Source organism: Hallella seregens ATCC 51272 (assembly GCF_000518545.1).
Lineage (GTDB): Bacteria > Bacteroidota > Bacteroidia > Bacteroidales > Bacteroidaceae > Prevotella > Prevotella seregens.
In genome coordinates this window covers 1-46898 of record NZ_JADU01000028.1, presented here as the reverse complement: position 1 = coordinate 46898, position 46898 = coordinate 1, and the positions used below count along the sequence as shown (strand labels likewise).

31 protein-coding genes are annotated in these 46898 nt (G+C 58.8%); 21 read left to right on the top strand and 10 right to left on the bottom strand.

Annotated elements, in window-relative coordinates; translation table 11 throughout:
* The first annotated feature begins 505 nt into the window (after positions 1-505).
* Both cysK and L888_RS0109310 read left to right on the top strand, forming a co-directional pair.
* On the top strand, positions 506-1453 hold the full coding sequence (gene cysK / locus L888_RS0109315; protein WP_027952690.1) for a cysteine synthase A: 948 nt from the start codon (positions 506-508) through the stop codon (positions 1451-1453).
* Between the two features lie 340 nt (positions 1454-1793).
* Positions 1794-2669, top strand: coding sequence for an AraC family transcriptional regulator (locus L888_RS0109310; RefSeq protein WP_005844657.1), 876 nt, complete (start codon positions 1794-1796; stop codon positions 2667-2669).
* A gap of 179 nt (positions 2670-2848) precedes the next feature.
* Here the strand turns inward: L888_RS0109310 and nhaD are convergent, their stop codons facing one another.
* Entirely contained in the window at positions 2849-4210 is a 1362-nt protein-coding gene (gene nhaD, locus L888_RS0109305) for a sodium:proton antiporter NhaD (RefSeq protein WP_027952689.1), read from the bottom strand.
* A gap of 202 nt (positions 4211-4412) precedes the next feature.
* On the opposite strand from nhaD, the gene L888_RS0109300 reads away from it, so the two are divergent.
* The 7 genes from L888_RS0109300 (at position 4413) to L888_RS0109270 (ending at position 19274) form a co-directional block, all read left to right on the top strand.
* Positions 4413-5888: a rhamnulokinase gene (locus tag L888_RS0109300; protein WP_027952688.1), complete on the top strand. Its 1476-nt coding sequence runs from the start codon at positions 4413-4415 to the stop codon at positions 5886-5888.
* A gap of 63 nt (positions 5889-5951) precedes the next feature.
* On the top strand, positions 5952-7205 hold the full coding sequence (locus L888_RS0109295; RefSeq protein ID WP_027952687.1) for an L-rhamnose isomerase: 1254 nt from the start codon (positions 5952-5954) through the stop codon (positions 7203-7205).
* 53 nt (positions 7206-7258) lie between these two features.
* Positions 7259-8296, top strand: coding sequence for an L-rhamnose/proton symporter RhaT (locus L888_RS0109290; protein WP_005844650.1), 1038 nt, complete (start codon positions 7259-7261; stop codon positions 8294-8296).
* Positions 8297-8428: 132 nt separating this feature from the next.
* Entirely contained in the window at positions 8429-11689 is a 3261-nt protein-coding gene (locus L888_RS0109285) for a SusC/RagA family TonB-linked outer membrane protein (RefSeq protein WP_027952686.1), read from the top strand.
* A 17-nt stretch (positions 11690-11706) separates the two neighbouring features.
* A complete protein-coding gene (locus L888_RS0109280) occupies positions 11707-13335 on the top strand; it encodes a RagB/SusD family nutrient uptake outer membrane protein (RefSeq protein ID WP_044249057.1) in 1629 nt (542 codons plus the stop codon).
* Between the two features lie 252 nt (positions 13336-13587).
* On the top strand, positions 13588-16899 hold the full coding sequence (locus tag L888_RS0109275) for a SusC/RagA family TonB-linked outer membrane protein (RefSeq protein ID WP_027952684.1): 3312 nt from the start codon (positions 13588-13590) through the stop codon (positions 16897-16899).
* 26 nt (positions 16900-16925) lie between these two features.
* On the top strand, positions 16926-19274 hold the full coding sequence (locus tag L888_RS0109270; protein ID WP_027952683.1) for a RagB/SusD family nutrient uptake outer membrane protein: 2349 nt from the start codon (positions 16926-16928) through the stop codon (positions 19272-19274).
* A 124-nt stretch (positions 19275-19398) separates the two neighbouring features.
* Here the strand turns inward: L888_RS0109270 and L888_RS14900 are convergent, their stop codons facing one another.
* The 3 genes from L888_RS14900 to rhaD all read right to left on the bottom strand — a co-directional run bounded on the left by L888_RS14900 (position 19399) and on the right by rhaD (position 21306).
* Positions 19399-19890 carry a hypothetical protein gene (locus L888_RS14900; protein ID WP_245594856.1) on the bottom strand — a complete coding sequence of 164 codons (492 nt, stop codon included), beginning with the start codon at positions 19888-19890 and terminating at the stop codon, positions 19399-19401.
* 36 nt (positions 19891-19926) lie between these two features.
* The gene (locus tag L888_RS14895) at positions 19927-20304 is read right to left on the bottom strand and encodes a polysaccharide deacetylase family protein (protein ID WP_245594855.1); all 378 of its coding nucleotides are present in this window, start codon (positions 20302-20304) and stop codon (positions 19927-19929) included.
* Between the two features lie 189 nt (positions 20305-20493).
* Positions 20494-21306 (bottom strand): rhamnulose-1-phosphate aldolase, encoded by an 813-nt coding sequence (gene rhaD, locus L888_RS0109260; protein WP_027952682.1) that lies wholly within the window; start codon positions 21304-21306, stop codon positions 20494-20496.
* A 244-nt stretch (positions 21307-21550) separates the two neighbouring features.
* On the opposite strand from rhaD, the gene L888_RS0109255 reads away from it, so the two are divergent.
* The 4 genes from L888_RS0109255 to recA all read left to right on the top strand — a co-directional run bounded on the left by L888_RS0109255 (position 21551) and on the right by recA (position 24696).
* Positions 21551-22156, top strand: a complete 606-nt coding sequence (locus L888_RS0109255) for a DUF6621 family protein (protein ID WP_027952681.1) — start codon at positions 21551-21553, stop codon at positions 22154-22156.
* Between the two features lie 22 nt (positions 22157-22178).
* Entirely contained in the window at positions 22179-22322 is a 144-nt protein-coding gene (locus L888_RS15065) for a DUF559 domain-containing protein (protein ID WP_084567359.1), read from the top strand.
* An 83-nt stretch (positions 22323-22405) separates the two neighbouring features.
* Positions 22406-23629, top strand: coding sequence for a saccharopine dehydrogenase family protein (locus L888_RS0109250; RefSeq protein WP_027952680.1), 1224 nt, complete (start codon positions 22406-22408; stop codon positions 23627-23629).
* A 14-nt stretch (positions 23630-23643) separates the two neighbouring features.
* Positions 23644-24696, top strand: coding sequence for a recombinase RecA (recA, locus tag L888_RS0109245; protein ID WP_005844631.1), 1053 nt, complete (start codon positions 23644-23646; stop codon positions 24694-24696).
* Positions 24697-24828: 132 nt separating this feature from the next.
* Here recA and L888_RS0109240 read toward each other — a convergent pair whose 3' ends face one another.
* The 4 genes from L888_RS0109240 to dxs form a co-directional block, all read right to left on the bottom strand.
* Positions 24829-26499 carry a formate--tetrahydrofolate ligase gene (locus L888_RS0109240; RefSeq protein ID WP_027952679.1) on the bottom strand — a complete coding sequence of 557 codons (1671 nt, stop codon included), beginning with the start codon at positions 26497-26499 and terminating at the stop codon, positions 24829-24831.
* Between the two features lie 305 nt (positions 26500-26804).
* A complete protein-coding gene (locus L888_RS0109235) occupies positions 26805-28262 on the bottom strand; it encodes a TrkH family potassium uptake protein (RefSeq protein WP_005844629.1) in 1458 nt (485 codons plus the stop codon).
* Positions 28262-29602: a Trk system potassium transporter TrkA gene (trkA, locus tag L888_RS0109230; protein WP_005844628.1), complete on the bottom strand. Its 1341-nt coding sequence runs from the start codon at positions 29600-29602 to the stop codon at positions 28262-28264. The genes L888_RS0109235 and trkA overlap by 1 nt, the downstream gene beginning before the upstream one ends.
* Positions 29599-31494 (bottom strand): 1-deoxy-D-xylulose-5-phosphate synthase, encoded by a 1896-nt coding sequence (dxs, locus tag L888_RS0109225; RefSeq protein WP_005844627.1) that lies wholly within the window; start codon positions 31492-31494, stop codon positions 29599-29601. The genes trkA and dxs overlap by 4 nt, the downstream gene beginning before the upstream one ends.
* Before the next feature lie 154 nt (positions 31495-31648).
* Here dxs and L888_RS0109220 point away from each other — a divergent pair, with 154 nt between their 5' ends.
* Positions 31649-33070 (top strand): C1 family peptidase, encoded by a 1422-nt coding sequence (locus tag L888_RS0109220; RefSeq protein WP_027952678.1) that lies wholly within the window; start codon positions 31649-31651, stop codon positions 33068-33070.
* A gap of 227 nt (positions 33071-33297) precedes the next feature.
* On the top strand, positions 33298-34242 hold the full coding sequence (locus L888_RS0109215) for an endonuclease/exonuclease/phosphatase family protein (protein WP_027952677.1): 945 nt from the start codon (positions 33298-33300) through the stop codon (positions 34240-34242).
* Here the strand turns inward: L888_RS0109215 and L888_RS0109210 are convergent, their stop codons facing one another.
* Complete coding sequence (locus L888_RS0109210) at positions 34243-34641, bottom strand: FMN-binding protein (RefSeq protein ID WP_015298498.1); 399 nt, start codon at positions 34639-34641, stop codon at positions 34243-34245.
* A 160-nt stretch (positions 34642-34801) separates the two neighbouring features.
* On the opposite strand from L888_RS0109210, the gene L888_RS0109205 reads away from it, so the two are divergent.
* The 6 genes from L888_RS0109205 to L888_RS0109175 all read left to right on the top strand — a co-directional run bounded on the left by L888_RS0109205 (position 34802) and on the right by L888_RS0109175 (position 46428).
* Positions 34802-35767 (top strand): metallophosphoesterase, encoded by a 966-nt coding sequence (locus tag L888_RS0109205; protein WP_027952676.1) that lies wholly within the window; start codon positions 34802-34804, stop codon positions 35765-35767.
* A gap of 171 nt (positions 35768-35938) precedes the next feature.
* On the top strand, positions 35939-36838 hold the full coding sequence (locus L888_RS0109200; protein WP_027952675.1) for a diaminopimelate dehydrogenase: 900 nt from the start codon (positions 35939-35941) through the stop codon (positions 36836-36838).
* Between the two features lie 148 nt (positions 36839-36986).
* A complete protein-coding gene (gene ruvA, locus L888_RS0109195) occupies positions 36987-37607 on the top strand; it encodes a Holliday junction branch migration protein RuvA (RefSeq protein WP_027952674.1) in 621 nt (206 codons plus the stop codon).
* A gap of 80 nt (positions 37608-37687) precedes the next feature.
* Positions 37688-45394, top strand: coding sequence for a T9SS outer membrane translocon Sov/SprA (sov, locus tag L888_RS0109190; protein ID WP_027952673.1), 7707 nt, complete (start codon positions 37688-37690; stop codon positions 45392-45394).
* A 414-nt stretch (positions 45395-45808) separates the two neighbouring features.
* On the top strand, positions 45809-46024 hold the full coding sequence (locus L888_RS0109180) for a hypothetical protein (RefSeq protein ID WP_027952671.1): 216 nt from the start codon (positions 45809-45811) through the stop codon (positions 46022-46024).
* A complete protein-coding gene (locus L888_RS0109175; RefSeq protein WP_005844613.1) occupies positions 46021-46428 on the top strand; it encodes a putative toxin-antitoxin system toxin component, PIN family in 408 nt (135 codons plus the stop codon). The genes L888_RS0109180 and L888_RS0109175 overlap by 4 nt, the downstream gene beginning before the upstream one ends.
* A 199-nt stretch (positions 46429-46627) precedes the next feature.
* On the opposite strand, the gene L888_RS14765 is transcribed toward L888_RS0109175, so the two are convergent.
* A partial coding sequence (locus L888_RS14765; RefSeq protein WP_211234603.1) for a hypothetical protein occupies positions 46628-46898 on the bottom strand: 271 nt, incomplete at its 5' end.

The following is a 46898-nucleotide window of genomic DNA, read 5'->3' as shown; positions in this document are numbered from 1 at the left end:
TGTCTTTGCCAACATGAACGGACACGCACGGGGGCAAGAACATTGCACACCGCATCGCGTTCAAAAGACAACGACCAACAACCATAAACAACGCTACGCCACGGTATAAATGTTGTTATCCGTTGTTCCCAGTTGTCTTTAACCCACCGATTGACAGTTGTATGAACGGACACACACGGGGGGGCATCCATCCCTTTACACAGACAAGGTAACTACAATACACCTCTATATTGTGTTTTTATAATATCTCTTTTTGTGCGGGCTGTGTCGTGAGACACGGCCCGCGATTCTGTTTTGGGCATGCGGGCGGCCGCGCATCGCGTCGTGTGTTCCAAACGGCGGGCTTAAATACCACAAACATGGTAGCCGATATGCTCTGTTTGTGCGATTGCGGCGCATGGGTTTTTGCCGTAACTTTGCAGCAGAGAATCAGAACGATGCAAACAGCTTTTGCAATTCAAAATTCATAATTCATAATTCAAAATTAGACGGAGGATAAGATTTTATGGCAAAGATTTTCAAGCGTATTACAGATTTAGTGGGCCGCACACCGCTCGTGGAGCTGGCCAAGTATTCGGCTTTGCGGGGTGCCGGCACCCCTGTTGTGGCCAAGGTGGAGTCGTTCAATCCCGGCGGCAGCGTGAAAGACCGCATCGCCCTGGCCATGATCGAGGCCGCCGAAGCCCAGGGGCTGCTCAAGCCCGGAGCCACCATCATTGAGCCCACGAGCGGCAACACCGGCGTGGGGCTGGCCCTGGTCTCGGCCGTCAAGGGCTACAAGCTCATCCTGACCATGCCCGAGACTATGAGCATGGAGCGGCGCAACCTGGTGAAAGCCTATGGAGCCCAGGTGAAACTCACCAGCGGAGCGGCCGGCATGGGCGGTGCCATCAAGGCCGCCGAGGAGCTGCGCGACTCCATTCCGGGCTCGATAATCCTGGGGCAGTTCGTGAATCAAGCCAACCCGCAGCGGCACTACGACACCACGGGGCTGGAAATCTGGGAAGACACCGACGGGCAGGTAGACATCTTCGTGGCCGGCGTGGGCACGGGCGGAACGGTGTCGGGCATTGGCCGGAGACTCAAGGAGAAGAACCCCGGGGTGAAGATTGTGGCTGTGGAGCCCAGCGCATCGCCCGTGTTGAGCGGCGGCACCGCCGGCCCGCACAAGATTCAGGGCATCGGTGCAGGCTTTGTTCCTGCTACTTACGATGCTTCCGTGGTGGACGAGGTGGTGCGCGTGGACAACGACGACGCCATTCTGGCCGGTCGCCAACTGGCCCAACAGGAGGGTCTGCTCGTGGGCATCTCGTCGGGAGCGGCCGCCTTTGCCGCCACCGAGCTGGCCCGCCGCCCTGAGAATGCGGGCAAGCACATCGTGGTGTTGCTGCCCGACACAGGCGAACGCTACCTCTCCACCGTGCTCTACGCCTTTGACGAGTATCCGCTTTAAGGCGTAGGAACAGTGCCGCAGACGGGAGCGTTTCAGAACAATAACCACGATTTATATGCAGGGATACACCTCGTGTGTGTCCCTGCATGCCGTTTTACATTCGGACATACAGGGCGTATATCCCTACAATTTGGCAATAGTTCAGCATTTTGACACGCCCTTATCTTGTTGTTGATGCGGTGGTAGACATACCGAAACTTTCGTTTCGCTGCAAATTTTTGGGGAGATTTTTGGCTATTGACCATTGTTTTCTGATACCTTTTCAGTATTTTTGTCCCCATCAAATCGAGGCTCGGCTTGAGTCCTACCGGCTTGACCGTCTTTATCAATCCCAAACCGCATGCAGATCAGCAAATACTTGGTGGCCAATTCTCACGACAGTCTGTGGGGGCTTACGGTCTCTACCGTGGGCTACGAGGAGATTTTGCCCGGCGAAGAATACCCCACCCACGGCCATGCCGACGGCTACTACTTCAACCTTGACAAGGGACGCATCCTGAACGAATACCAGTTGCTCTACATCATTGAGGGCGAGGGCGTGTTCCATTCGGCCCGCGTGGCCGAAGCCCGGCTCAAGGCCGGCGACCTGTTCCTGCTCTTCCCGCAGGAGTGGCACAGCTATCATCCCGAGCCGGCCACGGGGTGGAAGAGCTACTGGATTGGGTTCAAGGGGCAGAATGTGGACAGCCGTGTGCGGGCCGGATTCCTCGCGCCCGACAAGCCTGTCTACCATGTGGGCTTCTCAAGCCGCCTTGACGAGCTCTACCGCTTTGCCTACCAGACGGCCCTCGACGAGAGCGCTTACGTGCAACAGACGCTGGCAGGCGTGGTGAACCTGCTCATCGGACTGATGTATTCGCTGGAACGCAACAACGAATTGAACAGCAACCACAAGCACGTGGACATGGTGAACCATGCCCGCCGACGCATCCGTGAGTCGCTGGAGGCCGACCTCACCATCCAGCAGATAGCCAAGGAGATGAACGTGAGCTACAGCAATTTCCGCAAGCTCTTCAAGGAATTTACCGGCGTCTCCCCGGCCCTCTACCAGCAAGACCTGCGTCTGCAGCGGGCTAAGGAGCTGCTGACCACCACCGATCTCAGCATCAAGCAGATTGCCTATCAGTTGCGTTTCGAGTCGCCCGACTATTTCTCGTCCAAGTTCAAGATAAAGACCGGCATGAAGCCCAGCGACTTTCGGGAGCAGACCCGGTAGGGGAGTCCCTGCGGGAAAAACGAAGCGACGCCGCCACAAATCCGTAGCATCGGATCTGTGACGGCGTCGCGGTTTTTTCCTGACGGCGTAAAGGCGCGGCGATTACGCCGCAACCGCCGTGCGATGACGGTGCAATCGCAGGGCCTTTACGGTGCAATCGCAGGGCCGTTGCGGCGGCATCAAATCGGAGTGGTGAGGACAAACGTGCGCAACCCCCAGTAGCTCAGGATGCCGAGAGCGTAGCCCACGAAAGCAATCCAGCTGATGTGACGCATGTACCAGCCGAAAGTGATCTTCTCCAGACCCATTACCACCACGCCGGCGGCCGAGCCGATGATGAGCATCGAGCCGCCCACGCCGGCACAGTAGGCCAGCAGTTGCCAGAAGATGCCGTCCACGGCCATGTCGCCTGTGGCGGTCACGGGATACATGCCCATGCAGCCAGCCACCAGCGGCACGTTGTCGACGATGCTCGACAGCACGCCGATGATGCCCGTCACGGCATAGTGGTTGCCGTCGAAAGCGGTGTTGAGGCCCTGGCCCAGGGCCGTGAGCACGCCCACTTCTTCGAGACAGGCCACGGCCATGAGGATGCCGAGGAAGAAGAGAATGGTGCTCATGTCGATGTTGTGCAGCAGGTTGGAGACGCGCTTGCCCGTGCCCTCACGGTCGGCCCCGCGGTGCAGGTTGCGGTAGAACAGCTCTGTCGTGGTCCACAGAATGCCCAGCACGAGCAGGATGCCCACGAAAGGAGGTAGCCCTGTAACGGCCTTGAACACCGGCACGAGCACCAGCCCGCCCACGCCGACGAGGAACACCGCCTTGCGCTGGCGGCTCGAAAAGTCGAGCACCTCGTAGTCGCTCTTCATCGGCATGTCGCCGGCGGTCTCCAGTTCGCCCCGCAGCGAGTATTGCAGGATGAGGGCGGGCACCACCATCGACACCAGCGAGGGAACGAGAATCTCCGTGATGACGCCGGCCGCCGTGATAACGCCCTTGTTCCAAAGCATGATGGTGGTGACGTCGCCAATGGGCGAAAAGGCCCCGCCCGAGTTGGCCGCGATGATGACCAGCGAGGCATAAACGATGCGGTCCTTGTGGTCGTGGACCAGCTTGCGCAGTATCATAATCATCACAATGCTCGTGGTGAGGTTGTCGAGAATGGCCGAGAGGATGAACGTCATAAAGGCTATTCGCCACAACAGCGTGCGTTTGCTGCGCGTGCTCATGGCGGTGCGCACCCAGTTGAAACCGCCGTTTTGATCGACGATTTCCACGATGGTCATGGCCCCCATGAGGAAGAAGAGGGTGGTGGAAGTGCTTCCCAGATGGTGCTCGATGGCGTCGCTCACCTCGCTGAGCAGCGCGGGGCCGGTGGCTCCAGGGATATAACTGCCGGGCGACACCATGAAGAGCGTCCAGCATGCGGCAAACATCAGCAAGGCCACGGCGGCCTTGTTCACTTTGGTCATGCTCTCAAGGGCGATGAAAAGATAGCCCACGCAGAAAGCGACGATGATGGCAATGGTTAAGGTTGACATGCTTTTGATACGTTAAAAAATGGGGAATGGCGGGCCCGCGGCCGGCATGAGGCCGCCCCGGCACCGTGGCTGCAAAGTTACGTAAAATCTCAAAACCTTGGGCTCAAAAATCAAATTATTATGGCAGCCCCTTGGAAAATCGTCTAATTTTGCCGCGACGATAAGACAAATCCCTAACCCCTCATCCTAACAGCAACTCTCTATGGAAAATCGAAAATACTATTTTGCCGTAGACCTCGGGGCCACAAGCGGCCGCACCATCATCGGCACACTGGCCGGCGGACGGCTCGAACTGCAGGAGCTTACGCGCTTCGACAACGTGCTCATCGAGGCCGGAGGCCATGTCTACTGGGACATTTTCGCCCTCTATCACGAGGTTGTCAAGGGGCTGCGGCTGGCTGCCGAACGCCGCATTCCCCTGAGCAGCATCGGCATCGACACCTGGGGCTGCGACTTCGTATGCGTGGGCGACGACGGCCAGATACTGCGCAACCCGCTGGCTTACCGCGACCCCCACACGGCGGCGGCGATGGAAACCTATTTCAGCGAGGCCGTGGACAAGGCCACGGTCTACGCCAAGACGGGCATCCAGTTCATGAATTTCAACTCGCTGTTCCAGCTCTATCAGATGCAGCGCGACGGCAACACCGCCCTGCGCCACGCCTTGAAAGTGCTCTTTATCCCCGATGCCCTGAGCTATATGCTCACGGGACGGGCCGTGTGCGAGTACACGGTGGCCTCCACTTCGCAGCTGCTCAACCCCCTGACGGCCGACCTCGACGAGGAGCTGGTGGCCAGCCTGGGGATGCGGCGCGACCAGTTCGGGCCCATGACGACCCCCGCCACGGTGATTGGCGGGCTCACGCCCGAGGTGCAGCGCACCACGGGACTCGGGCCCGTGCCTGTGGTGGCCGTGGCCGGTCACGATACGGCCAGTGCCGTGGCGGCCGTGCCGGCGGCCGACGAGCAGTTTGCCTACCTCAGCTCGGGCACGTGGAGTCTCATGGGCATCGAGACGCGCCGGGCCGTCATCAACGGGCAGAGCTTCGAGCGCAACTTCACCAATGAGGGTGGCATTGAGGGCACCACGCGCTTCCTGAAGAACATCTGCGGCATGTGGATCTACGAGCGTTGCCGGCAGGAGTGGCCCGAAGAGAAGGCCCGCGGCCATGCCGCGCTGCAGCGTGAGTCGATGGATTGCGAGCCTTTCCGCAGCCTCATCAATCCCGACGACGCCTGTTTTGCCAATCCGCCGTCGATGGTTGCCGCCATCGACGACTATTGCCGGCGCACCGGTCAGCCCGTGCCGCGCACGCCGGCCGAGTACTGTCGCTGCATCTTCGAGTCGCTGGCCCTGCGCTACCGCCAGGTGTTCACGTGGCTGCGGGAGTTTGCCGACTTCGACATCCGCGTGCTCCACATCATCGGCGGCGGCTCGCTCAATGCCTATCTCGACCAGTTCACGGCCAACTCGTGCGGTGTTGTCGTGCTGGCCGGACCCCAGGAAGGCACGGCCATTGGCAACGTCATGCTCCAGGCCAAGGCCGCCGGCGACGTGGCCGACGTGTGGGACATGCGCCGCATCATCGCCCGGTCGGTGGAGCTGAAACGCTTCGAGCCCCAGGACAAGGCCGTGTGGGACGAGGCCTACGCCCGCTGGACAGACCTCACCAAGTAGGCCGCCGCACTGCCGGCACCCCCGTTTTCCGCAATATTCATCATTAAAAAATACAACCGCAACATGAAATCAGAACTCATTGAAAAGAACTATGCGCTGGCCAAAGAGCGCTATGCTACCCTCGGTGTAGACACCGACAAGGCACTGGAAACCCTCGAAAAGACTCCCGTCTCCCTGCACTGCTGGCAGGCCGACGACGTGGTGGGCTTTGAACGCAACGAAGCTGCCTCGGGCGGCATCCAGACCACGGGCAACTATCCCGGCAAGGCCCGCAACATTGACGAGCTGCGTCAGGACATCGACAAGGTGACCTCGATGCTCGCCGGCTCGTTCCGACTGAACCTGCACGAGACTTACGGCGACTTCGGCGGCCGGTTCGTCGACCGCGACCAGGTGGAGCCCAAGCACTTTGAGAGCTGGATGCAGTGGGCCAAGGAGCACAATTTGAAGCTTGACTTCAACTCCACCTCGTTCTCGCATCCCAAGAGCGGCAGCCTCACGCTCTCGAATCCGGACAAGCAAATCCGCGAATTCTGGATCGATCATACCAAGCGTTGCCGCCGCATTGCCGATGCCATGGGCAAGTATCAGGCCGATCCTTGCATCATGAATATCTGGGTGCACGACGGCTCCAAGGACTATACCGTGGAGAAATTCCGCTATCGTCAGATTCTGAAAGAGAGCTTGGACGAGATTCTTGCCGAGCAGCTGCCCGACATGAAATCCTGTCTGGAAGCCAAGCTCTTCGGCATCGGGCTGGAGGCCTACACCGTGGGCTCGCACGATTTCTACGCCGGATACTGCGCCAAGAACAACGTGATCTACACGCTCGACACCGGCCACTACGAGCCGACGGAGAATGTGAGCGACGCCGTTTCGTCGCTGCTGCTCTTCGTTCCCGAGCTCATGCTCCACGTGTCGCGGCCCATGCACTGGGATTCCGACCACGTGACGCTCTTCGACGACAACACGCGCAACCTCTTTGCAGAGCTTGTACGTGCCGGCCAATTGCACCGCGCCCACATCGGTCTGGACTATTTTGATGCCTCCATCGACCGTATAGGGGCCTATATTATAGGTACGCGCGCCACGCAGAAGAGCCTGCTTCAGGCTTTCCTGGAGCCGCTCGAGCTGCTGCGAAAGTACGAGGACGAGGACAAGCTCTTCCAGCGTCTGGCCCTGCTCGAAGAGGCAAAGACCCTGCCCATGGGCGCCGTCTACGACTACTACAACTATACGCACAATGTGCCTGTTGCCGAAGACTTCATCGCCGACATCGAGAAGTACGAGCAGGAGGTGACGTTCAAGAGAAAATAATAAGGTAGGCCCCTTGTCCCGGCAGACTGCCGCGGGCGGGGGCTTTTGCTGTTATGGACATCATCATCGGATTACTCATCATTGCTGTCGGCGCCTTCTGCCAGTCGAGTTGCTACGTCCCCATCAACAAGATCAAGGGTTGGAGTTGGGAGAGCTACTGGGTGGTACAAGGCGTTTTTGCGTGGCTGGTGCTGCCGTGCCTCGGCGCGCAGCTGGCCGTTCCGGCGGGCCACAGCCTGCTGGAACTCTGGGCCGGCGCGCCCGCGTTCAGTCTCTGGATGACCGTGCTCTTCGGAGTGCTCTGGGGCGTGGGCGGCCTTACGTTCGGTCTCTCCATGCGCTATCTGGGTGTGGCCCTCGGACAGTCCATTGCGCTGGGCACTTGCGCCGGTCTGGGCACCGTCATGGGGCCCGTGTTGCTCAATGTGTTCTTCCCCGAACTCGACGCGCTCAGTGCCCTCACCACGGCCGTGATTCTCGGCGTGGTGGTTACGCTCGTCGGCATTGCCATCATTGGAGTGGCCGGCTCCATGAAGGCCAGCTCGCTCAGCGAGGAGGAGAAACGGGCGGCTGTCAAGGACTTCAACTTTCCCAAGGGCTTGGCCATTGCGTTGCTGGCCGGCTTCATGAGCGGCTGTTTCAACGTGGGACTCGAGTTTGGCAAGGACATCAACTTCGGCGAACTCACGCCCGCCATGTACAAAACACTGCCTGCCACCGCCCTCGTGACGCTGGGCGGCTTTGTCACCAACGCCGTCTACTGCTTCTGGCAGAACCAGAAAAACCACACCTGGGCCGACTACACCCGGCGCGACGTGTGGGGCAACAACCTGCTGTTCTGCCTGTTGGCCGGTGCGTTGTGGTACAGTCAGTTCTTCGGTCTCTCGTTGGGCAAGGGCTTTCTCACGGGTTCGCCCACGCTCATGACGCTCTCGTTCTGCATCCTCATGGCCCTCAACGTGGTGTTTTCCAACGTGTGGGGCATCATCCTCAAGGAGTGGAAGGGCTGCTCGCGCAGTACCATCGCCGTGCTCGTCGTGGGCATTGCGGTGCTCATCCTCTCCTCGTTCCTGCCGCAGTTCCTCGGATAGCCATCCGGCTGCGGTCGTCATCATCCGGGCATGTTGTGCCGATTGGCGCTGCCCGGATGTTTCCGATACATGCGAAATACGTATGTTTTTCGGAATTTAAAGCTTAAATACTCATCATTAAAAACCTCTACAATGAAACAATCTCAAGGAAACAGGTCTAAAAACCACTTGTCGCGGCTGCTGTTCACGACATCTTTCCTGCTCTGCACCTCCATGGCTGTCGCCCAAAATCGGGTGACAGGAACCGTGGTCGATTCCAATGGCGAACCCGTCATCGGGGCCAGCGTCATCATTCAAGGCACTTCTCAAGGCACGGTGACCGACCTCGACGGCCACTTTTCCATCGCCGGAGTGAAAGATGGACAGACAATAACCGTGTCGTATGTGGGCTTCGAGAGCCGGTCGGTAATGGCTCGCGGCACAGCCCCTTTGGCCATAACGCTGACCGAAGACAAGCTGAATCTGGACGAAGTAGTGGTCATAGGCTACGGCTCAGTAAAGAAACGCAACCTGACATCAGCGGTTGCAAAGATGGACAATAAGGGCATTCAGGACAGGCCGCTGGCTCGTGCCGAGCAGGCCTTGCAGGGGCAGCTGGCCGGCGTGACCGTGCGGACGGTGAGTGGTGAGCCGGGTGCCGACCAGCAGATTCGCGTGCGCGGGGCCGCATCTGTCAATGCCAGCAGCGACCCGCTTTACGTTGTTGACGGTGTGCCGCAGAACACAATCAGCAACCTTAACCCCAATGACATCCAGAGTATAGAGGTGCTCAAGGATGCCGCTTCGGCAGCCATCTATGGAAGTCGAGGCAGCAATGGCGTGGTCATTGTGACCACCAAGCGTGGCAAAAACGGCAAGCCTACAGTGACATTCAATGCCAGTGTGGGCTTTCAGTCCCCGGAAAAGAAGCTCGACATCATGTCGGCCCAGGAGTGGATGCAGTTCAAAATGCGATGGAACGACCAGTACTACCTGAACACTGCGGCCAGTCGCGGGGTGACCAATGCCAGTATTACCGATGACAATGCTACGCGTATGGCCAACATTGGCGGCTCTATGTCGAAACCCAACTACATGGTTGTACTCGACAACCGCTGGTTCCAGTATCTTGATCCCTCGGTTGCCGCAGCCCACGGCTACACGGTGACAGGCAACGAAGGCAGCTTGGCACTGCTGGATTGGCAGGATCGCTGTTTCCGCAATGCCATGATTCAGAACTACGATGTCTCCGTCTCCGGCGGCACTGACGCGCTGTCTTACATGGTCTCCGGCGGCTATATGCGGCAGGATGGCCTTGTGGTGGGCACAGACTATCAGCGTGTCAACCTGCGAGCCAACGTGGAAAGCAAAATCAACAAATACCTTACCATCGGCCTGAATCTGGCTCCTACCTACATCATTGTCAACGGATCGGGATGGGCCAATGGCAAGGACGCCATGGTTCATCACATTGTTTCGGCCACGCCCGTGGCTGAACCCGATGCCGGCTATTATACCAACCGGCAGCCTTATTTGAAGTATGACTGGGCCGGAACGCCCTCGCCGCTAGCCACGCTGGAGCAGAACATCAACCGTAGCAACCGTGCACGTCTGGTGGCCAATGCTTTCATGCGCATTACTCCTATCGAAGATCTCAAGATCGAATTCTCGGGAGCGGCCAACTATTACGACGTGGACGGTCGGTCGTACAATTTCACCAGTGCCAGCGCTAACTGGACATCGGGCGAGGGATCGCAGTCGAGCGGCGGACATTCCACCTCTCGCGTGTGGTCCACTCTGGTACAGGCATTGGCTAATTACGACCATGACTTCGGCAAACACAACCTTAGTTTGATGGCCGGAGCCTCGCGCGAGAACAGCAATGTGGGCTTCAGCACCAACCAAACCTACAAGGCTCCTTTTGCCAATGATGCCATTACGGGCTCGTTCAACGGAAGTATTGTCACGCCAAACGCCAATACCGTGACCGAGTCTACCCCCAACAACCTGGTGTCGGTCTTCGGCCGCGCCTCCTATAACTACGCCGAACGTTATCTGTTGTCGGCCTCGTTGCGCTACGACGGCGGGTCGGTTTTCGGCGGTGACAACAAGTGGGGAGTGTTCCCTGCACTGAGTGCCGGCTGGCTTGTGAGCGAAGAAAAGTTCTGGAAAAACTGGAAACCCAGTTGGTGGAACACGTTCAAGCTGCGCGCTTCCTATGGTGTGACAGGCAACAACAACATCTCCAATACGGCCGCCTATGCCACGCTGACAGCCGTTGCCTATGCCGGGGCGGCGGGGTTTAACGCCAATTCGCTGGGCAATGCCGACCTGGGATGGGAGAAGACCCACTCTACCGATGTGGCTTTCGACTTTGGTTTCCTCGACAACCGGCTGCAAGTGTCGCTCGACTGGTACACCAAACGCACCAAGGATTTGCTCTATCAGGTGCCCGTGGCCGGGGCTTCCGGCTTCACTTCCATCTGGGGCAACCTGGGCGAAATCAAGAATCGGGGTCTTGACGTAGAGCTCACCTCGCACAATATCACGGGCAAGTTCAAGTGGGACACCTCTTTCAACGTATCATACAACACCAACGAGGTGGTGTCTCTCGGTACCGACAACACTCCCATCTACTCGGGATTCAACGGCACGGGTGACGGAGCCAACGCCTCAAATATCCTTGCCGTGGGCCATCCTGTCAACGCATTCTACATGTATGAGGCTGTGGGCGTGTGGAAATCACAGGCCGAACTCGATGCCTATGCCCAGGAATGCGGCGTGAAGAGAGTGACTTTCCAAGGCAAAGCCAACAAGCCCGGCGACATCCGCTACCGCGATGTGAACCACGACGGCAACATTACGCTCGACGATGACAGGGTATATCTGGGCCAGCCCACTCCCAAATGGACTTTCGGCATGACCAACACCTTCCAATGGAAAGGCTTCGATGCTTCCATGCTCATTACGGCCCAGCTGGGCGGAAAGATACTTGGCACGCTGGGTAGAGCCATCGACCGTCCGTCGATGGGCGCCCAAGGCAACGTGATGGACTGCTGGAACACGGCTTGGTGGAGCGAGAACGAGACGGGCGACGGCACCACGCCCTACATCTTCAGCAGTACTACGGGCGGACAAGTTGACTCTCGTTGGCTCTGGAGCTCCAACTATTTGAGCCTGAAGAACCTCACCATTGGCTATACTCTTCCTGTGAAGAGCAAGATTCTGCAGCGTGCCCGCATCTACGCGTCGTGCGAGAACCTGTTGCGCTTCGATGACTATTATTCCGGCTTTTCTCCCGAAATAGCCAACGGCAAGTCGGGCGTGCCCGGTGGTGCATCGGCTCTGGGCATCGACTATGGCGGCTACCCCACGGCCCGGGTCTACACGCTGGGAGTTAATATCACGTTCTAACCAAATAGCTTTACATCATGAAACTAAGAAATATTCTATATTCCGGAGCCTTGCTCCTTGCCTTTTCCTCGTGCAGTGACTTCTTGGAGCAGCCTCCCAAAAACCTCCTGTCGGCCGACGGTTTCTACCAGACGGCCGCCCAGGCCAACCAGGGAGTGCTGGGCATTTATGCCGACTTGCGCTACTTGGTGGAGCATGAATATCATGAAATGTCGGAATACCGGTCGGACAATGTATGGTCCAACCCCACGCCCAACGGCCAGCGCGACTGCTCAGACATCAGCAATTTCCGGGCCGGCTCCGAGTTGGGCACCTTTGAAAGTGCCTGGGACGCCTGGTACAAGGTGATATTTGATGCCAATACGGCCATAGCCAAGCTCAGCAAAGCCAAGTTCAACAATGCCACGGTACAGGCCCAGCTGCTGAACGAGGCCCACTTCTTGCGGGGCTGGGCCTATTTCGAGCTGGTGCGTTTGTTCGGCAATGTGCCTGTGGTGCTCGAGCCATCGTCGCCCTCTGCGGTGAATGCCATAGCCCAGACCGACGGCAGAACCATCCTCGACAAGGTGGTGATACCCGAACTCAAGTACGGTCTCGACCTGCCGGACAAAGGCAACGTGACCGACGGTGCAGGGACCAAGGTGCCCGCGCAGGGGCGTGCCGACAAGACGGCCGCCGCCGCCATGCTGGCCCGTGTCTACATGACGCTGGCCGGAAATCCCTACAATGATGCCACGGCTACGGCCTCGGCCAAGACCTATTTGCAGCAGGTACTGGCCAATAAGGCACGTTACTGGGCACCCACCATTGCCGAATGGCGCAAGCAGTTCACCCCCGACGGCAACAATCTCTACTCGGTCTTTGCCATCCAGTACCGTGTCGGGGGCACGGGTAATCCCGGCATCTTCAGCATGGTGAAGTCGCTGCCGCCCTCCTATACCAACGGTGTGGGCGTGCGCCTTTTTGGCTACGACAACTTCGTGGAGAAGACGCTGCGCTTCGAGTTCAACCGTGTGTATTCCACGGGCAACAAAGATTTGCGGGGCGAGGGCTGGTCGCTGCTCGACGGTTATCCTGCCGAGGGCAACACCGTGGCCTATTCCAACGCCAAGGAACTGCTGACCGTGGACGGCGAGTCGGACTCTGTTTACGTGGAGAGCATCATCTACAAGCCCATCCCCTCCAAGCCCAAGCTGGACGCCCTGGGGCTCTCGATGAACTACAGCACGCTGAAAGACTACAACGACTGGCCCGTGAACTATGCCGTCATCCGCATAGAAGACATGATGTTGCTCCAGGCTGAAATACTCGTCGATGAGGGCAAGACGGCCGAAGCACTGGCCATTGTCAACGAGATTCGCAGTCGGGCCGGCATCGACCCCGTGGCCACCGACGTGGATGCAGCCACGGCCCGGAAATATGTGCGGCGCGAGCGGCGGCTGGAACTCTTCGGCGAGGGTGTGCGATGGTTCGACCAAGTGCGCTACGGCACGTGGAAACAAGACATCATCGACATGTTCGCCCGCTACGGAAACCCCGAGGGGGCGAGTACCTCCAACGTGGCCGACGGCCGCTATCTCTATCCCATTCCGGCCAATCAGATGAACATTACTCCCGGCTTGTACAAGCAGAACGCCGGGTATTGACCCCTTGTCTGCGAAGGCTCATTGCGGCTTTCGCAGACGTCCCATGCGGGACGGGCGTGCCAAAACACCGGCAAATGGCTGCCAAGACGTAGGGACATGCGTCCTGTATGTCCGAAAACAGATCCAAATGGGTGGACACACACGGGATGTGTCCCTACATTTCCGGGGTGGCGGATAAGGTCGCCGGCGACGTGGACGACGTGTGTTTCACGGAATTTAAAGCTTAAATACTCATCATTAAAAACCTCTACAATGAAACAATCTCAAGGAAACAGGTCTAAAAACCACTTGTCGCGGCTGCTGTTCACGACATCTTTCCTGCTCTGCGCCTCCATGGCTGTCGCCCAAAATCGGGTGACAGGAACCGTGGTCGACTCCAATGGCGAACCCGTCATCGGGGCCAGCGTCATCATTCAAGGTACTTCACAAGGCACGGTGACCGACCTCGACGGCCACTTTTCCATACCTACCGTGCCCGCCAAAGCCACGATTGTGGTCTCGTATGTAGGCATGAAGACGCAGAGCGTCGGTGTCGACGGCCGCAGAGAAGTCAATGTTAAACTGATGGATGATTCCGAGACGCTGGACGAACTTGTTGTCGTGGGCTATGGCCAAATGCGCAAATCGGATCTCACGGGGGCCATGAGCCGTATTAATGCCAAGACCATCGAGGAGCGTCCGGTGCAGAATGCACTCCAAGCCATGCAGGGCAAGACTGCTGGCGTGGACATTACTACCAACAATCGACCGGGTGAACTCGGCGACATCCGCGTGCGAGGCAACCGCTCGCTGCTGGCCGACAACACGCCGCTCTACGTTGTTGACGGCATCCCTCTGACGGCAGGGTCGATGGCTGACCTCAATCCCAGCGACATAGAAAGCATAGAAGTGCTCAAGGACGCTTCGTCGACGGCAATCTATGGCAGCCGTGGTGCCAATGGTGTTATCCTAATAACGTCCAAGAAAGGCCAGAGCGGACGAGTGAGTATTAACTATGATGGCAGCTACATTTGGAACTCCTTGCACTCCACTACCGACTATATGAAGGCCGGACAACTGCTTGATTATACCCGTCAGGCCGCCATCACCGGGGGCACTTACAATGGTGCTTACGGCACGGCGCCCGACCCCGACCGCGACCGTGCCATCACAGGCATGGGCTCGGAAGACTGGACTCGGCGCGTCATGGCCACGGCCTATGCCTACAATGCAGACGGAACGCTGCAGATGCGGGCGGCTACGGCCGAGGAGATGGCGGCGGGATATGCCGCCCAAGTGCCGGTCTACGATTCGTCGCACATGTTCAGTCAGGATTGGGGCAAGCTTGTGACACGTACCGGATTTACCCACAACCACCAAGTGAGTCTGTCTGCAGGAACGGACAAGAGCAAGCTCTACATGAGTATGGGCTATCTAAATCAGGATGTTCCACTCAAGGATCAAGACTACAAACGCTACACGGTGAACCTGAATGGCGAGATTAAACCGCTCGATTTCCTGACCGTAGGCATCGGTTTGAACGGGTCGCACTCCATCAAGAACTATGGCATTGTGAGCAACTTCGACAATTCTGTGGCCAAGGATTCCTACGGTCTGGCCATGGGAATCATGCCTTGGGTGCCGGCGTTCAACGAGGACGGCAGCTACCTTGTGGGCACCACCAACGGCCAGGCAGGCCACAACATAGCCAGCGATGTGGCTCATTCAACCAACGAGTACCGTTACTATGGCCTTAACCTGAGCTCTTATTTCGAGGTGGGTTTCGGCAAAATCTGGGCCCCGTTGGACGGTCTTCGCTGGCGCACGAACTTCGGTTCGCAGTTCCGCCAGTCGCGTTATGGCAGCTACTATGACGAGGAATGGTCCAATGTCTACGGCTTCGATTCTACCGAGCCAAAGGTGGGATATAACAACCAGAGCACCAACATGAGCTGGACCTTAGAGAATCTTCTTTACTACGACAAGGACTTTTCCAAGATACACCACTTGGGTGTGACGCTGATGCAGAGTGCTGAAAAGTATCGCACGGAGGGCATCAACATCCGCGCCTACGAGATTGTCTACCCCACATCCATGTGGTACGATCTGGGCAACTCCAACAAAGACAAGGTGAGCTACGGCACCAACTACAGCAATTGGACGCGTGCTTCGTGGATGGCCCGTGTTAACTATAGCCTCATGGACCGCTACCTGCTCACACTGACAGGCCGTTACGACGGTGCCAGCGTGCTGGCCGAGGGCCACAAGTGGGACTTCTTTCCGTCGGCTGCACTGGCTTGGAAGATCAATGAGGAGAGTTTCCTGAAAGATGTGAAATGGATAGACCAGCTGAAAATACGCCTGGGTTACGGTGTGACGGGCAACTCTTCCGTGTCGCCTTATTCGACTGCCGGAAGCGTGACCTCCACTTACGCCAAGATTCCTTTCGGCTATGGCGGGTCGGTGAGCAACACTAATGGTGCCAAGCCCGACGTGATGCCCAACTATGTGCTGGGCTGGGAGAAGACGGCTTCGACCAATGTCGGCATTGACTTCAGCTTCCTGAACAGCCGCATCTACGGAAGTCTGGAATACTATGTAGCCAATACATCCGACGTGATTATGAACCGCACGATACCCGTCATCACGGGCTACGCCCAGATTCGCTCCAACATTGGCAAGACACAGAACCGCGGTTTTGAAGCCACGCTCAACGCCGTCCCGGTGAAATCGAAGCAATTTAGTTGGGAGACTTCCGTATCGTTCACCACCAACAAGGAGAAGATCGTGGAACTCTCGAACGGCAAAGTGGACGAGCCGGGCAACACTTGGTTCATCAACAGCCCCCTCAACGTGTACTATGATTACCGGCTTGACCGTCTGTGGCAGGACACCGACGAAGACCGAATGATGATGGCAGCCTACAACTCGAAGAAGCTGACGTTCCTCCCCGGCCAGTACAAGATAGCGGATCAACCCATGGTTCTGGTCGATGCAGGCACGCCGGGCGCCACGAAATTTACCTATGAGGGCAAGGACTACTACTTTGCCGACAACGGTTTTGGCAAGTTCGACAACGACGACAAGGTGGTCTATCAGAAGAGTCCCAAATGGAGTTTCGGTTGGACCAACACCTTTACCTACCGCGATCTCTCGCTGAGCATCTTTGCTTACGGCCGCTTTGGCAACACCTACTACGGTCTGGCACAGACCATAGGCCGCCGGGTGGAGCACGACACCTGGAGTCCCACGAACACTGGAGCCAAATTTGCCCAACCCACCACGGCCACACGCACCACCACCTACGACTATGTGCGCAACTATACCAAGGGCAACATGGTCATCATTCGCAACATCTCGCTCAGTTACAACCTGCCCAAGAAGGTCACGTCGCGCTTTGGCGCCAACACTGCCTCGGCCTATGTGCAGGTGCTTAACCCGTTCCTCTTCGGCGGCGAACTGGTCAAGGCCGGTATAAACCCTGACGACATCACAGGCTGGGACGCGTCCAACCATAATGGCGGACAGACCAACAACACCTGTATCACCCGCAGCTTTGTACTCGGCGTTCGTCTCGGATTCTAAAAATTACAGCTTAAAGCATCATCAATATGAACATCAAATATTTTTCAATTGGCTTACTGGCCTTGGGAACAGCTTCTTGTTCGGGCGATTTTCTGGAGGAGAAGATGGTGAGTACCATTACCCAAGACTATTTTGAAACAGAGCAGGGGCTCGACCAGCTGGTGGTGAGCACTTACAATGCAGAGCGTCTGCGTCATCCCTATACCGAGGGCGGATACTGCTTCGAGGTGGGACACGACTGCGGACTGGTGAGCGGACGCAACGCCGAGAACCAGTTCTCCACATCCACTTGGACGGCCACCGGCACATGGAACAGCATCCCGGGCTTCATGAATTCCTTTATGGGCACGCAGAGCCGGCAGCAGTCAGGCTTCATCATCAACTGCTACCCCGTCATCGACTGCTGCAACAAGGCCATTGTCTCCATTCGCAGCGGCAAGGCCGTGGGCAAGTATGCAACTGATGGGAAGTATGCGGCCGCACGCCTCTCGGAGGCTCTCTTCAACCGCGACTACCTGATGTACACGCTCAACACGCTGCTGGGCGATGTCTATTTTCCGCAGACCAGCATCACGTCGCTGCCCAGCAACTTCAACTATAGCCGTATGCCCTCCGAGCAGCAATGGCGCATCATGATTGCCGACATGCGTTACGCTGTGGAGCATCTGCCCGAGGAGGCCGAGGCTTTCGGCCGCATCACCAAGTATGCTGCCGCCCACTTCCTGGCCAAACTCTACCTCACACGGGCCCAGGGTGCCGACTATGGCACGGCCGAATATGGCCGCAACGCCGACGGAACCATCGACAACAGCAACCCCAAATCCTATCTGGGCATGCTCTATAAAGGCAAGGTTGATACCGACCTCGACTCGTGCATCCACTACGCCGGCATGGTGATCAACAGCGGAAAGTACGCTATGGAGAGCAACTATCTGGCCTTGTGGAGAAACGGTATCGACTCATGGGACAACGAAAGCTCCCGCGAAATCATTCTGGCCGGCGTCTTCGGCAACGGTACAGACAACTATCGTTACGGCAACCGCGCCTGTTGCTTGTTCGCCCAAACTTATGTGAACAACAAGTGGGGCATACCCGATTATACCTGGGAGAACCCCTCGGCGCCCAACACCAGCTACGTGAACAACGACTGGGGATTCGACGTTTTCACCGACAAGCAGCACGACTCGCGCTTCGAGAAGTCGTTCCACCTCGAGTTCACAACGGCTCTCAACGGCGGCACGCGCTCCACCAAGGCGGCCGATGCCGACTATTACGCCTACACAGATGACAAGAACGACTCCTATACTTGGACGGAGCGGCAGGCCGACTACTTCAACACCCACATCCTGCCCGGCTATACCCGCACCAGTTGGGGCGGACGTAAGGCCGTGGCCGGCGAGCACAAGATGGGCCGTGGAGACCTTGCCTTTGCCATCATCGAGAACACCAAGGCCACAGCCATCGACGTGGACGAGGCCGATGCACAGCCCTTTGTGTGCTTCGCCCGCTGGATGAAGAAAGACGGCAAGTACTACTACCGTCCGCAGCTGGTGGAAAACGGTGGCCAGTACAGCTTTGTGAGCCAGCTGGGCGAGGGTGCCAGTGCCAACCACTACGGCCTCGAAAATGCCATGCGCACCGGCTATCTCTCCACCCTGAAGTATGACGACTGCAACCGTTCGGGTGCCAACTCCATCTATGGCACCAAGGATGTGCCCGTCTTCCGGCTGGCCGAGACCTATCTGTTGCGTGCCGAAGCCGAGGGCCGCAAGGGCAACTACACGGCCGCCATAGCCGACATCAACGTGCTGCGGGAGCGTGCAGCCTACAAGGCCGGCGAGCATCGCGCCGAGGTTTTGGCCCGTCTCTATCCCGGTCATGCCGAGCTCTCGGCCGCCGAACGGCAGTATCCCTATGCTGCTGCAGGCGACAGCTATGCCCGCATACGGGTGGATGCCAGCTATTGGGACGGCGTGTCTGTCAAGTCGCAGCAGGAGAATTATCCTGCCGCAGCCACGACCGACCAGTTGCGTTTCCGCGAGTTCATCCTCAACGAATACTGTCGTGAGTTCAACTCCGAGGAGATGTACTACGAGATTCTGCACCATTCGGGCCTTCAGGCAGAGCGCATTCAGTGGCACGACCAGATGGGAGCCAACGCCGGCAACGGCAGTTACGCCGTGGGTCAGTGGGACACTTCGGACAATACTACCGCCACCACTGGACAGGACGGCAAGCCCAAGGGGGCATTCCAAAACTATATGACGCTGAAGCCTTTCCCGCAGACGTTCATCGATATGCTCACCGACGACAGCAATACGCTGCTCACTGAGGATGCCAAGAAAGCCTATCAGAACTACGGTTACAATCAGTAGACATCATCGACAGCTGGTTGTCCGGCCCGTTCGGATGCTCTGACGGGGCCCGGCGGACATAAAAATGGCGGGGTGCAGACTTGACATGTCAAGTCTGCACCCCGTTTCGTTTGCCGTGGCGGCTTTATTTTCCGAGTTCGATTTCCAGCCGTCCCCCGCGCTTCCCCATCTCCACCCGGTAGGGCCGTCCGTCTACAAGCAGGGTGAGCGGGTGGTGGAAGACAGCTGGGTCGAGTCCTGTGCGCACGCGGATGACGAGCCGGCCCCGCCGCTGCCGCACGCGCAGCCGGGCGTGGTCGCGCTCCTGCACGTAGGCTCCCACGTCGCGCAGCGGGGCAATCCACAGGCTGTCCTGCCGTGCCGCCGCCAGTTCCAGCATCCGGGTAAAGTATTGGGGCTGGTCGAAATGGTCGTAGCCCATGGCAATGCCATGGGTCATGGTGATGCCCCAGCCGTGGCTGGCCATGAGCTGGCACAGGTAGCCGCCGAACCATTCCGGCGTGCGCTTTCCGCCCAGGCTCACCTGGGACGTGCGCGTGCATGTGCGTCCACGGCTGCAAAAGGCTGTGGCGGTGTCGCTCTTGCGGTTGCCGGGATAGAGATAGGTGCGTGGCAACTGGCCCGTGTGCTGCCAGATGAGCGTGTCGTTGTGCTACACCTCGCGGCGAAGCTCGGCGGGCGAGAGCTGCGTCACGTTGAGATGGGCGTAGCCGTGGCTGGTGATTTCCTGTCCGCCCAGTGCCATCTCGCGGGCCTGCTCCCACGACAGGCAGGGCACATTCTTGTATTTACCGCTCGTCACGCCGCCCACGCGGCTGCCGATGAGGCCAAAGGTGGCGCGCAGTCCCAGTCGCCGGAGCAGGGGGAAGACCACGGTGTAGTGCTCCAGCAGCCCGTCGTCGAAGGTGAGCGACAAGGCTGCTACGCGGCCGCTGTCATAGCGGGCCACGCAGACTTGGGGCCGTCCGGCATGGAGACCGACGGGGCCGAGCAGGGTGGGGAGGAGCAGGAGGAGCGTCTTGCAAGTCATGGAATGAGGGGTGGTAGCGGCTGGGAGACGAACCGCAACTGCGCGGCCGTAGAACCATGGCTGCACCGTCGTAGAATCATGGTGCCGCAGCCGCGAAATCATGACGGCGCAATCGCGGGGCGGCTGCGGCGTAAACGCGCTGCGATTGCGGTGTGGAAGCTTTGCGATTACGCCGTTATTGTCTGGCCTTTACCGCGGCAGGTTGAAGGCTCGGGTCATTCCCGCCATCTGTTCCTCGGTCATGCCGGTGGGCGTGAAGCCCATGGCGCGGGCGTCGATATAGATTTTTGCGCTCTTGGAGAGCACGTCGATCTGGTCGAAAGCGTCCATCACGTCCTTGCCTTTGGCAAAGACTCCGTGCTTCTCCCACATCACCACGTCGTACTCTTCCAGCTCCTTGAGTGTGCCCTGGGCCAGTTCCTTGCTGCCCGGCAGCATGTAGGGCACGATGCCCAGACCCAGCGGACAGAAGGCCTTGGTCTCGGGAATCATGCTCCAGAGCATGCGCGAGAGCACGTCCTTGGCCAGGAAAGCCGGGTTGTGGCTCATGGCCACGAGCTCGATGGGGTGGGTGTGGACGGTGGCCTTGTAGCCCGAACCGAGCTCGATCTGGCGGTTGTGCACGGCCAGGTGCGAGGGCAACTCCGAGGTGGGAAGCACGGGTTGGTCGGCTATGATGGCGTAGCTGGCGCAGTCGTCGAGGATGCGGATGACGGAACCGTTGGCCATTGGCTCGCGGGCCAGGTCGCGCATGCGCTTGCCTGTGCCCTTGCAGTAGAAGTACTGGCCCCGCAGATGGGGCAGCGTTTCGCCGATGGGCATTGTCTCGGAGAGGGCTGGAAGCCGGCGTATCTCGTCGTCCACGTGGTCGGTAATGTTGACGGTGATGTTGCCGCCGTTGCGTTCGGCCCATCCGTTCTGCCACAGATAGCCGGCCACTTCGGCAATGGCGTAGACTTCTTTTTTCAAGGCCGGGCGGCCCTCCAATATACTTTTCGTCATGGTTTGTTGATGTTTTTGATTGTCTTCGGCGCAATGCGGGATGCGTTGCGCCCGATGTCCGTGCAAAGGTAAGCATTATCTGTTGACGGCATGCAGCAAGAATTGATTTTTGAGCCTTGACTTTTGTCCGCCGCGTGCACGGGGTGCACGGCCGTGGCTTGCGCCTTGGCGGGAATCCTCGGCGGCGGCGAAAAAAAACAAATCATCGTGGCTTTTTCTTGGGAAATAGGCTTATCTTTGCAATATGAATGAACAACAGACCGGCAATGTCCGCATGAGCGAGAATGTTATCCTTGCCGATGCCGACTACATCGACCGGGTGGCTTTTGAGCTGATAGTGCAGTTTGAGCGCATGATTGGCCGCCGCATCCCCCGCGCCGACCTGAGTCAGTGGGCCGTAAACATTGTCCTCGACGGAGGATTGAGGGCCGACGGCACGGAGCATGAGACGCAGGTGGTGCTGGTGCACGACCGCAATCGTCGGCAGATGGACAACTTCTTGCCCTCGGTCTACGACACGGAGCTCAACGCCCAGGCCTTTCGCGACGCGCAGTTGGGCGAGTTTCTGGTCAATGCCTACGCCGTGGGCGACGTGGTGGGTAAGGACGATTACATGCTCGATGCCATACGCACGGTGTGCGGGCACCCCGAGGTGAAACGCCTGATGGTGGTTCCCAATGCCGAGGAGGGCGACCTCTACGCACGCATCCGCACGGCCCTGCGCAGTGCGGGCGACGGCTGTCGCGTCACGCTTTTCGCCATGCAGCCCATGGAGGGAGGCAACTATCGCCAGGAAATCCTCGGCTACTCCCTGATGAACGCACTGGGAATCAAGGCGGAAGAAGTGTAAGGCCTCACCAAGCCCCTCCCAAATTCTTCAACGGACAGGGCCGACGGAGCACGGCTGCCTACGGACGGAAGCATTGGAGACACAAGGCTTTCGTGCAATCAGATTCACAAGCAGCGAGGTGTTCAACCCAATAGAACAAGTGATAAAAAGCATAAAGAGACAATGAACGATTTGCAGAAAGGTTCTGTGAAGCCGCAGGAAGCGGCCGCAGGACATCCCCTCCCCGGGAGGAGGCAGGGCCGGATCCTGATGATTGGAGCCGGCGGCGTGGCCACGGTGTGCGCTTTCAAGATAGCCCAAAACCAGGACATCTTTGGCGGTCTGATGATTGCCAGCCGCCACAAAGATAAGTGCGACCGGCTCGTGAAAGCCATTCACGACAAGGGATACACGATGGACATTGAGACCGCCGAGGTGGACGCCGACGACGTGGAGCAGCTCAAGGCCCTCATGGGGAGCTGGCAACCGGAGCTGGTTGTCAACCTGGCGTTGCCTTATCAGGACCTGACCATCATGGATGCGTGCCTTGCCTGTGGCTGCAACTATCTGGACACGGCCAACTACGAGCCCAAGGATGAGGCCCACTTTGAGTACAGCTGGCAGTGGGCCTACAGGGAGCGGTTCGAGCGTGCAGGGCTTACGGCCATCTTGGGCTGCGGCTTCGACCCGGGCGTGTCTCAGGCCTACACGGCCTATGCAGCCAAGCATCACTTCGACGAGATGCACACATTGGACATTGTGGACTGCAATGCGGGCAACCACCACAAGGCTTTTGCCACCAACTTCAACCCCGAAATCAACATCCGCGAGATAACCCAGAAAGGCCTTTACTACGAAGACGGCAAGTGGGTGGAGACAGAGCCGCTGGCCGTGCACCGAGACATCACCTACCCGAACATCGGTCCGCGCGACAGCTATCTCATGCACCACGAGGAGCTGGAGAGCCTGGTGAAGAACTATCCCACCATCCGTCGCGCCCGTTTCTGGATGACTTTTGGGCAGCAGTACCTCACTTATCTCGACTGTATTCAGAATCTTGGCATGAGCCGCATCGACGAAGTGGACTACGAGGCCCCGCTGGCCGACGGCTCGGGAAAGACAGCCCGGGTGAAGATTGTGCCGTTGCAGTTTCTCAAGGCCGTGCTGCCCAACCCGCAGGATCTGGGCGAAGACTACGACGGCGAGACCTCCATTGGCTGCCGCATACGGGGCGTCAAGGACGGAAAGGAGCACACCTATTATATATATAACAACTGCAGGCACCAGGATGCCTACCTCGAGACGGGCATGCAAGGCGTGAGCTACACCACCGGCGTGCCGGCCATGGCGGGTGCCATGATGTTTGTGAAGGGCCTGTGGCGCAAGCCCGGCGTGTGGAACGTCGAGGAGTTCGACCCCGATCCTTTCCTGCAGGTGCTTAATGAACAGGGACTTCCCTGGCACGAAGAGTTCGACAAGGATATTGAATTGTAACCCAACATATCACAATGGCTAAGACAGAAGAAGAACAGGCAGCAGGAAAAGCTGCACAACAAAAGGCAGAAAAGGACGCGAAACTCAAGGCGCTCCAGGCTGCCATGTCCAAGATAGAGAAAGATTTTGGCAAGGGTTCCATCATGCGCATGGGCGACGAGAGCGTGGAAAACGTGGAGGTGATACCCACAGGTTCCATTGCTCTCGACGTGGCTCTGGGCGTGGGCGGCTACCCCCGCGGCCGAATCATCGAGATTTACGGCCCGGAATCGTCGGGCAAGACCACGCTGGCCATCCACGCCATTGCCGAGGCGCAGAAGCGGGGAGGCATTGCTGCATTCATCGACGCCGAGCACGCATTCGACCGTTTCTATGCCGAGAAGCTGGGCGTGGACGTGAATAACCTCTGGATTTCCCAGCCCGACAACGGCGAACAGGCCCTCCAGATAGCCGATCAACTCATTAGCAGCTCGGCGGTGGACATCTTGGTGGTGGACTCTGTGGCTGCGCTCACGCCTAAAAAAGAGATTGAAGGCGAGATGGGCGACTCCATGGTGGGTCTCCAGGCCCGCCTGATGAGCCAGGCTCTGCGCAAGCTCACCGGCACGATTGCCAAGACCAACACCTGCTGCATCTTCATCAACCAGCTGCGTGAGAAGATTGGTCTGACCTTTGGCAACCCCGAGACGACCACCGGCGGCAACGCCCTGAAGTTCTATGCAAGCGTTCGCGTGGACATCCGCCGCTCGACAAGCGTGAAGGATGGCGACAATGTGGTGGGCAATCACGTGAAAGTTAAGGTGGCGAAAAACAAGGTGGCGCCGCCCTTCCGCAAGGCCGAGTTCGACATTCTGTTCGGTGTCGGCATCAACAAGATGGGAGAAATTGTAGACCTTGGCGTGGAATACGACATTGTGCAGAAGAGTGGAAGCTGGTACAGTTACAACGGATCGAAGCTGGCCCAGGGCCGCGACGCCACGATGAACCTGCTGCGCGACAACCCCGAACTCTGCGAGGAGCTGGAGGGATTGATAATGCAAGCCATTCGCGACAAGGCCGAATCCTGACACAAAAGGCGCAGCCGCTGAATGCGGCTGCGCCTTTTGTGATGTTCCATGGCGGTGTTTTCTTGGGTTTGAAAACGGTATTCTTTAGTTGTTGGCAGCCTTCTTTTCAGTCGCCGCCGGCGTTTCCTTGATTTAGGAAAGGCCGTGAATTTCGCCGTTCACGATGTCAATGCGCTCGGCTTGCGGGCTCTTGGGCAAGCCGGGCATGCGCATGATGTCGCCGGCTTCGGCCACAATCATCTCAGCCCCGGCGTTGATGACGAGGTCTTGAATGGTAATGTCGAAGTCGGTGGGCACGCCGTAGGCTTTCGCATTGTCCGAGAACGAGTATTGTGTCTTGGCTATGCACACCGGAAAGTGCCCGAAGCCCAGCTCCTTGATGCGTCGCAACTTCTTCTTGGCAGCCGTTTTGAAGATCACGCGGTCGGCCCCATAGATGTTGCGGCCCACGTGGATGATCTTCTGTTCGATGCTGTCGCTCTCGGCATAGGGCAGCCGGAGGGGCTGCGAGGGCCGGTTGGCGATGGTGTCTACTACGAGCCGGGCCAGTTCCACGGCACCCTCGCCGCCGTCGGTGAAGGCGCGGTTCACGGCGAAGCCCACGTGCAACACGTCCTCGCAATGGCGGCGCACCAGCTCCAGTTCCTCGTCGGTGTCGGTGTCGAATCGGTTGAGACACACCACCACCGTCTGGCCGAAGCTCTGGATATTGCGGATGTGCTTGTCCAGATTGGCGAATCCAGCCCGAAGTCCTTCGGCGTTGGGCTCCTTGATTTCCTTGATGTCCACACCGCCGTGCATCTTCAGCGCCTGCGTGGTGGCCACTATAACGGTGAGCCTCGGGGCGATTCCGGCCCGGCGGCACTTGATGTCAAAGAACTTCTCGGCCCCGAGATCGGCCCCGAATCCGGCCTCAGTGATGGCATAATCACCGAATGTCATGGCCATCTTTGTGGCCAGAATGCTGTTGCATCCATGGGCTATATTGGCAAAGGGGCCGCCGTGGACGAAGACCGGCGTTTGCTCAATGGTCTGTACCAAATTGGGGTGGATGGCCTCGCTCAAAATGGCCGTGATGGCTCCGGCAACGCCCAAGTCTTTCACCGTGAACGGTTCGCCGCTGATGGTGATGCCCAGCAGGATGTTCTCGATGCGGCGTCGCAGGTCGGCCTCGTCCTGGGCCAGGCACAGGATGGCCATGATTTCGGAGGCCGGGGTAATGTCGAATCCGCCGCCCTGCACCAGTCCGTTGGCGTGCCCGCCCAGCCCCGTCACGATGTTGCGCAGGCTCCGGTCGTTCACGTCGAGCACGCGTCGCCACAAGATTTCACGCATGGCGAAGCCCTCATCCTCGTGTTGATAGATGTAGTTGTCGAGCAGGGCGGCAATCATATTGTTGGCCGAGGTGATGGCATGAAAGTCTCCTGTGAGGTGGAGATTGATTTTCTCCATGGGCAACACCTGGGCGTAGCCGCCGCCGGCCGCCCCGCCTTTCATGCCGAAGCAGGGGCCCATGCTGGGCTCGCGCAGGGCCAGCACGGCGTTTTTGCCGATGCGGTTCATGCCGAGGGCCAGGCCCACGCTCACCGTTGTCTTGCCGTTGCCGGCCTTGGTGGGTGTGATCGACGTTATGAGAATCAGGTTGCTTTGGGCCGCCCGCCGGTCGTCGACGAGCGTATAAGGCACTTTGGCCACGTACTTTCCATAGGGTTCGAGGGTGTTTGCCGGGATGTGGATGCTCCGTGCAATGTTTGCAATGGGTTCGAGGCGGGCCTCGTGGGCGATTTCACTGTCTGTTTTCATGTTGTGGTAGGAAGTTAGGAGCGGCAGCTCTACGGGGTGGAGGGATTGCCGCAGGCTGTCAGATTGATTGCAAATGTACGGATATTCCGCGGAAAACACGAGCAAAAGCCCCGATTTTTAAATGAAAATCGGGGCTTCATTGACAGTTTGTTGCCGTTCCATGGCCGGTTTGTTGCGACGCGGTTAACGGTTAATCGCGTTGCGGTTAACGGTTAATCGTGACGCCTTTAACGGTTTATCGCATCGCCGCTAACGGTTTATCGCACTGCCATGAACGGTTTATCGTGGTTCTGTTGCAGCGTGGCTCAGTTCTTGGTCCAGAACGAAGGCGTAAGGATAACGAGGACGGTAAAGATCTCCAAACGCCCGATGAGCATCATGATGGAGCACATCCATTTGGCAAAGTCGGGGAGAATGGACCACGACATCGTGGGGCCGATCTCGATGCCCAGCGTTGGCCCCACGTTGCCCAGGCAGCTCAGGCAGATGGTGATGGCGTTGGTGTTGTCGATGCCGGCGGCTATCATGACAAAGGCCATGAGCAGCATGAGTAGCAGGTAGGCCGTGAGGAAGGCCAGCAGAGACACGCGTTGCGGGTCGGGAATGTTGTTGCCGTTCACTTTCAGTGGCAGCACGGCGTTGGGGTGGAGCCGTTGGCGCAGCTCGTTTTTCACCACCTTGAACAGCATCACGCCGCGCATGCACTTCAGTCCGCCGCTCGTACTGCCCGAGCAGGCCCCGATAAACATGCACAAGGACAGCACCACCCAGGTGACATGAGGCCATCGGGCGGCGTCGTCGTTGTAGAGTCCGGTGGTCGTGATGAACGAAACCACTTGGAACAGAGCCGAACGAAACGCATGCTCCAGGTCGTAGTGATTGCGCAAAATAAGCTCTGCCATGACGAAAGCAGTGAAGCCAAGCACGATGGTTGCATAGAACCGAAACTCAGAATCACGGCACAACTCCCTGAACTTGAGCTTGGCGGCCGAGAAGTACAACAGGGTGAAGTTGACGCCGGAAAGGAAGCAAAAGAAGATGGTGGTGTACTCCAAGGCGGGCGAATTAAAGAATTCGGTGCTGTTGTTGTTGATGGCAAAGCCCCCCGTGGCGGCCGAGGCCATGGCGTAATTTACGCCTTGAAACCAGTCCATGCCGAAGAGCATGTAGCAGCCCATACAGGCGAAGGTGATGAAAAGATAGACTATCCATATCCACCGTGCGCTCATGGAGAGGCGCGGGTGTAGCTTGGTCTTGATGGGTCCGGTGGACTCTGCGGCAAACACCTTGGTGCTGCCGCCCACCAGCGAGGGCAGCAAGGCCACGGTAAAGAAGACGATTCCCAGGCCGCCAATCCACTGCGTGAGCGACCGCCAGAAGAGAATGCCGTGGGGCATGGACTCTACATCGTCGATGATGGTGGCCCCGGTGGTGGTGAATCCCGACATGTTCTCGAAGTAAGCATCGGTAAAATTGTGCAGGTAGCCGCCCAGCAGGAAAGGCAGCGTGCCGAAAGCGGAGAACACTACCCACACCAGCGTGACCACCAGAAAGGAGTCGCGGCGCGACAATCGGTTCTCGGCGTTGCGCCCCATGTAGCGCAGCATGAACCCGGCAAACGCCGTGGCGAGTATCGAGATGCTGAAAGTGGGGATGTCGTCTTCCTCATAGACCAGTGCCATGACCAGGCACCAGAGCATGAACGAAGCCTCGATGAAAAGCAGCGATCCCAGTATTTTATAGATGATTTTAAAGTTGATCACTAATTAAACAGCTTTTCAAGTTTCTTCATGTTTGCATTGTGGCAGAACACCACCACCGTGTCGCCGGCCTGAATCTGCGTGTTTCCGGACACGAGCTGCCCCTCGCCGCGTCGCACGAGGCCGCCGATGGTGATGCCCTGCGGCAGTCCCAGGTCCTTCACTGCCTTGCGCGTCACCACGGCTTTTTCCTTTGGAATGAACTCGGCCACGTCGGCATTGGCCGACATCAAGAACGTCACGTTCATCACATCAGCGTCGAGCATGAGCTGGTAGATGCGGCTGGCGGCAATGGCTTTCTTGTTGATGATGGTGCCGATGTCGAGGCTCTCGGCCATGCTCACGTAGTCGATGTTCTCGACCATGGCCACCGTTTTGCGCACGCCGAGCCGTTTGGCCGTGAGGCATGCCAGGATGTTGGCCTCGGCATTGCCGGTGAGTGCCACGAAGGCCTGCGTGTTCTTGATGCCCTCTTCGTTGAGCAAGGCGATGTCGCGCGCGTCTCCATTGATGACGAGCGTGTTGTCGTCGAGTATCTGATTCAGCTCTTCGCAACGGCGGGCGTCTATTTCAAACATCTTGGCATTCATGTATTCGGGCATCGTGAGCACGGCGCGGGCGGCCGTTGCACCGCCTCCCATGAACATCACGTCCTTGACATCGGCATAGTGTTCCTTGCCCACAATCTTGCGGATGTAGGGGATGTAGCGGCGCGTGGTCATGAAATAGGCCAGGTCGAAACACTTCAATTCGTCGTTGCCGCCGGGGATAATGGTCTCGTCGCCGCGCTTGATGGCCACCACATGGTAGGGATCTTGCGGGCCGCAGAGGTCTTTGAGCGGCTGGTTCAGTATCTCGCAGCTCTCGCGTAGCTTGATTCCAAGCATGACGAGCGCGCCGTCGTGTACGTCCCACCGCTGGCGCACCCACGACATTTTGAGCCCGTTGTTGATGTCGCGCGCAGCCAGAAGCTCGGGGTAGATGAGTTCGTCGACCCCGAGATCCTTGTAGAATTGCTGCACGTCGCGCTCCATATATTCGGCGTTGTTCACCTGGGCCACGGTCTTTCGAGCGTGCAGAGCATGGGCCAAGATACAGCTGTTGATGTTCTCGTTTTCGTCGGGAGTCACGGCGATGAACAGGTCGGCGTCGGCCGCACCGGCCTCTTTGAGCGTCTTTACGCTCGCCGGCGACCCATGCAACGTGAGCAGGTCGTAGTCCGACCCTATCTGGGCCAGCAGCTCTTCGTCGGTGTCGATGACGGTGAGCTCCTCCTGATTGCGCGCGAGCAGACGGGCCAGATAGGTGCCGATGGCCCCTGCCCCGGTAATGATAATCTTCATGAGCGAGTGATTTTCCTGATAGTTTGGGCAATGGCTTCGGCGTCGATGCCGCAGATATGGTGTAGCTGGGCCGGCGAGCCATGCTCTACAAACTGGTCGTCGGGCAGTCCGAGGCGCACCACCTGCGGGTGGTAGCCGTGGTCGTCCATCCATTCGAGCACGGCCGTTCCCAGTCCGCCGTTGCGCACGCCGTCCTCCACGGTGACGATTCGGCCGAACCGACGGCCCACCTCGTCGAGCAATTGGCCGTCGATTGGCTTCAGGAAACGCATGTCGTAGAGGGCGGCGTCCACCCCCGACAACTCGATGGCGCGGGCGGCTTCAGCGCCTATCGGCCCGATGGTGAGCACGGCCACCTCGTGACCTTCGCGCAGCCGTCGGCCCGTGCCCACGGCGACGGCCTCCAGCGGGCAACGCCAGTCGGTGAGTGTTCCGCTGCCTCGGGGGTAGCGAATGACAAAGGTACCCATGCCGGGCAACTGGGCCGTGTACATGAGTCGGCGCAGTTCGTGCTCGTCCATGGGCGAGGCAATGGTGAGCCCGGCAACGGGCCGCAGGGCCGCCATGTCGAACGCGCCGTGGTGCGTGGTCCCGTCTTCGCCCACCAGTCCGGCCCGGTCAAGGCACAGCACCACGGGGAGGCTCAGGATGGCCAGGTCGTGAATAATGTTGTCGTAGGCCCGTTGGGCGAACGAGCTGTAGATGTTGCAGAAGGGCTGAAGACCGTCTTTAGCCATGCCCCCTGAAAAGGTCACGGCATGGCCTTCGGCTATGCCAACGTCGAAGACGCGGTCGGGCAACTCTTTGGACATGATGTTCATGGAGCAGCCCGTAGGCATGGCCGGCGTCACGCCCACGATGCGGGGGTTCTGCCGCGCCAGCTCCAACAGGGTATGTCCGAACACGTCCTGGAACTTGGGCGGCTGGCCCGTGGTGTCGGGAAGCAGCCGTTCGCCCGTCTCGGGATCGAACTTGCCGGGGGCGTGCCACACGGTGGCCGCTTTCTCGGCCGGCTCGTATCCCTTGCCCTTCACCGTGTGCAGGTGGAGCAGCTTGGGGCCTTTCATGTCTTTCAGCTGGCGCAGCACGCGCACCACCTCGCGCACGTCGTGCCCGTCGAAAGGCCCGAAATAGCGGATGTTCATGCCCTCAAAGATGTTCTGCTGGTGGCTAAGGGCGCTCTTGATGGCGTTGTTTAGGCGGATGATGCCCTTGCGCCGGTTCTCGGTGAGGTAGCCTTTGGCATGCAACCACTGCGAAGCCTTGAAGCGCAGACGGTTGTAAGTTTCGTTGGTATCGAGGTGGAGCAGGTACTGTTCCATGCCGCCCACGGCGCGATCGATGGACATATCGTTGTCGTTGAGCACGATGAGCAGGTCGTTGGGCGTGGAGCTCGCGTTGTTGAGCCCCTCGAAAGCCAGCCCTCCGCTCATCGCCCCGTCGCCGATGACGGCCACCACGTGTCGGCCGGCATGCCCCGTCCGGCGTGCAGCCACGGCCATGCCCAATGCGGCGGATATGCTGTTGGAGGCGTGCCCGCAGGTAAACGTGTCGTATTCGCTTTCCAGCGGGGTGGGGAAGGGGCGCACGCCGCCCATCTTGCGGTTGGTGCAGAACTGCCGTCTGCGGCCTGTAAGTATCTTGTGCCCATAGGCCTGATGGCCCACATCCCACACAATGCGGTCTTCGGGAGTATCGAAAACATAGTGCAGCGCCACCGTAAGTTCCACCACGCCAAGGCTGGAGGCAAAGTGGCCGGGGTTGGCGGAGACCTCGTCGATGATGTCCTGACGAAGTTCCCGACAAAGTTCGGGCAGCTGCTCTACGCTCAGTTTTCGCAAGTCGGCCGGATATTCAATGCGGCCCAACAGGTCGAATTTGTCGTGATTCATTGATATTCTGTTGGAATAACCTTGCAAAGATACAATTAATAATCGAGAAAGGCGTGGAAAGCGGCGGAATTTTCCTAACTTTGCAACACCCTTGTCCGGGCCCCGCAACGCCGTGGGCCCGGGCCCAAAACAAGTCAAACATCAACCCGACATCATGAACAGCAAAACCCTTTTACTCGCTGCTTGCATGGCCTTCACGGCCTCAGCCGCGGCCCAGACCACCCCCGACGGCGGCATTTCCAGCCAGATGCTCAGCCAGATAGAGCAGGCACAGAGCCGCAACCCGGCCTACAAGGCCCTGGCCAATGCCATTGCTTCCAACAAGATTGACGACCTGGCGCGCAACTACAAGAACCTGGGGCAGGTGGATACTTACTTCAGTGTGGAGACGCCCAGGCAGAGCATTCACGACCAGCAGAGCTCCGGACGCTGCTGGCTCTTCTCCGGACTCAACGTGTTGAGGGGCGATTTTGCCCGCGCTCACGGCGATTCCGTCAAGGTGGAATACTCTCAAGCCTACCTCTTTTTCTATGACCAGCTGGAGAAAGCCAACCTCATGCTGCAAGGTGTCATCGACTGCGCGCGCAAGCCTATGGACGACACGAGGGTGCAATTCTTCTTCCGTCACCCCATCAGCGACGGCGGCACGTTCTGCGGCGTGGCCGACCTGGCCGACAAATACGGCCTTGTGCCGATGAGCGTGATGCCCGAAACGTTCTCCAGCGACAACACTTCACAGATGCAGAAAATGATTTCGTCGAAGCTGCGCGAGTTCGGACTGGAGCTGCGAAAGATGGTTGCCGACGGCAGGAAAGCCGCCGACTTGCGCCGCCGCAAGACCGAAATGCTGGGCACCGTCTACCACATGCTCACCCTCGCGCTCGGCGCGCCGGTCAAGGAATTCAGCTATGTCTTCCGCGACAAGAACGGCAAGGTCTTGGGTGAGGCCCGCCGGTACACGCCGCGCAGCTTCTACGAGGCCACCGTGGGCGCGCCGCTCAACGGGTCGTTCATCATGGTGATGAACGACCCGCGACGGCCCTATCACAAGACCTTCGAGGTGGCCTACGACCGCCACACCTACGACGGACACAACTGGCGCTACCTCAATCTGCCCATGGACGAGATAGCCCGGCTGGCCGTTGCCTCGCTCAAGGACGGGCACAAGCTCTACTCGAGCTACGACGTGGGCAAGCAGCTCGACCGTAAGCGCGGCTATCTGGACATCGACAACTACGACTACGCCTCGCTCTTCGGCACGTCGTTCGGCATGGATAAGGCCGGCCGCATCGAGACTTTCGACAGCGGCTCCACCCACGCCATGACGCTCACCGCCGTGGATTTGGATGCCGAGGGCAACCCGTTGAAGTGGAAAGTGGAGAACAGCTGGGGCCCTGGCTACGGCCAGGACGGCTGTCTCATCATGACCAACCCTTGGTTCAGGGAGTACATGTTCCGGCTGGTGGTGAACCGCCGCTATGCTTCCGACGAGACGCTGAGGCTTTTCGACCAAAAGCCCACGATGGTGATGCCCGAAGATCCGCTCTTTCAGGCCGACGACTCCACCCGTCCATAAACAGCCGCCCCCGGCGGCAGACCTTTGCGCCTGCTCGTCGGGGGCTTTCTGTTTGCGCCGTAACGGCCCTGCGATTGCGGTGCCATCGTCTTGCGATTGCGGCGTAACGGCGCGGCGTTTACGACGTTGTCGGCCGGCGTTTGCGCCGTCATGATTCGGCGATGCCGGCCGCACGCACTCCGTTTTTTCGTTTTTCCATCCTTTCATCCTTTCCTCCTCACATCATGATGCCGGCCATTCTGCTGCTTCTTTCCTCGCTGTTCACACTGGTGGAACTCAATTGCGAGAACCTCTTCGACACGCGCCACGACAGCCTGAAACAGGACGAGGAGTTCCTGCCCACGTCTGCCCACCGCTGGACGCCCTACCGCTACTGGCGCAAGCTGAACCGCGTGGGGCAGGAGATACTGGCCTGCGGGCAGCTCGACTCGGCCGAGGTGCTGCCCGACCTGGTGGCCCTCGTCGAGGTTGAAAACGACACCGTGCTCACCGACCTCACGCGGCGGTCGCTGTTGCGACGGGCCGGCTACGCGTATGTCATGACCGACGGGCCCGACCCGCGCGGCATCGACGTGGCCCTGCTCTACTCGCCCTTCACCTTTCGGCTGCTTCGCCACCGGTCCATCCGCGTCGGCCCGCTGCCCGGCTTCCGCCCCACGCGCGACATGCTCTATGCCGCCGGCGAGCTCGCCGGTGGCGACACGCTGCACGTCTTCGTGGTGCATGCCCCGAGTCGGGCCGGTGGCGAGCGGTTCTCGCGCCCCTACCGGCTGCACGTGGCCCAGGTGTTGGCCGTCGCCGTAGACTCCGTGCGGCTGGCGTCGCCCGGTGCACGCATCGTGGTGGCTGGCGACTTCAACGACTATGCGGCCGACGCCGCCCTGCAGCGGCTGGCCGTCGGCGGCCTGTGCGATGTGTCGGCCACGGCCCGCGGCACGCACGGCGCCCTCGGTACCTATCGTTACCAAGGCCGCTGGGGCAGTCTGGACCACATTCTCTGCGACAGTCTTTCGGCCTCGAGGCTCCGTTCGTGCCGGGTCTTCGACGCCCCGTTCCTGCTCGCCGAGGACAAAAAATACGGCGGGGTCATGCCCCGCCGCAATTATCTTGGCCCCCGATACCTGGATGGTTTCAGCGACCATCTGCCGCTGGTGGCCGTGTGGGAGTGGTGATTATTTGTGCTCCTTGTAGTACTTCAGTCCCTCCTGCACGTTCTTGACAAGGGCTTTACTGGAGAGGGTGGCGCCGCTCACGGCGTCCACTTCCATCTTCTGCGCCTTGGTTACAGTCTTTCCTTCGTACTTGTCGAGCACGGCCTTGGCCTTGTCGAAGTATTTCGGCGTCTCCTGGTTGCCGAGAGCCTCCACCTTGACCACGCGGTTCTTCTTGATGTAAATCTTCACGGGCGTGGCGCTTTTGTAGCCGCGCACGCTCTTGGTGAGGCTGGTTGTGTTCACGATGTCGGTGCCGGTGTCTTTCGTGATGACGCTGTCGGCGGGCATGGCGCTCATCAGCACGGCCACGGCCATGGCGGCCACGGCCGAAATGGTCAGTGTTCTCTTGCGGTTCATTTGCTTTGTTCTTTTTTACCTTATTATATATACGCTGCTCGTATGTGCGGACAAAGTTAGCCAAAAGTTTGGTGGCTTGGGTGCCACCGTCGGTTTTTTTAACGCTTGGCAGTTATCTTTTAACGTTTAAAGTGCTACCTTTGTTGCCAAATATACGCCCATGACACTCAAGCTCCGACACAACACGCTGATGCGCCTCCTCTTTGGCGGCATTCTCTACATCGGGTTTCCCGGCCTGCTCTTTCTGCTGCTCTGGCCCCTTGTGGGCTGGTGCTGGGCGTTGGTGCCGGCCGGGTTGCTGGTGGCTCTGGTCACTTATGGCTTCTTCTTTGGCTGGCGGCACATCGTGGTTCGGTCGGCCAAGTGCGTGTCGCCCCTGCTTCCCCGGTCGTTCGATGGCTACCGGGTGGTGCAGCTGTCCGACATCCACATCGGCACTTTCCTGCGCAACCGCGCCTTCATCGACAAGATGGTGCGCACGGTGAACGCCCTGCACCCCGACGTTATCGTGTTCACCGGCGACTTGGTGAACGTGAGCGCCGACGAGGTGATTCCCTTTCAGCATGCGCTGGGACAGCTCCATGCCCCCGACGGCGTGTACTCCATCATGGGCAATCACGACTATTGCGAGTACGGAGCAGACCGCAGCGACCGCAACATTGCGCGCAACCAGCACGTGTTGCGCTATCTGGAGGAGAAGATAGGATGGCGGCTGCTCATGAACGAGCACGTCACCATCGCCCGCGGCGACGGCGCGGAGATAGCCGTCATCGGCGTGGAAAACATCAGCCGCCCGCCTTTCCCCGACTACGGCGACCTGCGGAAGGCCATGCAGGGACTGCCCGTCGGCATGTTCAAAATCCTGCTCAGCCACGACCCCAGCCACTGGCGGCGCGGCGTGCTCCACCAGACTGACATCGCCCTGACCCTCTCGGGCCACACCCATGCCGGGCAGATACGCATCGGTCGCTTCTCGCCGGCGCGCTGGGCCTACAATGAATGGGGCGGCAAATACGAGGAAGGAGGCTCCATGCTCTACGTGTCGCTGGGCATCGGCGGCACCGTGCCCTTCCGCTTTGGAGCGTGGCCCGAGGTGAATGTCATCACGTTGAGGTGTGAGAAGTAGGGGTCGATGGCCGACCGGACACAGTGTCGCCTAAATCCGCCGTAGGCTTACTTTTTGCTATGCTTTATACTTTTTTAGAATAAAAACGACGCCATTTCTTCCGCTTTTTCGACAGAAACCCGTAAATTTGCAGCGCAGAACAGACAACCAAGTTTAAACAAACAGAACGATATGAAGAAGATTAGAGCAGCCGTTGTAGGTTACGGCAACATTGGTCATTATAGTGTACAGGCCCTGGAGGCCGCCCCCGATTTCGAGATTGCAGGCGTGGTGCGCCGTCAGGGAGCCCATGACAAGCCCTTGGAACTCACGCCTTACGAGGTGGTGGACGACATCACGAAGCTGAAAAATGTGGATGTAGCCATCCTCGCCACGCCGACACGCTCGTGCCCCGAGACGGCCGCCCGCATCGTTTCGCTGGGCATCAACACCGTCGACAGCTTCGACATCCACACCTCAATACTCGATTATCGCACCCGGCAGATGGAGCATTGCAAGAAGGCCGGCCGCGTGAGCGTCATCTCGGCAGGCTGGGATCCGGGTTCCGACTCCATCGTGCGCGTGCTCATGGAGAGCCTTGCCCCCAAGGGTCTCACCTATACCAACTTCGGTCCGGGCATGTCGATGGGCCACAGTGTGTGCGTGCGCGGCAAGCAAGGAGTGAGGAATGCCCTCTCGGTAACCATCCCGTTGGGCGAGGGCATCCACCGCCGCATGGTCTATGTGGAGCTCGAAGACGGCGCCAGGCTGGAGGATGTGACAGCCGAAATCAAGGCCGATCCCTACTTTGCACACGACGAGACCCATGTGTTTGCCGTGGCCAGCGTGGACGACGTGCGCGACATGGGGCACGGCGTGAACCTTGTGCGCAAGGGTGTGAGCGGCCAGACGCCCAACCAGCGCATGGAGTTCAACATGAGTATCAACAATCCTGCGCTCACGGCCCAGGTGCTGGTCAACGTGGCCCGGGCCACATTCCGGCTGCAGCCCGGCTGCTATACCATGCCCGAAATTCCCGTCATCGACATGCTTCCCGGCACGCGCGAGGAAATCGTGGCCACGCTGGTGTAGGCCGTTCGCCGCCGGCCGGCACAATGTTTTCAAGAGGATCTCATCCCGTTGCGGGTGGGATCCTCTTGTGCGTTGGGGCCAAATCTCCCGCCGCACACAATAAGCCGCGCCCCCTGCGCGTTATCATAAGGTAATCAACAGGCATAACATGATTGAATATATCCGGGGCGAGCTGGCCGAACTGACGCCGGCCCTGGCCGTGGTCGAGGCCGGTGGCGTGGGCTATGCGCTCAATATCTCGCTCAATACCTATAGTCGTGTGCAAGGCAAAAAGGAGGTGAGGCTCTACGTGCACGAGTCCATCCAGACAGGCGGACGCGACGACAACTACACCCTCTACGGCTTTGCCGACAAACAGGAGCGCGAACTCTACCGGCTTCTCATCAGTGTTTCGGGCGTGGGGGCCAACACGGCGCGCATGATGCTCTCGTCGCTGTCGCCCAAGGAGCTGTGCAATGCCATTGCCAACGGCGACGAGCGGGTCATCAAGGGTGTGAAGGGCATCGGGCTGAAGACGGCCCAGCGCATCATCGTGGACCTGAAAGACAAGATTGTGAGCTCGGGCATCGCCGACGAGCTGCACGTCTCGGCTACGGCCTCTGCCCCGTCCACCGTCGACACGGGTGTCAGGGACGAGGCCGTTTCGGCCATGACCATGCTGGGCTTTGCCCCCATGGCGGCCTCCAAGGTGGTGACGGCCATCCTCGAAGAACAGCCCGGCATAGCCGTGGAAATGCTGGTCAAGGAGGCCCTGAAGCGAATAAAATAGGCGGGTGCGCCGCCGGCCGTTGCCTCCTGTCGGGGCAGAGGCGCGGGCGAGGGGCGGCACACGGTCAAACAGATGCGGTTTTGAAGATTCGGAAAAACTATATCGTCACGTGGGTGGTGCTGGCTGTTGCGATGGCTAGCTATGCCGTTGCGGTGCCCGTTTTCCAGCGCGACCCCCGGCAGCAAAACCGCAACACGCGCCCGGCCTCCGCCCGTCCGGCGGGGGGTGCCGCCGCAAATGCAGGTGCCTCGCCGGCTGCCCGCCCCGTCGCCGGGCAGCCCATTCTCAGCGACGACGACTCCATCCCCGACTCCTTGCTCCATCCGCGCTGGAAGATTCAGCGCACCACCCCCATCACCTACGACGACCTGGAACAGCGGGCACTGGACTTGCAGCGGCCCGAGGGGCTGAAATACGAGGTGGTCTACAACGACACCCTCGACCGATACATCATCGGAACCCGCATGGGCTCCACCTATCTGGCTGCCCCCATCATGATGACGCCGGCCGAATACCTGCGTTGGAGCGAGAAGCATGCCCGCAATGCGTACTTCCGTTCCAAGAACGACGAGGTGTATAAAGCCCAGGGCAAGGAGAAGTTCGACTTCTCCGACATGCACTTCAGCCTGGGCCCGGCCGAGAAAATCTTCGGTCCTGGCGGCGTGCGCATCAAGACGCAGGGCACGGCCGAACTGAAGTTCGGGGCCACATTCAAGAGCATCGACAATCCCTCGCTGCCCATCCGCAACCGCAAGACCACCACGATGGACTTCGACGAGAAGATAAATCTCAGCGTGAATGGCCGGGTGGGCGACAAAGTGAACATGAACCTGAACTACAACACGGACGCTACTTTCGACTTCGATTCGCAGAACATGAAGCTGAAGTACGACGGCAAGGAAGACGAAATCATCAAGCTCGTCGAGGCCGGCAACGTGTCGTTCCCCTCCAATTCCTCGCTGGTGCAGGGGGCCAGCAGCCTCTTCGGCCTGCGCACCGACATGCAGTTTGGCAAGCTCAAGCTGCAGCTTGTGGCCTCGCAGAAGAAGAGTTCGTCGAAGAGCGTGTCCAGCAAGGGCGGCAAGCAGCTCACCCCTTTCGAGATCGACGCCGCCGATTATGAGGAGAACCGCCACTTCTTCCTGGCCCAATATTTCCGCAATCACTACGATGCGGGCATGAAGACGCTGCCCAACATCACCACGGGCGTGACCATCAACCGCGTGGAAATCTGGGTGACCAACAAGTCGGGAACCACGTCCAACACGCGCGACATCGTGGCTCTGACCGACCTGGGCGAGACCAGCAACATCAGCAACAGCCGGTGGACAGCCGGCGGAACGCCCGTGCCGGCCAATGCCGCCAACAGCGAGTACGCCACGCTCGTGGGGCAGCTGGCCGACGCCCGCAACATCGACCAGACCTCGAGTACGCTCGACGGGGCAGGCCTCGTGGGCGGGGTGGACTATGAAAAGCTGCAGAGCGCCCGGCTGCTCAACTCGTCGGAGTACACGCTCAACAGTGCCTTGGGCTATGTTTCGCTGCGCAGTTCGCTGCAGACCGACCAGGTGTTGGCCGTTGCTTACGAGTACACCTACGGCGGGCAGACCTACCAGGTGGGCGAGTTTGCCAGCGACATTTCCGACGTGAGGCAGGCCCTTTTCGTCAAGTCGCTGAAGAATACAAGCAACAATCCCATGCAGGGCAACTGGGACTTGATGATGAAGAACGTGTATTACCTGGCCTCGACAGTGGAGAAAGACAAGTTCAGGCTGGACGTAAAGTTCCAAAGCGACACGGCCGGCGTCTACCTTTCTTATATTCCCGAGAGCCAGGTGAAGAGCCAGACGCTCATCAAGGTGCTGGGCGCCGACCGGCTGGACAACAACAACAAGGCCCATCCCAACGGCTATTTCGACTACGTGGACGGCTACACCGTGAGCAACGGCCGCGTGTTTTTCCCGGCGGCCGAGCCTTTCGGCAGTTACCTGTACAACTATTTGGTGTCCAAAGGCGTGGATGCCGGCAAGGCGCGCAACTACGCCTTCACCGAGCTCTACGACTCCACCAAGACCACGGCCAAGCAGATTGCCGAGAAAGACAAGTTCATCTTGCAGGGCCAGTACCGCGGCACGTCGGCCAATGTCATATCCCTTGGGGCCTACAATGTGCCGCAGGGCTCTGTGGTGGTCACGGCCGGCGGCGTGACGCTCACCGAGGGCAGCGATTACTCCGTGGACTACAGTGCGGGCGAAGTGACCATCCTGAACCAGAGCATCATCGATGCCGGCACCTCGGTCAACGTCTCGCTGGAGAGCCAGAGCGACTATTCGCAGGAGCGGAAAACCATGTTCGGCATGAACTGGGAGTACGATTTCTCCAAGAATTTCCAGCTCTCGGGCACGTTGCAGCACCTTTCCGAGCAGGCGCTCACCACCAAGGTGTCGATGGGTTCGGAGCCGCTCAACAACACGCTCTGGGGCATCAACCTGAACTGGAAGCACGAGAGCCAGTGGCTCACCAACGTGCTCGACCGGCTTCCTTTCCTCCATCTCACCCAGCCCTCGCAGATTTCGTTCACCGGCGAGTTTGCCCAGCTCATTGCCGGACAGAGCCACGGCACGCAGGACAATGCCTCCTACATCGACGACTTCGAGAACACCACCGACAAGATAGACGTTTCCATTCCCACCAACTGGACGCTCTCCAGCGTGCCCTCCATGTTTGCCGAGCAGTCGGACAAGACTACACTGCGCAGCGGATACAACCGTTCACTGATGGCCTGGTACACCATCGACCCGCTCTTCACCCGTCGCAGCTCTTCGCTCACGCCCGGCCACATCAAGAGTGACCTCGACCAGCTCAGCGATCCCTACGTGCGCGAGGTCTATGTCAGGGAGCTCTATCCCAACCGCGACCAGAGCAGCTACAGCGGGGCAACGTCCACACTCCCCATCCTCAACCTGGCCTACTACCCCAACGAGCGCGGCCCCTACAACTTCAATCCCGATCTTGCCGCCGACGGCACGCTGAACAATCCTACCCAACACTGGGGCGGCATGACGCGGAAACTCGAAACCAGCGACTTCGAGACGGCCAACATCGAGTACATCGAGTTCTGGATGATGGACCCGTTCATCCATTCCAACCGCCGGCCCAACGCCTCGGAGTATGGCGGCGACTTCTACATCAACCTTGGAGAAGTGTCTGAAGACGTGCTCCGCGATGGCAAGAAGTTCTACGAGAGCGGCTTGCCCGTGGATGGTTCCAGTAGTTTCACCTACACCCAGTGGGGCAAGATTCCCACACAGGCGACCGTTACTTACGCCTTTGCCACGTCGGGCGGCAGCCGCGCCCGGCAGGACTTGGGCTACAATGGACTCAACGATACCGAGGAGCAGCAGTTCCAGTCGTATCAGGATTTCCTGACCCAGATACAGGGAAAGGTCAATGCTGCCGTGTGGGATTCCATCTGGGCCGACCCCGCCAACGACGACTACCACTACTTCCGGGGCTCGGATTACGACCGCATGCAGGCCTCCATCCTGCGCCGCTACAAGTACATCAACAACCCGCAGGGCAACTCTCCCGACAACGACAGCCGTACCGAGGGCTACGACACCTCCTACAAAACAACGCCCGACGTGGAAGACATCAACCAGGACTACACGCTCAACGAGTACGAAAAATACTATCAGTACCGCATATCGGTGCGTCCCGAAGATCTCGTCGTGGGCAAGAACTACATCGTGGACAAGCGCGAGACCTCGCCTACACTGCGCAATACCAAGACCGAGAAAATTGATTGGTACCTCTTCCGCATCCCCCTGCGGGAGTATCAGAGCCGTGTGGGCTCCATCTCCGACTTCTCCAGCATCCGCTTCATGCGTATGTTCCTCACGGGATTCCGGCATCCTGTGGTCATGCGCTTCGGCAGTCTCGACCTCGTGCGCGGTACCTGGCGCGTCTACGAACAGCAGCTTGACGCCACCGCAGCCCAGACCGGCACCATGACTACGGCCTCGGTCAACATCGAGGAGAACAACGACAAGACCCCCGTCAACTACGTGTTGCCCCCCGGCATCAGGCGCGAGCAGGACCCGACACAGCCCCAACTGGTTGAGGCCAACGAGCAGTCGCTCGACATCAACGTCTCGAACCTCTCCAGCGGCGAGTCGAAATGCGTCTACAAGAACACCATGCTTGACCTGCGGCAGTACAAGCGTCTGCAGATGTATGTGCACGCCAATGCCAACGAGCAGAACGTCACCAATCTGCAAGACGACCAGCTGGCCGTCTTCGTGCGGCTGGGTTCAGACTACAAAAGCAATTACTACGAATACGAGATACCCCTCAAGCTCACCGCCCCCCGCTCGTACAACCGCTTCGACCTGGCCGACTGCAAGGCCGTGTGGCCCGAGGAAAACATGCTCGACATTCCGCTTTCGATCTTCACCGCCGTGAAGAAAGAACGCAACCGGCAGAAAGCTCAGGGACTGGCCTCCTACAACCGGGCCTACACCGCCTACGACAACGACCGGCCGCAAAACAAGGTTACCATCATGGGCAACCCTACGCTGGGCGAGGTGAAGACCCTCATCATCGGCGTGCGCAACCTTGCGGCCGAGCAGAAGAGCGGCGAGGTGTGGGTCAATGAGCTGCGCCTGAAAGAGTACAACAACTCCGGCGGCTGGGCCGCCAACGGCAACCTGAACGTGCAACTCTCTGATTTGGGCACGATGAACCTGCAGGGCAAGTATGTCACGCAGGGCTTCGGCGGGCTGGAAGACGGCGTGGCCGCCCGTTCGCGCGACGATCGGAGCAACCTCGCCTTCACCACAAGTCTGGAGCTGGGCAAGTTCTTCCCTGACAAGGCTAAGGTTTCGGCTCCCCTCTACTACAGTGTCACCAAGCAGGTGACCCGCCCCAAATACAACCCGCTGGACACCGACATGGAGCTCTCCGACGCTCTGGAGAGCACCGGCAGCCGCCGCGAGCGCGACTCTATCGAGAGCATTGCCGTGACCAGAACCATCAACACCAACTTCTCGCTCTCCAATGTCAAAGTGGGCATCCAGACCAAACGCCACCCCATGCCCTACGACCCGGCCAACTTCTCTTTCTCCTACAGTCACAGTCACGCCCATACACAGGGCGAGACTACCATCTACGAGAACGAGGACAACTGGCGCGGCGGCATGAACTACAGCTGGGTGCCCGTGTACAAGGCCTGGGAGCCGTTCAAGAAAATCAAGAGCAAGAGCAAGTGGTTTGACCTGCCACGCCGCTTCGGTCTGAATTGGTTGCCGCAGAGTGTGAACTTCGACACCGAGATCACCCGCAGCTATTACGAGCTGCAGGAGCGCGACATGGATGCGCTGGAGGGGGCGCAGCTGCCCGTCACTTTCTCTTCACAATTCCTCTGGAACAGGGAGTTCAGGCTGCGGTGGGACCTTACCCGCAACATCCACATGAGTTTCCAGAGTGCCACACACGCCGAGGTGGAGGAGCCTTACACGCCTGTCAACAAGGACCTTTACCCCACACGCTACGAGGCTTGGAAGGATTCCGTGTGGACAAGTCTCAAACATCTGGGCACGCCGCTCGACTATCAGCAGACGTTCAACCTCTCGTACCAGCTGCCGCTTAACCTGCTTCCCGTCTTCGACTGGCTCACCAGCGACGCCTCCTACAACGCCACGTACAACTGGATACGCGGCACTGACCTCGAAGACGGCACCTCGCTGGGCAACACCATACAGAACAACCGGCAGCTTAACGTCAATGGAGCTTTCGACATGGTGAAGCTATACAACCACGTTCCATTCCTCAAGAAAGCCAACGACCGCTTTGCCAAGGAGCCGAACGCCTCCGAACAGAAACGCAAGCAGCAGACCCGGCAACAGGCCAAGGCCGACCGCAAGAAGCAGCAGGAGGAGGAAGCCAAGGTGCGCCAGCAGGCTCTGACCGACGGTAAAGACGCCGACGAGGCCGTGAAGCAGTGGCAGCTGCAACAGAAGCAGGCTGCCGCCAAGCAACAGCAATTGCCCAAAAACAAGCAGTCTTTCGAGAAAGAGGTGACGCTGCTGCCCGACACCACCATCGACATTGCCCACAACAAGAAGTCGCGGCGGCTCGTCATCACGGCCAAGACCGAGGACGGCCACGCGCTGAAACTTAAGTACAGGAAGCTCGACGACAACCGCATCCGCATCCGCAACCGCGTGGACTCGGCCCTCAAAGTCAAGGTCACGGTCACGGCCAAGACCCCTCTTGACGAGCAACGCTGGTATCGCGCGGCACAATCCATTGCCCGCGTGGCCATGATGGTGCGCAGTGTCAGCGTGGCCTATCGCAGTCAATACACGCTGGCCCTGCCCGGCTTCATGCCCAATATCGGCGACGCTTTTGGCCAGACCAGCCGCACCGGGGCCGGCGCACTCTCGCCGGGCCTCGACTTTGCCTTTGGCTTGGTGGACGACGACTATATCGGAAAGGCCCGCAACAACGGCTGGCTGCTGCAGAACGACAGCGTGGCGACGCCGGCCACCACCAGTTTTACCGAAGACTTGCAGCTGCGCCTCACGCTCGAACCCATCCGCAACTTCAAGATAGACCTCAATGCCAGCCGCACGCAGACCACAGCCAAGAGCATCCAGTACATGTATGCCGGGTCTCCCACCACGCAGACCGGTACTTTCGCCATGACCACCATCTCGCTCGGCTCGGCGTTCGAGGGCATGGGCAATGCCAACAACGGGTTCCGCAGTGCCACGTTCGAGAAGTTCTGTCGTTCGCTCGACGGTTTCCGCCAGCGTGTCGAAGCCCGCTATGCCGGGTCTGTTTATCCGCAGGGCACCGCGCTGGCCGGCCGCACGTTCGACGCGGCCAACGGCGGGGTGGGGGCCTACAGCGCAGACGTGATGGTGCCCGCCTTCCTGGCCAGCTATACCGGCATGGGCGGGAGCAGCCTCGACATTTTCCCTGCGCTCAGGCATTTGCTGCCCAACTGGACGCTGCGTTACAGTGGTCTGGGTAAGCTGTCGTGGCTGCGCGACCGCTTCAAGAGTGTCAACATCAACCACAGCTACAAGAGTGTCTTCGCCGTGGGCACTTACCAGAGCTATTCCACGTTTGTGGCCCTGATGGGGCCTCGCATGGGTTTCATCACCGACGCCACCACGGGCGGCCCCGTTCCCAACTCGATGTACAATGTCTCCATGGTGAGCATCAACGAGAGTTTCTCGCCCCTGCTCGGCGTGGATCTGACGCTGCAGAACAATCTCACGGTCAAGGCCGAGTACCGGCAGACACGTGTGCTCTCGCTCTCGATGACCAGCGTGCAGCTCAACGAGGCCGTGAGCAAGGACTGGGTGGTGGGCCTCGGCTATAAAATCAACAACTTCAACCTCTTTGGCGGCCGCAACCCGAGGCTGGTGAAAGGCAAGGCCCGCGGCGGCGACAAGGCCAAGACACAGCAGACCGCCGCCACGACCAGCCGCTCCGGCAACCGCAGCGGGGCCAACCACGACCTGAACATGCGCTTCGATTTGTCCTACCGTCGCCAGGCCAGCATCACCCGCGACATTGCCAGCATCACCTCGTCGGCCAGCAGCGGCAACACTGCTTTCAAGTTCTCGTTCATGGCCGACTACACACTTTCGCGCCTCCTCACCATGAGTTTCTATCTGGATCGCCAAACCAACACGCCGCTGCTGAGCAGCAGCAGCTATCCCACTACCACGCAGGACTTCGGCTTGAGCATCAAGTTCAGCCTCACGCGGTAGCTTTTCTCGCTCCATTTCTTGCAAATTACAGAAAAAGAGTTATATTTGCAACAAACGTCAATACTACGCTTAAATCTGAACACAGTGGAGACTTCTGCGAAATACCATGCGGCAAGCCATTGTGCGGCCCTCCCAAACGGCGCCGCAACCCTGTTGCAGGCGACCCCCACCAAGGCCATCTACTCCATGGACGGCCGTCGGCAAAAGGGGATGCGTCGCGGGCTGAACATCGTCCGTATGGGCGACGGAACGGCAAGGAAGATCGTCCGCCGATAGCACTCGGTGTTAAGCCCCCTTGCTCTTTGACATACTGACACACACGACGGAAACGAAAATCACGGCAGGAAACATGGCTGTTTGTGAGATTATTCCTATCTTTGCAGCAATCATCACAATATCATAGGAGGAATTGGCATGAACACCACGACAGGCAATACGCAATCCGTGTATCTTAATATTCCGCAGAGCGACTGGCAGTTGCTGAAAGACCTTGCACGGAAGTTCGGATGGCAGGCACAGACAAGCGAACAGCGACTGGAGGCTTTCATCGAAAGCCGGCCGCAGACCGTGGAACTGTCCGAAGACGACATCATGAATGAGGTGAGCGCCATTAGGTATGGCAAATCATGAAAATCATCATTGACTGCAATATCTGGATTTCGTTCTTGCTGGGCCATCAGACGGCTCTCATGCGAAAGATTTTGACCGACCCGGCGGTCGACATCTTTGTCTGCCGCGAACTCTTGGCAGAGATTAGAGACGTGGCTGGCAGAGAGAAAATCCGTAGATACACAGATGCCTCCGAAGTTGCAGACTTGTTGAATCTGATTCACAGCTTTTGCCTCTGTACGAATGTTCAGCAGACAGCTACGAGCCCGGTAAGAGATTCCAAAGACTTGTATCTCTTGTCACTGGCAGAGACGGTTGGTGCAGACTATCTTGTATCCGGTGACAAAGACCTGCTGGTTTTGGAAAGTCATGGACAGACCCAAATGATAAAACTGTCGGATTTTAAATTGCTGCATGGTTTGTAAATAAGGGTCTTTCTGATAGATTCCCATAGCATTTCCGTCCCACGCTCCGTTTCAATGGCGTGGGACGGTTGTTTTCCACCGCTTGCCATGATTTTTTCGTTTTTCGTCGCGTGTGGTTCATTCCCGAGGAGTTCACTCCTCCGACGATGTTGCGGGCACACAGAGCGTGTGTGTCCCTCCAAAAACCACTCTGTCATTTTCAGGTATTCATACAACCAATGGATAATTTTTCTATTATTCTCTTGCCCATTTCCCAAACATTCACTACCTTTGTAGCGGATTTTAAATATATGTACCCACAACATCCATATTCGAGCGAGCGCGAAGAGCGGCAGGGAAAGATGAATTTTCCTGCAATTTTTTCGTCGAATTGTTTGGTAGTTCCAAATAATTTGCTACTCTCTCTCTCTCTCTCTCTCAAGCCACTGGCGTAACCTCTCTCTAAAACATACACGCGTACGCGCGCGAGG

Coding starts and splice junctions, on each gene's coding strand:
- L888_RS0109270 (WP_027952683.1), top strand. CDS start 16,926: ATGAACATCAAATATTTTTCAATTGGCTTACTGGCCTTGGGAACAGCT.
- L888_RS0109255 (WP_027952681.1), top strand. CDS start 21,551: ATGAATGAACAACAGACCGGCAATGTCCGCATGAGCGAGAATGTTATC.
- L888_RS0109200 (WP_027952675.1), top strand. CDS start 35,939: ATGAAGAAGATTAGAGCAGCCGTTGTAGGTTACGGCAACATTGGTCAT.
- L888_RS0109180 (WP_027952671.1), top strand. CDS start 45,809: ATGAACACCACGACAGGCAATACGCAATCCGTGTATCTTAATATTCCG.
- L888_RS0109215 (WP_027952677.1), top strand. CDS start 33,298: ATGCCGGCCATTCTGCTGCTTCTTTCCTCGCTGTTCACACTGGTGGAA.
- L888_RS0109220 (WP_027952678.1), top strand. CDS start 31,649: ATGAACAGCAAAACCCTTTTACTCGCTGCTTGCATGGCCTTCACGGCC.
- cysK (WP_027952690.1), top strand. CDS start 506: ATGGCAAAGATTTTCAAGCGTATTACAGATTTAGTGGGCCGCACACCG.
- recA (WP_005844631.1), top strand. CDS start 23,644: ATGGCTAAGACAGAAGAAGAACAGGCAGCAGGAAAAGCTGCACAACAA.
- nhaD (WP_027952689.1), bottom strand. CDS start 4,210: ATGTCAACCTTAACCATTGCCATCATCGTCGCTTTCTGCGTGGGCTAT.
- dxs (WP_005844627.1), bottom strand. CDS start 31,494: ATGAATCACGACAAATTCGACCTGTTGGGCCGCATTGAATATCCGGCC.
- L888_RS0109205 (WP_027952676.1), top strand. CDS start 34,802: ATGACACTCAAGCTCCGACACAACACGCTGATGCGCCTCCTCTTTGGC.
- L888_RS0109310 (WP_005844657.1), top strand. CDS start 1,794: ATGCAGATCAGCAAATACTTGGTGGCCAATTCTCACGACAGTCTGTGG.
- ruvA (WP_027952674.1), top strand. CDS start 36,987: ATGATTGAATATATCCGGGGCGAGCTGGCCGAACTGACGCCGGCCCTG.
- L888_RS0109275 (WP_027952684.1), top strand. CDS start 13,588: ATGAAACAATCTCAAGGAAACAGGTCTAAAAACCACTTGTCGCGGCTG.
- L888_RS14895 (WP_245594855.1), bottom strand. CDS start 20,304: ATGACTTGCAAGACGCTCCTCCTGCTCCTCCCCACCCTGCTCGGCCCC.
- L888_RS0109250 (WP_027952680.1), top strand. CDS start 22,406: ATGATTGGAGCCGGCGGCGTGGCCACGGTGTGCGCTTTCAAGATAGCC.
- L888_RS0109285 (WP_027952686.1), top strand. CDS start 8,429: ATGAAACAATCTCAAGGAAACAGGTCTAAAAACCACTTGTCGCGGCTG.
- L888_RS0109280 (WP_044249057.1), top strand. CDS start 11,707: ATGAAACTAAGAAATATTCTATATTCCGGAGCCTTGCTCCTTGCCTTT.
- rhaD (WP_027952682.1), bottom strand. CDS start 21,306: ATGACGAAAAGTATATTGGAGGGCCGCCCGGCCTTGAAAAAAGAAGTC.
- L888_RS0109300 (WP_027952688.1), top strand. CDS start 4,413: ATGGAAAATCGAAAATACTATTTTGCCGTAGACCTCGGGGCCACAAGC.
- trkA (WP_005844628.1), bottom strand. CDS start 29,602: ATGAAGATTATCATTACCGGGGCAGGGGCCATCGGCACCTATCTGGCC.
- L888_RS0109210 (WP_015298498.1), bottom strand. CDS start 34,641: ATGAACCGCAAGAGAACACTGACCATTTCGGCCGTGGCCGCCATGGCC.
- L888_RS0109175 (WP_005844613.1), top strand. CDS start 46,021: ATGAAAATCATCATTGACTGCAATATCTGGATTTCGTTCTTGCTGGGC.
- L888_RS0109240 (WP_027952679.1), bottom strand. CDS start 26,499: ATGAAAACAGACAGTGAAATCGCCCACGAGGCCCGCCTCGAACCCATT.
- L888_RS0109295 (WP_027952687.1), top strand. CDS start 5,952: ATGAAATCAGAACTCATTGAAAAGAACTATGCGCTGGCCAAAGAGCGC.
- L888_RS0109290 (WP_005844650.1), top strand. CDS start 7,259: ATGGACATCATCATCGGATTACTCATCATTGCTGTCGGCGCCTTCTGC.